Source organism: Xanthomonas euvesicatoria pv. euvesicatoria (assembly GCF_020880415.1).
GTDB lineage: Bacteria > Pseudomonadota > Gammaproteobacteria > Xanthomonadales > Xanthomonadaceae > Xanthomonas > Xanthomonas euvesicatoria.
Map to the genome: position 1 here is coordinate 1 of NZ_JAJIUJ010000108.1, position 45,667 is coordinate 45,667.

Consider the following 45,667-nt stretch of genomic DNA (forward strand, 5'->3'; position numbering starts at 1 on the left):
TGCAGAAGCGTCAGCAATTCACTGCCGAGTTCAAGCGCGAAGCCGTTCGACTGCTTAGGGCCGGCGATCGACCAGCAGCCGTGATCGCGCGTGAGCTGGGGATTCCGCGTAACCGGCTCTACAAGTGGGCTACTGATCTCGATGCGAAAGGGGCCTCGGCGTTTGCTGGGAGTGGGCGCCCCAAGGCAAGTCAGGACGAGTTGGCCGTGCTGCAGCGCGAGTTGGCTCGCCTGCGTGAAGAGAACGAGATCTTAAAAAAAGCGGCGGCGTATTTCGCGCGAGCACTGCCATGAAGTACGCCTGGATCCGTGAGCAAGGCGAATACCGGGTGCGTCGGCTCTGCCACGCACTGGGGGTATCTCCGAGCGGCTATTACGCGTGGCGCGGACGCCGTCCTGGAGCGCGTGTGCAAGAGAACGCGCGGTTATTGGAGCGGATCAAAGACATGCACCTGCAGACGTATCAAGCCTATGGTGCCCTGCGCATGTGGCAAGCCCTGCGCCAGCACGGTGAAACCTGTGGCCGGCATCGGGTAGAGCGACTGCGTCGAGCGCACGGCATCCGCAGCAAGCGCCGTCAGCGCTATCTGCGCACGCGTAGCACCTACCAACGCACCATGGTGGCGCCGAACCGCTTGGCATGGCCCTTCGTCAGCCCTGGACGCGATCGGGTCTGGGTCGCCGATATCACCTTCGTGCCCACCCGCGGCGGTTGGCTGTACCTGGCAGCGATACTGGACATGCACAGCCGTCACCTTGCGGGCTGGGCGATGGGCGCTCGTGCCGACCAAGCCCTGGCCAGTGCGGCGTTGGAGATGGCACTACAACGCCGTCGACCATCAAAGGGCACCATCCATCACAGCGATCAGGGCTCGCAGTACACCAGCGGCGCGTATCAGCGGCAGTTGCAGGCGGCGGGCTTGGTGGCAAGCATGAGCCGCAAAGGCATGCCGTACGACAACGCAGTGATGGAAAGCTTCTTCAGTTCGCTCAAGCAGGAGCTGACGCACCACGAGCAGTTTGTAAGCCTCGACGAGGCACGCGCAAAGCTATTCACATACATCGAGGTGTTCTACAACCGCCAGCGCCTGCGCAGTGCTTTGGGCTATCGCTCGCCGGTCGAGTTTGAAAGGACGGATGTTCCTTAATTAAACGGTCCGAGAAATCGGGGATGGTCCAACCTGACCCCGTTATTTGGCAATCGGGAAACACGACGATGCCACCTCGACAACGTCACCCCAAGGACTGCCCCTGGTTTCTGGACACCTCGCGCTGTTGCGTCATCGCTTGTTCCTGAGCAATTGCCTGGTTCGCCACCATCAGTTTGGCGTCGGACTGCTCTACAGGCGTCTGCATCGCCTGCTGCACGGGCACATGAGCACGCAGATGCGCGGGATCGTTCAACTCGCCTTGAACCGCGAACAGACGCTCGGGACCAGCGACAACATGATCCACCCTGGTCAATGCATTGCCGGATAGTGAGGTGTTGGAGGCATTTTGGTACTGGTCTCGATTGTCCTTGCAGGCGGCGAGAAGGCTCCTGCACACGCGCTCACTGTTCTCATCGAATGGCACGCCAGTCTGGCTCCCGAGCCGCTGCACGCCTTCTCTGATTTGCAGGAGCATCGCATGATCGGGGTGCGCAGGATTGTCGGGACCTGTCCGGCCACCGTTTTGCTGCGGAGCGAGCCGAAGTTCCGGTGCATGAGGGTCCACATGCAGTAGCCGTTGCGTTTGGCCTCCTTGCTGTTTATTGAGATCAGTGGTGCCATCGTGGTTTCGCGTGCGCGTCAGATCTTCGCGCGAGACAGAACTCCATTCCCCGTTCAAGAAGGCATGGCCCTGTCCATGCTTATTCCAGTTGACCAAATCATTGCCCGCGGCATAAAAGCCCGGCCCATTGAAGCGCTCCGGATGCGCGCGGTCCGTGGATCCGTACTGATGCGCCCCGCCTCTATCCAAGGCACCGATGAACTGCCCTGCGCGATCATCATGGATGAACAAGTTCTTGATGACCGGGTACTCGTGCGGCAAGTTCTGATGCGCTCTATCCGCGTTGAGGGCAGTTGGATTGACAAGCGGATCAGCAAGGACACTTGTCCACGCGGTCGAGAGAGGGCTTTCTCGATTCGCGTTGCGCAGTGCATTCACGACCGCAGCCCCCCTCAACGCATCGTCACGGCCCAGCTCGAAGTAGTCGTTCCGACCAGAACGCTTTGGAAGAAACCCGTCAATAGCAGCACTCACGTCTGCTACAGAGTCATACTGGTTCCCCTCAAGCTTGCGAATCATTGGCGCAGCACGTACTTCGTTCTGGTTGTATGCCTTGCCAACCATGGCCGCCAACTTCACTTGGTCGTCGAGTGACGCGTTCTGATACAGGTTGCTTCGCTGCAGCGGCGCGATGGCGCGATCCATCAATTTGTCGATCTGGGCGACATCGCGGTCGTGCACCCACGTGATACCGGCGTCCGAGGCCAAGAACGCGTCCAACCGCAATTTTACGTCCGCATCCAGCGGGCGCCCACCGTCGTTTCTGATCGCATCTCCATCACGACCGAGATCTGCGATCGCTCTTGTCGCCTGATCGCCTGTCAACACCGACTGCGGCTGATGCGCACTCGCCCAGTCTTGGTATGCATTGATCAGGTCTCTCGGAACGTTTTCGCCATTGGGATCATTGGGCTGGAAGTGCTGGCCCAGGTCCGTCTGGATGGTACCGATCGAGTAACCACTGCTATCCGCTGGTTCGAGCGTTGGCGTTGAAGCCTTGTCGCCTGCGACAACCAGTCGATATGCATCGTATCGACTCTCGGAGGTGACACCCACAGCGAAGTAAAGCGTTGCGCGCAGCTCCTTGTCTGTGAGCGTACTCATTGTGCGTCCTCCGGGTCCGAACAATCCTTGTCATAAGGCACGTCCTTACCTGCGATATCCGGATAAAGGGCAACAGTGCGGCGATAGCTGGAACCATACTTCTCATATCGAATGAGCTGTCCTTTTTCCAGCTTGAACTGATCCTCTCGCTCGGAGAACGTCGGGCACGCGGAGTAGCCCGTTCCTCCGTCATCGCTGCAGTAGCGGAGATACAACGCGTCTCCACGCACCTCTCCCTGCAACTGGCCATCATTGCCGCGAACGTTGGTTCCCTCGCTCCAATCCCCCGTCACGCGATTGCCACGTTGCTGCAGATGCAGGCTCAAATAGTGGCCCAAGTCGCATTTCTTGGCATACGCCCACTCCCCGGAGAACGACGGGGATTTGCTCGCGGAAGCGGAGGTAGCACACGAGGTGATCAATGCCATCACCATCACTAGCGCGGCCACTGGAAAACGCGGGCTTGATCGCTCTTGCTCAGCCATCGGTCACTCCTTGGACATGGTCTGCGACTCGTATGTGCGGAAGATAGCAACTAGGCCAGGGACGTTCCACAATCCCAGCTCGCTTAACGCAAGAACGCCGAGCAAATTAGGGCACGTGGCGCGGTAATCCCCCCGCAGGTTAGCTGATGCCAGAGTGGAATTTTCTCGTACCCTTTCCGAGGAGGTTCCATGAAGACATCCCGCTCCACCGATAGCCAGATCATCGCCGTGTTCCGCTAGCGGGGTCAGGTTCACTTCCTACGCAAATTTCAGGCTACGTCGTCAGCTCTCGAGAGGTTTTCTCGATATCAGCATCAACGCCTGGCTGCGAGTCTTGTGCCATGGCCAGACTTCCGCGCATCGACCTTCCCGGCATCCCGCAGCACATCGTGCAGCGCGGGAACAACCGCTTGCCCTGCTTTCTGGATGATGGCGATCGATTGCGCTATCTACACCTGATACATGAGGCCCTGCACGCGACAGCCTGCCAGCTGCATGCTTACGTCTTGATGGATAACCATGTGCACTTGCTAGTCACGCCACCTGATGCGGGACGGATCGGGCAACTGATGCAGCGGCTTGGACGAAACTACGTCGCATTGTTCAATAGCCGCCACGGGCGCACGGGCACGCTGTGGGAAGGCCGGTACAAGGCATGTCTTGTGGACAGTGCGGACTACGTCATTCGCTGCTATCGCTACATTGAGCTCAATCCGGTGCGTGCTCGCCTGACCGACAACCCGGCGGCGTATCGCTGGTCCAGTTGCGCTGCCAACCTAGGCCAGCGCAGGCACTCCGCCCTGACACCGCATGCCTGTTGGCTTGCGCTTGGCAGCGACCCGATCGAGCGATCCAACGCCTACCGTGCCCTGCTCGATGAAACCCTCTCCGACGAACTGCTCGCCAGTATTCGCCTTCATCTACAGCAGCAGCGAGCCCTGGGCCACGACACCTTCCGCGCAATGGTCGAAGCCAAGACCCACCGCTTTGCAGGCGTCAGGCCCGCTCATCGGCCACGCAACACCAACACCACCGACTGATAAGTTAGCCTGACCCCGTTATTCGGTGCGCGCGCAGATGACGCTGGTGCCTTAAAACGTGGGGATACCTAAGCACCTGACCCCGTTATTCCCCCTGCTATGCCCCCTCAATCGGAACCGTGATCTGGATTTCTGCCTGCAGCGCCTGCTCTACTGAAGTATAGAGGTCGATATGACTTGGTAAGTCGGGCGCATGAATGGAAACCACGAGGGCATAGCGCGCGCGGCGCTCGAACCGCTCCAATGCCTCGCGACTCTTCCACCATCCGCCAACGGGGAAGACGGCGATGTGTTCACGTGAGGCAAGCTCCGGCGCTGAGCAAGTCATGCGGTCATGATGGAGCGAACCACGAAAACGCTTGCGCGGTCCAAGAAGCCATCGATGGTCGGCCCCCTCAAAGTTCTCGAAAGCCTCGTCGTCCTCTCTCGAGAGCGCATTGATGCGGCTCTGAAATTGCACCGCAGTTTCAGTCGGACGCTGAACAGCAAACCGCAGGCCGTGCGATGCGTAGCGGAAGCGATCGCTACGACCGCGCTCACCGGGGTTCGGTTCGATGAAATACGACAACGACACGCGCAACTCGACGTCCTGGCGCAGCAGCCCTTGTAGGATGTCGCGGGGCCACGGCATCCGGTGAAGGTGCATATCGCGCGCAGTGACGTTACGCCTAATGGCATTGCGCTCATATGGCTGCAACTCGCTTTGCGCGATCAGTGTCAGCGAATCAGCGCCGCTATTGATCGCGGTCGCCAGGTCGGGTTCACCCCAACCGCAATGACGAAGCCTTCGCTCGATGTTATCCCTGCCACCTGGGAACTGCTGCACCAAGCGTTCTGTCCATTGAGCGCTATGAACCATAAGAGCGCGCACAGTTTCCGGCCAAAAGGCGGGATAGTGCGCCATGATCTCGGCCGAGAATCGCGATGCGATAGCGGTAGCCGAGCTCGTCGCCCAAGTCGTTGCAAACTGGCGCTCAATTGGCCGGTGATGCGTAGTCAACAAGCTCAAGCTGTCCAACGGGCTGCACCACAGGCCGTCGTTACCAATGTTCCCCCCCTCGAAGACCACTTCCGGCTTAAACGGTGCCTCGCGCTGCCACCTCTCCGAAGTACTGCTGTACGGGCTTAAGCCGCCGAAATCAGCCACCGGCACGTACTCTCCTGCGAAGCCTTCGGTGATATTTGTCTTGCGCGTAATGGCTCCCACCGTTAAGGCGTTCCAAGCATTCGCCGGATCTTCGATCGACGCCGCGGAGTTGGCAGCGAAATATGTACCAGGCCTGATGCCCGAGACATTACCGCCGCTGACGATCATCAATCTTGGCGATTCACCATTTCCACTCCAATCGGAGCAAAGCGCATCGACCTCGGCCGACCACGCTGTTGGCCGGCCGGTCATGACATGCGTGTCGCTCGTAACCGCCATGGAGAACAGTCTCCGACGATGCGGCGCGTGAATCTCTGGAAGACTCACGGCTTGCGCAGTGATAGGCCCAAAGTGATCTTCATTGTTTGTTCCCCGGTCCGGCAACAACTTGACTGATTCAAGGCGATGCCGAACTCCCCACACCCCCTCGCCCCCAGCGCACCTGTAAGATCACCCCAAAGCGCGAGGCCACATTGTCCGGTTCCGTGACCGTTTTCGTCGCCAGTGCCCCAGTCGGGGTCGACCGCGTGCACGTCGTCTGGCGAGATCGATCTCGCTAGTAGCGGGTGGCCGTGTGCACAGCCAGTGTCCAACACACAGACGTGCGGCACGTCCTCGCCAGGGCCAGCGAATCCGGTTCGGCCGAGAAGCTCGTCCACCCACTCCCGCTGCTCCGCGGCATCAAGCCCCATGAAAAACTCTGCCACCTCGGGCGCGAAGCGCAACTCAGCCAATTGACCCAAAAGGGGGGCCGATTGCTGAAATTGGGCCAACGTGCCACGGACTTGGAGGACAGCGCGCTCGGGGAACAGCAGCGGACGCTGCCCTACCCGCAATCCGACGAGTTCTGCGGCGGCACGAAAGCGGGCAATCCGCTGCATTGGCGTAAGACGCAATGCACTTCGGCGGCCGCGCCGCGCTTCCTCTTGGATGACCGGCGTGCCAATCCACGCCTCAAAATTCGCGACCCGATCAACAACCGGAATTGGGGAGTCGTCGGTCCAGAGATCTTCTATAACCGCAGCACGTATCTGCCGAATGGCATCGAGCAACTTTCGGCCGTCGCGGGGATTGCCTGTGCCAGGAGCTGCCAAGTAGCTAATGATCTTCTGCTCGAAAAGCTCCAACTTCCCCTCAGGCAACCAGACCGTTGCAAGGGTTCCACCCAGCGTCTCGCGAACGTTAAGCAGCTCGATGCCTTCGCTCTTGAGATCCAAGCTGTCGATGGCCAAGTGAACGTCCGGAAAGCTGGCAAAAACCACCCGCAGGCCCAACCCCTCCTCCCATCCAGCTTGCCGTTGCTGATCGATGACACCCGGCATTACCAGACCAAGCTCCATCAAATCTCGACGCAGCGTAGCGGCGTGTGTGGGACGGAATTGGGCGGGAATTATCGCGTTCCGGCCAAAGGCATTGACCGCCCGGTAAGGCGAAACGCTAACTGAAGATTCGGGAAGGACAAAATGTGGACGAGGGTTTCGCGGCGGCATTCAGCACGACCTATGGTGATAGCTGTCCCCAAGCCGAGCGCATGAGCTTGCGCTCCTCAAGCATATCGCCAACATGCTTTGGAGCGACCTTGTCATCGCCATGCATCAATGCTTCCTTGATGGCGTCCTCGGCAGCTTTCGCAATCTCGGCGTAGCTAAGGCTCTCGGCTTGCCTGATTAATGTCTTCCATGGCACGCGACTCGGCATGAAATTCGACAACCGACCGCGCAGCAGGGCCTCAATTTGCTCGGCATTTGGCAGCCGGTAGTGCAATACGTCGTCAAATCGCCGCAGCAACGCTGAGTCCAGAATGTCTGGGTGATTTGTCGCCGCAATGATCAAGCTTTGGGAATGATCGTGTTCGAGCATCTGCAAGAAACTATTCAAAATGCGACGGGCTTCGCCTACGTCGTTAGGCGTCCCACGTTGCGATCCGATAGCGTCAAACTCGTCAAAAAAATAAATACCGCGTGTCGCGCCGATGGCATCGAACACTTGCCGCAAACGCGCGGCAGTCTCGCCCATGAACTTTGTAATCAGTACGTCGAGGCGAATCAGGAACAGCGGCAAACCAAGTTCGCCAGCCAGCGCAGTAGCGGTCAACGTCTTCCCAGTGCCAGGCGGACCCACCAGTAACAGCTTGCGCCGAGGCGATAAGCCATGCGCCACAAAACGGCTGACGTTCCGCTGCTCGCGAATCACACGCTGCAGCTGACGCTCCAGAACCGGGTCAGTGACCAAATCGCTCAAGCGCGTTGCCGGGTATGAGGCGAGCAGCAGCGTGCCCAACTCCCCACGGGGTTGATGAAGCGCGACGGTTTTCGCTCGCGCCTTTGCCGAATCGACAAGTTGGCGAATCTCTTCCGCCAATTTCAAATGGCCGCGGCGCGCCTCTTGGGCAGCAAGCTGCAGAGCAACAGCATAGAAATGCGCCTCATCGCCATCGCGATGGGACTGCACCAGCGCTCTTAGTTGTTCTGCAGTTGACATGGAGCCTCCCCCTTGGGCTGCGCCCTACCGTCATCGTAACCCGACCTGACCACTGCTTGCACAAAACCTTTCATCCGCCCACGGCGCTAGGACCACTTATCACAAACCACGCGATCATAGGAAAGGGAAAAGTTCGGCCTTGTCGGTCGGCGGCCGCGTGGCTCGCGAACTTTGCATCGGACGAAAGGACCGTCATATATCTGCAAGGCCTCCGTTGAGACAAGTCAGGTAACAAGTTCGGGCACGTAGCGCCTGCAATCTATGCCTTCCGTCGGCATTGACATCTTTTCACTAATGGATCCGGGCCGATTAAGGACGCTGAACTGAGGGATGCGTTGACTACACGAGGAAAAGGATCAGGTGAGTTGGCCGCAAAAAGAAGGCGCCCCTAAAGCCGCCTTCTTTGTCCCGTCTTTCGCTAATCCTCAAACCCCAACCGGATTAGCCTTCTCAGGATCAATCTTGTACTGCTTGATCGCCCGGGCCACATCCTTCCCCGTCATCTTCCCATCCTTCGCCAACGCAGCAATCGCCGCATGCGCGATGTAGTACCGATCCACCTCGAAGAACCGGCGCAGGTTCGCACGCGTATCCGAGCGACCGAACCCATCCGTGCCGAGGACGCTGTAGGTCATCGGGACGAAGCTGCGGATCTGGTCGGCGAACAGGCGCACGTAGTCGGTGGCGGCGATGGCCGGGCCCTGGCGGCCTTCCAGTAGCTGGGTGACGTAGGGCTTGCGCTGCTGGCCTTCCGGGTGCAGGCGGTTCCAGCGTTCGGCGTCGAAGCCGTCGCGGCGCAGTTCGTTGAAGCTGGGGCAGGACCAGATGTCGGCGGTGACGCCGAAGTCCTTGTCCAGCAGTTCCGCGGCGGCAATGGCTTCGCGCAGGATGGTGCCCGAGCCCAGCAGCTGTACGCGCAGCTCGCCCTTCTTGGGCTTGCCGGCGTCGGTGAGCAGGTACATGCCCTTGATGATGCCCTCGGCCGCGCCGTCCGGCATGCCAGGATGGACGTAGTTCTCGTTCATCAGGGTGATGTAGTAGTACTCGTCGATCTGGTCTTCCATCATCGCCTTCATGCCGTGCTGCATGATGACGGTGACTTCGTAGCCGAAGGTCGGGTCGTAGCTACGCACGTTGGGGATGCCGCCGGCGACGAGCTGGCTGAAGCCGTCTTCGTGCTGCAGGCCTTCGCCGTTGAGGGTGGTGCGGCCGGCGGTACCGCCGAGCAGGAAGCCGCGGGTGCGCATGTCCGCGGCCTGCCAGGCGATGTCGCCCACGCGCTGGAAGCCGAACATCGAGTAGTAGATGTAGAACGGCAGCATCGGCACGTTGGACACCGAGTAGCTGGTGCCGGCGGCCATCCACGAGGCGATCGCGCCCGGCTCGCTGATGCCTTGCTGCAGCACCTGGCCGGTCTGGTCTTCGCGGTAGTACATCAGCTGGTCGGCGTCGACCGGCTTGTACTTCTGGCCGAACGGGGCGTAGATGCCGATCTGGCGGAACATGCCTTCCATGCCGAAGGTACGCGCTTCGTCGGCCACGATCGGCACGATGCGCGGGCCCAGTTCCTTGTCGCGCAGGGCGATGTTGAGGCTCTGCACGAAGGACATGGTGGTCGAGTAGGTGCGCTCGCCGCTCTCCTTGAGCAGGCGGTCGAACTTGTCCAGCGTGGGCGCGACGAACGACTTGCTGGCCTTGGTGCGGCGCTGCGGCAGGTAACCGCCGAGGGCGCTGCGGCGCTCCTTGAGATACTGCACTTCCGGCGAATCTTCGCCAGGGTGGAAGAACGGCACCTGGCCGTCTTCCAGCTGCTTGTCGCTGACCGGGATGTTGAAGCGGTCGCGGAAGTGCTTGACCGCGGCGTCATCCAGCTTCTTGGTCTGGTGGGTGGGGTTGAGCGCCTCACCGGCCGAACCCATGCCGTAGCCCTTGACCGTCTTGGCCAGGATCACGGTAGGCATGCCGGTGGTGTTCACGGCCTGGTGGTAGGCGGCGTACACCTTGTGCGGGTCGTGGCCGCCACGGTTGAGGCGCCAGATGTCGTCGTCGGACAGGCCGGCGACCATGGCCGCGGTCTCCGGGTACTTGCCGAAGAAATTGGCGCGGGTGTAGGCGCCGCCGAAGGCCTTGCAGTTCTGGTATTCGCCGTCGACGGTTTCCATCATCAGCTTGCGCAGCACGCCGTCGCTGTCCTTGGCCAGCAGGGCATCCCAGTAACCGCCCCACAGCAGCTTGATGACCTTCCAGCCGCCGCCGCGGAACACGCCTTCCAGTTCCTGGATGATCTTGCCGTTGCCGCGCACCGGGCCGTCCAGGCGCTGCAGGTTGCAGTTGACCACGAAGATCAGGTTGTCCAGGCCTTCGCGGCCGGCCAGCGCGATGGCGCCGAGGGTTTCCGGCTCGTCGCTCTCGCCGTCGCCGATGAAGCACCACACCTTGCGGTCGGACTTCTCGATGAGGCCGCGGTTTTCCAGGTAGCGCATGAACTGCGCCTGGTAGATGGCGGCCAGCGGGCCCAGGCCCATCGACACGGTGGGGGTCTGCCAGAACTCGGGCATCAGCCACGGGTGCGGGTAGGAGGAGATGCCCTGGCCGTCCACTTCCATGCGGAAATTGTCCAGCTGGGACTGGCTGATGCGGCCTTCGAGGAAGGCGCGGGCGTAGATCCCCGGGGCGCTATGGCCCTGGATGAACAGCAGATCGCCCGGATGGTTGTCCGAAGGCGCACGCCAGAAGTGGTTGAAGCCCACGTCGTACAGCGTGGCGCTGGAGGCGAAGGAGGCGATGTGGCCGCCCAGGTCACCCGGCTTGCGGTTGGCCCGCACGACGGTGGCCATGGCGTTCCAGCGGATGATCGAGCGGATCTTCCACTCCAGCGCGGAGTCGCCGGGGTGCTTGGCCTCGTTGGCCGGGGAGATGGTGTTGACGTACTCGGTGGTGGGCGAGAACGGCAGGTAAGCGCCGGCGCGGCGGGTCTGTTCGACCATGCCTTCCAGCAGCTGATGGGCGCGCTCCGGGCCTTCGACGTCGATGACGGCCTTGATCGATTCGAGCCACTCCTGGGTCTCGAGCGGGTTCGGATCGTTGTGCAGCACTTCGTTCAACCAGTTCATTAGCGCTCCCGGGGGGACACACCCCGCGGGTGTGTCGACATCGTGAATTCGTGAACCCCCAAGTGTACCGCACGCACCTGTTGCCATTCCTCGCTACGGGTGCGTATGGAATGGGACGCTGTTGTGCGCTGCGTGGAGCCTGGGTGCCTGTTGAAACGCCGATGCGGCGCAGCGGGCGCGGCCGGTGTACGACCAAAGGATGAGGGGCAGCGGCAGGCGATGGCCGGGCGCTGCCGCATCGAGTGGGCCGCTGTGCATGCCCGCCCGTAGGAGCGCACTTGAGCGCGAGCAGCTTTATCGGTGAAGCCCGTCGCGCCCGGGGGCGCTCCTACGCGATGGCGTGGTCTTTGGGTTTGCCAGGACATCGCCCCGCGGCGGGCGCCGCCCCGTGGCAGCGTGCTGGTCAGAATGCTTGCAGCGCTTCGGTCAGTTGGCCGTTGTTGTTGACTGCGCCCATGGTGTAGCCCTGCCAGCCCGGGTAGGCGTTGGGCTCCCAATAGAACACGCCGAGGACGCGCGCCGATGCTGCTGCTGCGGCTGAGCAGGTTGCTGAGCATGGCGCGGGTGGTGGCCGCCTGCTGCCAATCCATGCCGACCTCGGAAATCACCACATCGCTGCCGTAGCGCGCAATCATGTCGCGCATGTTGGTGTCCAGGCGGCTGTTGTAATCCTGCCAGCTGCCGACGGGCGGGTAATGCGACATGCCGATCACGTCCCACTTGCCGCCGGCCGAGCGCAGGTTGTCGAAGAACCAGCGGAAGTTGGCGTTGTCGTAGCCATTGGCCAGATGCAAGACGACCTTGGCGTTGGGATACACCGCCTTGGTGGCGGTGTATCCGCTGTTGATGAACTGGCCCAGGGTGGCGAAGTTGGGCGTCTTGCCCTCGTTCCACAGCATGCCGCTGTTGATCTCGTTGCCCACCTGCACCCAGCTGACGGTGATGCCGTTGTCCTTGAGGTATTTGAGGATGCCCTGGGTGTGGCTGTACACATCGGTGTTGAGCTGGGCAACGGAGTGGCCGGCCCATGCCGCAGGCTTGGTCTGTTTGCCCGGGTCGGCCCAGCTGTCGCTGTAGTGGAAGTCGATCATGATGCGCATGCCTTGCGCGGCGGCGCGCTTGGCCTTGTCCAGGGTGTCGCGGCCATCGTTCCAGCCGCCGGACGGGTTGACCCAGACGCGCAGGCGAATGGCGTTGCCGCCGACATCCTTGAACAGCTTGATGAAGTCGGTGGTGTTGCCGGCTGCATCGCGAAAGACCTGCGGCGGATTGTTGGCGGCCTGTTGATTGAGCCAGCTGACGTCCGCGCCTTTGGCGATGCCTTGCGCGCTGACGCCGGCGCTGCACAGACACAGCAGCACGATGAGCCATACACGGTGGTAGTGCCTGCAAAAGATGGTCATGAAACGCTCCCTCGATCGATGGATGTCGCGCCGGTTGGCGCCTTGCTTGATCCCCTGTCTTGCCTGGTGCGTGTGCGCGGCGTGGCATGTGCCTGGCCGTGCATTGCTGCAAATCCGTGGCGATTCAAGCACGGCCGTACAGCCCGGTTGAGGCCGCTATAGGTGCGGGGAGTTGTGGCATAGCTCGATGCAGGAAAACCTTGCATTTGCACACGTCGCGCGGGCCGGTTGTTGTGCAGATGCAGCAGCAGCGGTGCGCATGACTGCGCGAATGAACGCAAAAACACCGGGCAGGCCCGGCGTCTTGATGCAATGTTCGATGGTGGCGATGTGAAGTCCGGCCGGCGTGCGGCATGGGCCGCAGCGTGATGTGTCACTTCACACCCAAACGCTGCAGCGCCAAACGCCCCTCAGCCCATGGCGCGTGCGCCCTGCTGCTGTTGCTGGGTCTGGGACTGTTGCTGCTCCAATGCCACCGACTGACGCGCCGCGTTTTCGGCGACGCGTTGGCTGCTCTGTTCCAGCGGGGTATTCATTGCCGTCATGGTGTCCACGCTCACGCGCAGCTGTGCCGGGTCGTCGACACGTCCCTGCACGGCAAAGGTGCGTGCGGCATCCGGGCTCATCATCACCGCATCGATGCGCTGGCCACCGGCGGCGTGCATTTCCGATGCGAGCGAACCGGATAACTGCGCGCTGTGCTGGTCGGGCGTGCGCCCGGCACGTGCGTCCTGCGCATGCACGCCGCGCTGGGCATCCTGGAACAGGCCATTGCCCACGTGCCCAGGTTGATCGATCCGCAAGGAGGTGTGGCCGTTGCCATGCTCGCGTGCGTCGCGCTTGGCCGGCTCGCCCGGCGCGAGCGGGCCGCGGATGGCATCGATGGCGTCCTGGCCGAGGCCGCGCGCGCTACGCGTAAGGATGGTGGTACCGGTGCGCAGCCCATCGATATCGCTGCGGTACTCCTCGATCATGCGCTTGTTCTGCTCGGCAAGCGGGCGCGCGTTGGGGTCCCTGAGCGCAGAATGTTCGCCCAGAAAGTTGCCCAGCTTGTGCGCTCCGAGCGACCCGCCGGCAGCGACCAGCGGGTAGTCCGGAATCAGAAAGTTCGCCTTGCTATTGCTGTAGCCGGCACCACTCAAGGTGGCAATCTCATCGGGCTTGGCGTACATGCGCACCTGCCCGAAGTGCGGCGATGCCGCGCTGACCGGGTCCGATGCCATGACGTGATTGATCACGCTATTGCCACCTTCCGGAATGCGATAACTCAGACTGGCCGCGCCATACGCGTTGAAGGTTTCGCCCTTGAGGTCGTAGTGGTGTGCGGACACCTGCGCAAGCGCGCCGCCGAGCGAATGGCCAGTGACGGTCACTTCCGGTTGATGACCGGTTCGCTTGCCGACATCCTTGGCGATGTCCATCGCATGCTTGGTCAGCGCAAGCGCATCTGCAGCCTGTGGATTGGTCCGCGAGGTTACCATAGTGGCATCGGTGAGCACGTCATTGACCGCGCCCTCGGTGCCTCGATGCGCAACCACGATCTCGCCACTGGTTTCACGGCGGTAAACCGTGCCCTGGTAACCGTTGGATTGATTGTTGACGTGATCGAGAACGGCATAACGCTCTCCCTCGATCGTGACGATCTCTTCGTGCCCCGGTGCACGCCGACCGACGGCGCGATCCTTGTAGGCGTCCTCGGATAAACCGGCATATTGCGGTGACGGAATACTCATGGCGCAACTTCCTTGGCAGCCAGCGTGATGGTGAAGAGATTGTCGCGGATCTCAGGCTTGAAGTTCTCCGGGCTGAGCTCGCCGGTGTCCGGGAAACTCTTGGATTCCGAGCGCGGATAGCCGTCTTTCCAGTAGTACTTGGTCACCGCCTGCTGCGCGGTCACCGTCTTGGCTTCGATAAACGACAAGAACCGCGTGTCTTCTTCGGCACCGGTGGCCTTGAGCAACACGCTGGCGCCGCTGAATTCCCAATGGCACACGCCGCGACCGTAGTAGTCCTCGTCCTGCATCAGATCCAGATACACGGTGCCGCGGTATTCGGTCTCGGAAATCTTCTTGAGCGCGACATTTTCCTGACTGGTGATGCGGCCGGCTGTGCCGGTTTCGGGCTGGATCTTGCCGCATTCCTGCTCATTGCTGACGTCGTATTGCGCCGCAGCCTCCACCAGGCCAAACGCGCCAGGCGCCTTGTCCACGGTGAGCGTGACCTCGTAGGCCCTACGCGGACTCGGATTCACCTTGGCAAGACCGCGGCCGCCGGCCTGGACGTCGGCTGCTGCAGTTGCCTCGGTGGCGGGGGAATGGGTCTGGGTCATGCTGGTCTCCGGGGGGTGACAGGCCGTAAGCAAAAGGGCCAGCAGGCTTGGGGTCAACATCTGGCGCAAGGCCGGCCTCCGTGGCAGGTGGGCGGCCAATCTAGTCCGCTCGCGTTCGGCCGGTCAATCGAGACCTCGTGAGGATGAGGCTGCCAGGGAGAGTTGTGCGTGGCAGCAAAGCTGCCATGATCCAGCGCAGCCGCTGCCACGAAGAATGCGCCATGCGCAACCGCCCGCGATCACTGCCACCCCAGACATCGGTCGCCGCGCGCATGCCCTGGCGCCGCAGCTTGCGCATGCGTGTGCTGCTGGCGGCCACCGCAGTGCTGGTGGCCCTGCTGACGGTGCTGGGCACGGTGTTCTACCTGGGCGCACGCGCCGAGCTGGTGGAGGCGGCGCGTACCGAGGTGGATGGCCTGACCGAACAGACCGCGCGCAGCCTGGCGGCCTTGCTCGATTCGGTGCAGGTGAGCGGGCGCACGCTGGCCGCCAGCAGTAGCGGCGTGGGGCTGCAGCCGTTCAATCTGCGTGCGTTGCTGCTGGCCACGCTCACCGGCGACCCGGATATCGGGGCGGCGCGGCTGATCATCGCACCGCGTACGCAAAAGGCCGGCGACAGCGGGTTTGTGTGGTACGTGCACCGCAGCGGCACGCGCATCGCAGAAAAATCCGCGCTGGAACTGGGTTATGACTATCGCGCGATGCCCTGGTATCTGCGCACCCAGCGCGAGGGCCGCGCATGGTGGTCCGAGCCCTACCTGGATGCCAACGGCGGCGGCCTGTACACCAGCTACAACCTGCCGCTGCGCCGGCCTGGCGATGCACCGGATACGGCGCCGGTCGGCATGGTGAGCGTGGATCTGCCGCTGCAGCATCTGCGCGAGATCATCGATCAGCTGCCGCGCGATATCGGCATCCAGACGATGCTGCTGTCGCCGGAAGGCCTGCTGGTCTTCAGCCCCGACCCGGCACTGAATCTGCGCCATTCGCTCACGGCCTACGTGGCCCGGTCGCGCCCGGATCTGCGGCCATTGCAGCGCGCCGTCGCTGCCGGCCAGCCGATCTCGTTTTCGCATACCGCGCCCGATGGCGAGCGCTTTCTGACCCACAGCGCGGCGGTGGGGCGCAGCGGCTGGACCTTCGTGCTGTCGGCCTCCGAAGGCTACGTGCTGGCCGGCCTGAACTGGCTGGCGGCGTGGGTGGCGCTGGCCGCGCTGCTGGGCGCGTTGGTGTGGTGGTGGTTGATGCGGCGGATCACGCGCAAGTTGACGCGGCCGATCGAAGAACTGACGGACACCGCCGAGCACTTCCGGCGCGGCGAATTCGAATACCCGTTGCAGCACATCGAACGCGACGACGAGGTAGGCGTGATGGCACGCGCCTTCGACAGCGCACGCGATGCGATCCGCCATCACATCGCCGAGATCGGCGAGATGACCGCCGCGCGCGAACGCATGCACAGCGAGCTGCAGATTGCGCGCGAGATCCAGCAGGCGATGCTGCCTTCCGGGCGCACCTTCGACCGCGCCAGTTCGCATCTGGAAACCTGCGCATGGCTGGAGCCGGCCAAGGCGGTGGGCGGAGATTTCTACCACTTCGTGGAAACCGAACCGGGCCTGCTGTGGTTCGTGGTGGGCGATGTCTCCGACAAGGGCGTGCCGGCGGCCTTGTTCATGGCGCGCGCGGTGAGCGTGCTGGAGATTGCCGCACGGCGGTACACGCGCCCGGACGCGATTTTGATTGCCGCCTCCACGCGGTTGGCCGAAAACAACGAGACCTGCATGTTCGCCACCGTGCTGTGCGGCCTGATCAACGTGGTCAGCGGCGACTACTGGCTGGCCAGCGCCGGGCACGAGCCGCCCTTGTTGATCGATATCGATGGCAAGGCGCGCCCGTTGCCGCTGGAAACCGGTGCACCGCTGGGGATCGAGCCGCAGGAATCCTACCCGGTGCTGCAGGGCCGCATGAGCGCAGGGCAGACCTTGCTGGGCTACACCGATGGCGTGACCGAGGCGATGGACGAGCGCGGCGCCAGCTACGGACTGGAGCGGTTGCTGACGGCGCTGCACCCGCGCCGCAGCGCGGCGGCGCAGTGCAAGGCGGTGATCGCCAATATCGCCCGTTTCACCGGCACGGCCGATCCGTACGACGACATCACGCTGCTGGCGATCCGGCTGCGCCAGGAGCATGCTGGGCGGGTCGCACACGCTGGCCGGGACGCGCCCGGAAAGGCAACGACTGCATGAAGCTCGATTTGGCCATCGCGCCATCGCTGGCCCAGCTGGCGGGCGCCAACGATGCGCTGGAACAATCGCTCACGCTCGAGGGCCTACACGCCGAGCGCATCGGCCAGGTACGGCTGATCGTGGAAGAGCTCGGCTGCAATGCGCTGACCCACGGCCAGTGCGCGGCACAGCCGCTGCGTTTGCAGCTGCAGCTGGACGCGCAGGCGCTGGTATTGGAAATGCACGATGCAGGCAGCGCTTTCGACCCCTGCGCCGCGCCCATGCCCGAGGTGACCGACGAGCTCGACGACCGCGCCATCGGCGGGCTGGGGTTGTTTCTGGTCCATCAGTTCGCCGATCACATCGACTACCGCCGCGATGGTGCATATAACGTCGTGCGCGTCACCCTGCTGCACCCGTACGCCCCTGTCCCCGAGGCCCTGTCATGACCACGCTCGCCATTCAGATCGACCCGCCGCAAGACACCCGTCAACGCGTCATTCTGACCGGGCGGCTGGACACCCACACCTACCAGGACCTGGACGCGGCACTGTCGCCGTTGCTGGGCACCCGCATCACCACGCTGGTGCTCGACCTGAGCGCACTGGAATACATTTCCAGCGCCGGCATCCGCTGCATCTTCAAGGCGCGCAAGGCGCTGGCCACGCGCCAGGGCAAGGTGCTGGTGAGCAACCCGCAACCGCAGATCCGCAAGGTCTTCGACATGGTCAAGGCGGTGCCGTTGAGCGACGTGTTCGCCTCCACCGAAGAGCTGGACGCGTACCTGGCGGCGATGCAGCGCAAGGTGATCGAACAGAGCGCGCAAAGCGATACGCCGATCGTGCCGCACTTCGCCGAAGCCTGAGCGCAGCTGTACTACCGACGGGGCCCACCGCCGGGCGCGGCAAGGCACGTTGCGGCTTGTACGCGCGCCGTGCGGTCGCTGCGGGCTTTCCATCGGGGCTGACGACTGCGCGCCACATCGATGTCGCCGCCGACGTCGCCTGCGCGCACATGTGGGGACCTGTGCGCGTGGGTGCCGGCACCACCTTGGTTAGGCTATGACGCCCTGCCCTGCGCGTTGCCATGCCCGCACTGATCATCTTCGATTTCGACGGCACGCTTGCCGATTCGTTTGGTTTTTTCCTGAGCACCCAGCGGCTGCTGGCCGAACGGCATGGCTTTCGCGCCGCGCAAGCGCATGAAGTCGACGATGCACGTCGCCTAAGCACGCGCGAATTGCTCAAGGCATCGGGCCTGAGCGCGTGGCGCGTGCCATGGGTGGCGGCCGACTTCATCCGGCTCATGCGCGCCGCGCCACCGGTGGCGTTGTTTCCCGGCATTGCCCACACCGTGGGCGCGTTGCATGCCGGGGGTACCCGACTGGCCGTGGTGTCGTCCAACTCCGTGGAGAACGTGCAGCGCGCGCTAGGCGCAGAGCTGAGCGCCACATTTGCCGTCATCGAAGGCGGCGCGCATCTGCTGGGCAAACAACGCGCCTTGCGTCGTGTGCTGCGTGCCACCGGGCACACTGCGGCGCAAGCGGTCTACGTGGGCGACCAGGTCGCCGACTGGGAAGCCGCACAGCTCGTGGGCCTGCCGTTTGCCGCAGTGGCCTGGGGCTATGCGCATCCGGACGTGTTCGCCGGGTTGGCCGGAACGCAGTTGATCGAACGCGTGGAAGACTTGCTTGCGTTGAGCGGGGATTAGACGGCGAGACTGCGCATTGGCAGCGCTGGGCCTTGCCGATGATGCGTGTCGACATACCCTCATCCGCCCGTCGGGCACCTTCTTGCGATGGGAGGAAGGAAGGCGGGATCTCGGGGCGCCTGGCGCTGCGCCCGGACAGTGCCAATCTCTACACCCCACCTACCCGCGGCAACGGCGCCGGTACGTTCAACATGCCACCGGCCGCGACATACGCTGCCAGGGCCTGACCCTGGCTCAACAGGTGCCCGTGCATGGTGCGCTCGGCGCCTTCGGCATCGCCACGTCGCACGCAGTCCATCAGTTGGCGATGTTCCGCCAGCGATTGCGCCATGCGTCCGGGCGTGAGCAACTGACGGCCGCGGTGCATCTTCAAGATGCGGTGCAGATCGTGCGTCACCCGGATCAACCATGGATTGCCGGCGTACTGCTGCACGGTTTCGTGGATCAGGTAATTGTTGCGGTAATACTCGGCCACATCGCCGGCCGCCGATGCGGCTTCCATTGCCGCGTGCAGCTCTTCCAGGCGCTGCACGCCGGCCGCATCAATGCGCTTGACCGCATCGTGCGCGCAGCGGCCTTCCAGCATCGCCATCACCGGAAACAACTGGTTGAGGTCTTCCAGCGTCAGCCGGGTGACCCGGCTGCCGCGGCCGGCATCCAGTTGCACCAGGCCTTCGGCCGCGAGCAGCTTGAGACTTTCGCGCAGCGGCGTGCGGCTGATGCCCAGCTCTTCGGCCAGGGCCGGCTCGTCGATCCACTCGCCCGGCGGCAGCGCGTAATCGTAGATCTTCTGACGCAGGCGCTCGGCCACTTCCTCGTACAGCGGCACGCGCTTTTTGGAGGCGCGCGAATCAGGAGCGAGGGTCATGGCGGGCAGGCTGTCGGCATCGGGTCGGGGCACCCATTCTACGTGGGCGCCCCGCTGCGCTGTGGCGCGCGGACCGCATCACAGCCAGCCCGGCACCACGAAGACCAGCCACGCCGCCAGCGGCCCCAGCAACACCACCAGGCCGCTGTAGATCAGGAAGCGGCGGAACAGGCCGTCGCGCTCTTCCTTGGCCGCCGAGGCCACCACCAGCGCGCCGTTGGTGGAAAACGGGCTGACGTCGACGATGGTGGAGGACACGGCCAGCGCGCAAATCACCCCGGCCGCGCCCAACTGGCCCTGCATCAGGAATGGCACCGCCAACGGAATGGTGGCGCCCAGTACCGCTGCCGAGGAGGCGAATGCAGAGACGATACCGCCGACGTAGCAGACCAGCAGCGCGCCCAGCAGCGGCATGCCGATGTGCGACACGCCGGTGCCGATGTAGTCCACCGCACCGGATTTTTCCAGCACGGCGATATAGGTCACCACGCCGCTGATCAGCAGCACCGTCGACCAACTGATGCCGTCCACCGCGCCCTTCTGTGCGTTGGGCGAGATCAGCGCCAGGGCCACCGCCACCGTGATCGAGACCAGGCCGACGTTGAGGTTGTAGATCAGCGCAGCAACGCCCAGGCCCAGCAGGCCGATCAAGGTGATCACGCGGTCGCGGGTGATGAACACCGCCTCCAATGCCAGCGGGTCGGTGGACAGGGTGCCGCCGCCCGGCGCCACCAGCGCGCCATGCCCTTCGATCGCGAAGCCGCGGTGCGATGCCTGGTCGCCGGCAACCGCCACGTACTGCGCATCGGCCAGCGACAGCTCCTGCCGGCGCATCAGCTTCAACCCACCGAAGGCGCAGAAGCAGATGATCGCCATCATCAGGTTGAAGCCCAGGCTGGTGAGGAACACCGCCATCTCGCTGACGTCCAGCCCGGCCTTTTCGACCACCTTGTTGGTGATGCCGCCATACACGCTGATCGGCGAGAAGCCGCCGCCCTGTGCACCGTGGATCACCAGCAGGCCCATCATCAACGGGTTGATGCGGTACTGCTTGGCGAAGCGCAGCGCCACCGGCCCGATGATGGCCACCGCTGCCGGCCCCAGCGCACCGAATGCGGTCAGCAGCCCGGTGATGACGAACATCACCCAGGGGATGGCGACGATGCGCCCCCGCACCGCGCGCACTGCCCAGTGCACCAGCAAATCGATGGTGCCGTTTTTCTGCGCGATGGCGAACAGATAGGTAATGCCCACCAGGGTCAGGAACAGGTCGCCGGGAAAGCCGGCCAGCACTTCCTTGCCCTCCAGCCCCACCCACACGCCGCCAATGATGAAGGCCAGCGCGAACGCCACCGCCCCCATGTTGATGGGCAATGCGGTGGCGACGATGAACATGATCACCAAGCCAAGAATCGTTGCAATTTGCGGGGTCATGCGCCCTCCCAGACACCTGATACGCGTACAACACGGATGGCCGCCCGCCACCCTGGGGTCACACCGTGTGCAGCACCTGCCGGACCGTCATGCCGCGCGCTCGCACGCAGCCGTGACCCATTCGAGAACACCCTGAGTGCTGTGGAATTCGTCCACCGAGCGCGCTTCGCATGCCGGCAGCACCTCGCGCGCCATCCGCGCCAATGCGCTGCCGGGGCCGAGTTCGAGAAACACGCGTGCGCCGCGCTCGGCGGCTTGCACCAGCACGTCGTACCAACGCACGGTCTGCGCGATCTGCCTGGACAGCGTGTCGATCACCAGGGCGTGCGTACCGACCGCACGCGCATCGATGCCTGCCAAGACGCGCAACTTGGGCGCGACGAGGTCTGCGGTTGCCAGTTCAATGGCAAAGCCTTCGGCAGCCGCGCTCAACCACGGCGTGTGCGCCGGCACGCTGACCGGCAGCAGCGTGACGCGCGCACCTTGTGCGCTGGCAGCCTCGCCAAGCGCCTGCAATGCAGTGCGCGGGCCGCCGAGTACGGCATGATCGTCGCCGTTGATGATGGCGAGCGCTGCGCCGTGCGTCTGACACAGCGTTTCCAGGCCGCGCAAGGGCACACCGACTACCGCCATCAGCCCTGCCTGCTGCGGGCTGGCCGCATCCATCAACCGGGCGCGCGTCGCTGCCAGCTGCAGGCAGGTGTCGATGGACATGCTGCCGGCCACCGCATGGGCGGCAAGCTCGCCAACGCTATAGCCGAGCACCATCAGCGGCGTGGGAAGTTGCGCATGCAGCACCTGCCAGTGCGCCAGCGTACCGGCGCAGACCAGTGGCTGTGCGATGGCATTGGCGTAGCGGCCCGGATCTGCGGCCAGTGTTTGTGGTGCGGCGCCAAGCACGCGCTGTGCGCTGGCGAGGACGGCGGCTGCCGCAGGCGCATCGCCGACACGCGCGAACATCTCGGCATGTTGGCCGCCTTGGCCCGGGCAGAGCACGGCCAGGCTCATGCGGTAGCCTGACCGTGTTCGCAGAAATGCCTTGCGCGCACGCTGCCGTGTTCCGTATTGCAAGCAATGTGGCGAGACACCTGGATGCGAAGGTCGACTGAGGAGCAATGTGCGACGTGTGTTGCGACGGCGGGCAGGCCAGCCGGCGTTGCGCCGCTGAGCAGAACGCCGCGGCAGTGCGCCTGCGCATGCACCACATGTTCTGCAGCCAGCGAGCAAACGCGGCTCATGCCAGCTCCTGCCGATGCAGGAACCATGCACAGGCCAGCAGATCCGCGCTGCCGCCAGGGCTCAGGCGACGCGCGACAAACTGCTGGCCGATGGCATGCAACTGCACGCGCCACTGCGGGTGCGCAACGCCGCCGTCGGCAAGGAAGGCTGCCGCCTGCGCCTTGGCGAATGCCAGGCCCTCCGCCCCGCCACGATGCAAAAGATTGAGATCGTCCACCTGGGCGATGAGCTGCATCAAGGTCTGCGCCAGCGCCGCTTCACGCGTGGCGCCCCCCGCAAGCGCAGTACGCAACGCAGGCAGGGCGATCTCGCGCAGCACCGGATACCCTGCCGCGGCGTGTTCGCGCACGCCACTGATGCGGTACTGCGCACGCACCCGCTGGCCATGGCTGTGCGGATCCAACGGTGCAGCCTGCAATGCATCGCGCCAGGCGCGTACGCCATTGCAGACCTGTTCTGCAGTGGGTCGCCGCCGCTGCGCAACCCACAGGCGTGCAGCCTGCGCAGTGAGCAGGCCAAGGCTGAAAACCGCGCCGCGATGCGTATTGATGCCACAGGTAGCGCGCAACATCGCGGACTCGGCCCCGATACCCAGCTCGCGGAGCCGCTCGAATGGCGCATGGTCGATGCCGGCCTGGGCAATGGCGGCAAAATAGCCACGCAAGGCGAACAGGCTACGCATGAAGGTGGCGGCATCCATGTCGGTGTGGCTGCCGCTGTCGAACGGCGTCACCAAGCCAGGCTTGGGCGCGCAGGCCAGCTCTGCATGCAGGGCGCCAACCGCCAGACGTGCGAGCTGGTAGGCAGCATCGTGCGGCGGTGCAGGTGCACCGGCAACCCAGGTTTGCTGCAGCTGTGCGCTCATGCCGCACTCCGGACCGGAAACAGCGCAGCACGCGGCAATAGCCGGCAGTCCTGGTTGGATTTCACCAACACCTGTTGCGCAGTGCCGGCGTACTCGCGCCAGTTCACCGCGTTGTCTTCGGGCAACAGCAGTTCGCCATCGGCGCGCAGCCCGTGCTGCTGCTCCCAGCGCTGCAGCAGCGTGACCAGCGCGCGCGCTTGCTCTGGCGTTTCGATGGGCCACAACAGATCCAGATCCGATTGCGCGTGCACATACGTCAGGCCGGTCAGGGCTTGCCAGGCAAAGCTGCCGAAGACGTGCGGGCGCAACGCATGTGCGCGCGCTTGAGCGAGCAGGGCCTGCAGTAACGGCTGCACCGCGACAGGTGCCTGTGGCGTCACCGCATCCAGTGTCAGCGGGGCAGTGCAGCGTGCGATATCGGCCACGTGCGCCTGCAGGGCCAAGCGCTGCTTGCCTTCGCTGGGCGGCAGCGGCACGCCAAGCCGAACGCTGCCGGGTGCCTGACTGCCATCGCCACGTGCCACCACCGCTGGCAGGCCGGCCGCGAACCACTGCCGCAGCCGTGGCTGCGCGCCAGGCGTGACGGCCTGCCACTGCGCATCTTCACGCAACCACACCAGAGCGTGGCGGCCGGCCATGCTCAGGCCTCGCCCGCAGCCACGGCGCTGGCGACATCGCGCGCCAGCGTGCGCCCGCCGCGTTGCGCGCCGCGTGCACGGCGCTGGTCGCCGTCGACCGGCGCGGCCAGTGCGTCGAGCAGCACCTGCGCCAGATCGCCTTCCCACAGCGATTCCACCGCGCCCATGCGCACGTAGTTTTCCACGCCCGGCGCAAACACCGGCGAGCTCTTGCTCAACGCCTGCAAGGTGTCGACCGATTGCTTGGTCACGCGCGCCATCGCACGCAGATCCATGACCCGGATCTGCGCATCGGGCAATGCATGGATATGGTCGGCCATCAACCCGAACGACAGGAATCCACCGCTGACCGATTCGCCATAGACCAGCGTGACCAGCCGCGCACCGCGCGTGCGTGCCAACTCCAGCGCACGCGCCAGGTGCGCGAAATACCCGTTGATGCCGAGCAGTTCGTCGCGCCGTGCCAGCCGCTGCCCGGCGGTGTCGGCCAGCATCACGATCGGGCGCTGCGGGTATGCGCGGGTACTCGCCAAGACAGTGGCAGCCAGGGCCAAGGCGTGATCGACACCGACTTCGAGCTTGTTGGCGGTACCGATCACGGTGACATCGCCGGCGGCGGTGGTTGCGCTGCCGGTCAGCACATCGTCGTTGCGCGCGATGGCGTGACCGAGCGGAAACAGCTGATCGAGCAAGTGACTCAGGTCCATGGAAGGCTCCGGTCTGCGGTCGCGGCAAGAAAGGCCTCGGTATCGAGCAGCGGCAGGCGCTGCGCATCGACGATGCCTTGGCGCTTCCAGATCTCCAGCCCGTCGCGGCAATCGCCGTAGGCATCGATGCGCGCTGTCAACTGCTGCTGCGCATGCTCCAGTGCCTGCAATGCGGCCTCACCCGTCGCTTCGGTAAGCGCATCGAACGTGGCCAGCGCTGCATCGGCGAAGGCATCGATGCGATCGGCCACCAACGTGTGGGCTTCGCCAAGCAGGTAGCGGTGTTTGCCGCCGGTGACGCGCCACACCAGCGCACGGTCGCGCGCGTCGAACTCTTCCACCCCGCGCACGGTTTCGATCACGTCCGGGCCGGACAACGACAGGCGGCCTTCTTCGGACATGATCACCGCGCTGCAGCAGCGCGCCACGATGCCCATGCCGCCGAACGCACCGTTGCCACTGCCGATCAAGGCCAGCACCGGCACACCGGCGGCACGCGCGCCCAAGGTGGCACGCATGATTTCGGAAATGGCGATGAGCCCTGCATTGGCTTCGTGCAGACGCACGCCGCCGGTGTCCAGCAGCAATAGCACCGCTGCCGGCTGCGTGTTTGCGGCGCGCTCCAGCAGGCCGGTGAGTTTGGCGCCATGCACTTCGCCCACGCCGCCGCCCATGAAGGCGCCTTGCTGCGCAGCGATCAACACGTTGCGGCCGCGCAAGGTGCCTTCGCCGACCACGATGCCGTCGTCGAAGGCGCCGGGTGTTTCCAGTTGTGCCAGGTGCGGGCTGATCAAGCGACGCCGCGGGCCAACAAATTCGCGAAAGCTGCCGGCATCCAGCAGACCCTCGATACGTTCGCGGGCATCGGCTTCGTAGTAGCTGCGCTGGGCCATGGGAACGGTGCTCATGTGCGACTCCCGATGACTTGCGGAGGAGCGCACCTGGACGCGACCGCAGCGTTATTGGGAACGCCTGTCGCGCCCGGGTGCGCTCCTACGCAGTGGAGCGGGCGGCTCATGCGTCAGCTCCCTGCAGCACTTCCAGCGCTTGTTCCAGGCGCAGGCTCACCACCGCCGGCGTGGCGCCGACATCGTTGATGCTGATGCGCACATCGCGCAGTGGATGGCGTGCAGCGAAATCGTCCAGCACTGCCTGCCAGATTGCGCCAAAGCCGCGTGCAGCAGTGAGGATCTCGATCTCCATCGCGCCCTCGAGCGGCACGCGCTCGACCAGCACTTCCAGATTGCCGGAGGCCACGACACCGACCAGCGCGTGTTCCAGCCCGGCGCGTGCACCGCGCTGTCCATCAAAGCGATATCGCAGGGTTTCCATGCTGTGCCCTTACCAATTGCGAAAACGTTTCGGCGGGTCGTACAAGCCGCCGGACCAGCGCACCAGGTCCTTGACCGTGCGCGCTGCAAGCAGGTCGCGCGTGGCATCGCGCGGGCGAATACCCAAATCGTCCGGCCGCTTGATGACGCCGCGGTCGCGCAGGTTTTCGACCATGCGCTTGTCGCGCCCCAGGCCCACCGCGGTATAGCCGGACACGCCGCGGATTGCCTGTTCGCGTTCTTCCGGCGTGCGACACAACAGCAGGTTGGCGATGCCTTCTTCGGTCAATACGTGGCTGACATCGTCGCCGTAGATCATCACCGGCGGCAGCGGCATGTTGGCGCGCTCGGCCAGTTCCCAGGCGTCGAGTTTGTCGACGAATGCCGGCGCCATGTGTTCGCGGAAGGTCTCCACCATCTGCACCACCAGCTTGCGCCCGCGCGGCATCTCGCCCGGCGTTGCCGCCTCGCGCCCGGCCTTGAGCCAGGCAGCACTGGCATGCCGGCGACCGCGCGCATCCGAGCCCATGTTGGGCGCGCCGCCGAAACCGGCGATGCGGTCGCGCGTGGCGGTGGAGCTGTTGCCCTGCAGATCGATCTGCAAGGTGGAGCCGATGAACATGTCGCAGGCATACAGCCCGGCGGTCTGCGACAGCGCGCGGTTGGAACGCATGCTGCCGTCGGCGCCGGTAAAGAAGATATCCGGACGCGCGGCGATGTAGTTCTCCATGCCCAGCTCGGAGCCGAACGAATGCACCGATTGCACGAAGCCCGATTCGATGGCCGGGATCAGCGCCGGATGCGGATTGAGCGCCCAATGGCGGCAGATCTTGCCCTTCAGCCCCAGCGATTGGGCGTAGGTGGGCAGCAACAGTTCGATCGCGGCGGTGTCGAAACCGATGCCGTGATTGAGCCGGTCCACACCGTATTCGGCATAGATGCCCTTGATGGCCATCATCGCCATCAACACCTGGATCTCGGAAATCTGCGCCGGGTCGCGGGTGAACAACGGTTCGATGTAATTGGGCTTGGGCGCCTGGGTCACGAAATCCACCCAATCGGCGGGAATATCCACGCGCGGCAGGGTGTCGAGAATTTCGTTGACCTGCGCAATCACGATGCCGCCCTTGAACGCGGTGGCCTCCACGAGCACCGGCGTGTCTTCGGTATTCGGGCCGGTATAGAGATTGCCGTGACGATCGGCCGCCTGCGCGGTGACCAGTGCGATGCGCGGGGTCAGGTCGATGAAGTAGCGGCCGAACAATTCCAGATAGGTGTGGATGGCGCCGATCTCGATGCGACCTTCGCTCACCAGCCCGGCCAGACGCGCGGCCTGCGGGCCGGAGAAAGAAAAATCCAGGCGCTTGGCGATGCCGCGTTCGAATACGTCCAGATGCGCGGCAAGCGACAACACCGATTGCACCATGTGCAGGTCATGCACGCGCGCTGGATCCACCTCGGTAAGGCACCGCGCCAGGAAATCGGCCTGCTTCTGGTTGTTGCCCTCCAGGCACACACGGTCGCCGGGCTCGATGACCGCTTCCAGCAACGCCACGACATCCTCGGCAGCCACCACGCGACCCTGCGGCGCCAGCGCGGCGGCCCGCTGCAGACGCTGACGCCGGCTTTCGGCCTGGGTGTCCCACTGTCGACTCATGCCTCTGCCTCGCCGGGGCGAGCCCGTAATGTCAAATTAATTACATCGTAATTATGAAATTTACGGGTGTCTAGACGCGTTGCAGCATCCGGGTTTGCCACTGGGCAGGCGTCAGCCGCCAGCAAGCCGAGCGCTTGCGCGTCAACACACTTCGATATATCGTTTCTCCATGATTCGATATATCGAATGAAACAGCGCCCGCCCGTCAGGCCAACGGCCGATCTCGATGCGGCACCTGCCCGCACGCGCGGTGCCGGCGCACGTGTGCGCCCGCTGGAGCACGGCGATCTGCGCCTGCTGCTGCTGGCGCTGATTGCCGAGCGCCCGTGCCATGGCTATGAGCTGATGCGGCAGATCGCCGCCCTCTTCAAAGGGCTGTACACGCCCAGCGCCGGGGCGATTTATCCGGCGCTGGCGCAACTGGAGGCCGCCGGCTGGGTGCACACCGATCTGGATGCCGGCCGCAAGCGCTATCAGGTCACTGCCGCTGGCAGCGACTACGTTGCACAGCAACGCGATGCGCTCGATGCCGCACTGGCCCGCACCCATCGACGCGCGCGTGAGCTGATCAAGTCGCAAACGCCGGCCCCGATTCGCGAGGCGATTCATCGCATCAAACATGGCTTGTTCGCGCGCCATGGGCAATGGAGCGAGACAGAAACCGCGCGAATTGCTGCATTACTCAACGCCGCCGCCGACGGCATGGAGCGCGACGACGACTGAGCGGGTGTGCGGTAACGCCTGGGCTCGGCCCGACAGCGATCTGCGAACCGCGCAGGGCGATACAACGCCCCCGCTGCCCCGATTCGAGGTGAAGCGATGCAATTGCATGCAGCTTCACACGCCCCCTCATCTGCCCCTGCGGGCACTTCTCCTGCAGAGCTGAAGACCACGCCGTTGCGCTGGATGACAGCACACCAGCATGGCCGATCGCCACTCACCACGTCATTGACTGATCACGCATTGATTTCGTAACGCTCCCTCTTCCCCCGCACCGCCGCGCATCCGTGCGGCACTCCAGGAATTGCATCCCATGGCTGCACACACCAATACCCAACTCCGTCGCGACCCACGCCTGCGTTCCGTGCAGGTGCTGCGTTGCGAAGCGATCACCCCGCATATGCGCCGTATCGTGTTCGGCGGCAGCGACCTGGCCGGCTTTCAAAGCGATGCGCCGGACGATCACGTCAAACTGTTCTTTCCCAACGCCGACGGCGCCTTCGTCCTGCCGACCATGACGCCGGAAGGCCCGCGCTACGAAGAAGGCGCGCTGCCTTCGCCCGCGCGCGACTACACGCCGCGCGATTTCGATCCGCAGAGCGGCGAGTTGAGCATCGACTTCGTGTTGCACGGCGAGGGCGTGGCGTCCAGTTGGGCCGCGCGCGCACAGCCCGGCGATCCACTGAAACTGGGCGGCCCGCGCGGCTCGTTCCTGGTTGCCGATGACTATGACCACTACGTGTTGATCGGCGACGAAACCGCGCTGCCGGCGATCGGCCGCTGGCTCGAAGCGATGCCCGCCGACATGCACGCGCAAGTATTCATCGAGATCGCCGATGCCGCCGAGCGGCAGGAACTGCTCAGCGCGGCCGAGGTGCGGGTGAACTGGCTGGAGCGCAATGGCTTCGATGCCGTCAGCAGCACCCTGCTGGAAGACAGCCTGCGCGACTACGAGCCAGAGGATGGCGACACGTTCTACTGGATCGGCGCCGAATCGATGCGCGCGCGCGCCATGCGCAAATTCCTCGAAGAGCACCATGGCGTGGACAAGGATTCGGTGCGCGCGAAGGGGTATTGGAAGGCGGCCCCGGATGCCTGAGCGGTGATTGTGCGTTGCGCCAGCTCACGTAAGATGGGGTGCCGCAATCGCAGGTCAGGCAACAGCCGTTCCCCTGGACACGATCAGCGAGACACCACCATGACAAACTCCCCGGACGACCGCCGCCATCGCCTCCTGAAAGCAACAGCGACGTTCGCGCTCTTGGCAGCCTCCCCTCTGGCCATCTGCTCAGGACAGCCTGAATATCCAACACCCCAGCAGCAAGTCGCTTCTGAAAGTCGGTTATTGGAAATCAGGGTGCGTGGGGATTTGAGTGGCAGAGACGTGGCGTTGCAGCTCGCCCCTGGCGAGCTGTCTCCTGGCTTCAAACTGCCTGACCGCAGAACCTATCGCGTCAAAGCCTCGATGATTCGGACAGATCCCAGGTTCGGACCGATCTATGCCTTGGTCCTGGCGGACGTGTCCGGCAATCCGCTCAACCAAATGAACATCGCGAGCAATACAACCGCGACGTTCGGCAAACAGCGCGTCCAGGTGTATCTGCTCTCGCTGGAGCAAGCCAAACGCGTGCAACGTGCGTCCCAAGCGCAAGGGCATGATCGGTAAGCCTCTCATCATGGAGGTCCTCAGTGCCAGGGCCTCCTTCCGATGGATGGCACACGCGATGCGCTAGCTCACGATCCTGCAGGCCAGGAGCGCAACTCCGGCAAGGCCGTCTGCACCTGCGCCGGATCGATGCGCGTGCGCAGCCAGGCCAACGCAACCGGCAATGGACACAGGGCCTGCCCGTGACAACCGGGCAATACCAGTGTGGACGAGGCCAGCGCATCGCTATCCAGGCGCCCGCTGCGCAGCGCCGCCAGGCTTGGCATCAAGGTCCGCACGCGCAGCAACGGCATGCCGTCGCGTTCGAGCACGTCCAGCACCAGCGCACCGCCGGGCGGATAGTCGTCGGGGCGATCGCTGCGATGCCACTGCACGCCGAGCAGTCCACCGAGCGTGGCCAAGGTAGTGTCGTGTCCCACCAGCACCAGCAGCCGCGTGGAAGGCGGCGCCAATGCCGCCGCCGACGGCGTCTGCCCGGCCGCGGCCTGCACGGTGGCCAGAAGATGCGCGAGCAGGTTGGATGCCGCCGCCGTGGCAACCGGCAACGGACGCTTGCTCTGGGCGAACGAGGTGTTGTGCAGGGCAATCAATTGCGCCACTGCGGCGCGATCCACACGGCCCCAGCCCAGCTGCGCCGCATCGAAGCCTTCGATGTCTTCCAGCATCAGGTTCTCGGCCAGTCCACCGGCCAGCTTCAGGGTGCTGGCCGCGGCCGGCGAGCCATCGCGCGTAGCCGGCTCGTAGAGCAGGCGGGTAGGCGGCGGCGTGGCGCAGCGTCCGTGCTGGCAGGCACTCAACACCGCCTGCAAGTGCGCCAGCTGCGCGCGCGTCTCAGCTTCCAGCCGCACCGGCGGCGTGGGCGCCTTGCCGCCATCGAACAATACAGTGCGCTCGCCCTCCGGCAGGGCCTGGTAGTGCACTGCGCAGCCCGGCGCCATGCCCTGCAGCAGCGCCTGCGCGCTGGCGTGGTTGCGGGCGGTACTGTCGGCGATGGTGACGATCTGTTCGGTGCCCGCGCAGCCACTGGGCGCCAGTCCGAGCGGCGGCGCGAATAACGCGCGATAACGTGCGCCCAGCGCCTGCATGCCGGCTCGTCCGTGCGGCGTCAGCTGGCCCGTGGCCACCGGCCAGTGCGGCCATGGCTGCGCGCTGTAGCGATCCAGCTCGCTGCCGGGCTGGGTCGGTGCACGGATGCCATGCCGCACCAGCACGATGGTCAGGCGCAGGTGCGCGGTTGCAGCGGCGGTCTCTTTTGCCACGACCGGTTTTGCCATCGGCAGGCAGAGCGCCAGACCGAGCAGTGCGTGCCGCATCGTTCCGGCAAAAGAGCGATTGTGCATGGCTTGCCTCATAACGTTGCCGACAACGCGAGCACTCTCCCGCGTCCAGGCTGACCGGCATACCGCGGTGCATGGGTGGAACGCGCGCCAACGGTGCGCGTGCCGCGAGGCCGGACATCGCGGTGGCGCAATGGCTGCCCTTGCCGGAACAGCGGCAACAATCTACCCAAGCGCACGACAGACATCACCGCTCCAGAAAAATGCGCCCAGCCTGCGTGGACCGGATGACGCGTGGATGACAGCCGCAACTCCGTTGCCGGGCGTTGCGCCCGGCCGTTGATTCGCGGCGATGGCGATGGCGCGATCTATCGAGACAGTGCAGCGGCGCCAGGTTTGCCAAACGTCGCGGCAGCCACCTGTTTGCCGATGCCACGGTCACGCAGTCCACGCTGCCGGCGATGCCGTGAGCGGCGGTGTTTCCCAGGATTCGCCCCGGCACGCAGGCCGCCCCAACATGACGTGACCACGCCCGACGGCATCTCACTTGGCCGTTACCCTCAACGACAAAGGCCCGCCGAAGCGGGCCTTTGCCTGGACAGCAGCCAGACCGCTTACTTGGCAGCGGCATCCTTCGCCGCAGCATCGCCCGCCTTGGCCTGCAGGGCTTCGGTGGTGATGCGGATCTTCACTTCGTCGCTGACGTTCGGGGCGTACTGGCCCAGGCCGAAATCGCTGCGCTTGATGGTGGTGGTGGCGTCGAAACCGGCGGCCGGCACCTTCTTCATCGGGTGCTCGCCGGCACCGTTGAGGGTGACGTCCAGCACGACCGGCTTGGTCTGACCCTTGATGGTCAGGTCGCCGGTGACGGTCAGCTTGTTGGTGCCGGCCGCTTCCACCTTGGTGCTCTTGAAGGTGGCGGTCGGGAACTTGGCCGCGTCGAAGAAATCACCGCTCTTGAGGTGTTCGTCGAACTTGGCGGTGAAGCTGTTCAAGCCGGACAGCGGCAGGGTGACCTGCACGGTGGACTTGGTCACGTCGGCCGCGTCGTACACCAGGGTGCCGTCGACATTGCCGAAGTGCGCGCTCGGGTTGGAGAAACCGAAATGGCTCCACTGCGCCAGCACGTCGGTGTGCGACGGGTCCAGGGTGTAGGTGCCCGACGCCACTTCCACGGCCGGGGCGGTCGAGGCGGCAGCCGCCGGTGCAGGTGCCGGCGCAGCAGCGGCGTCGGCCGGTGCGGTGGCCGCCGCCGGGGTTTCGGCGGCCGGAGCGGCAGTGTTCTCGGCCGGCTTGGAGCAGGCGGCAATGGCCAGGGTCAGGGCGAGCGGCAGCAACAGCTTGTGGGTGGTCTTCATTGGAACTCCATGGGATGAGAGACGCGTCGGATCAACGCGGGTGGGACAGATGCAGACGGACGAGGACTGCAGGAAACGCAAGACACCATGTACGTCGACACGGCGAGCCAGATCAAGCGATCGTCAGGCGAACGGCCAACTGCGTCGCTTGACGCGGCAGGCACACGCGGTGTGCCGGGCCGACGCACGCCGTCCACGGCGCTGCGCGGCAGCCGGCACGCATGCATCGCCTTACTCGAAGCGCGCCGCTTCGTCGAAGCTCAGGCGTGGCGAACGCGGGAACAGCCCGGCCGGGTCGCCATAGCCAAGATTGACCAGGAAGTTGGACTTGATCGGCGTGCCGGCAAAGAACGCCGCATCCACCTTGGCGTTGTCGAAGCCGGACATCGGGCCGGCGTCCAGTCCCAGCGCACGCGCGGCCAGGATCAGGTAGGCGCCCTGCAGCGAGCCATTGCGGAACGCCGATTCGGTGCGGCCCTCGCGCGGGCCGTCGAACCAGCTCTTGGCGTCGGCATGCGGGAACAGGTACGGCAGCTTCTCGTGGAAGTCTTCGTCGTGCGCCACGATCACCGTCACCGGCGCGGCCAGGGTCTTGGCGGCATTGCCCTCCGACAGCGCCGGCTTGAGCTTGGCCTTGCCTTCGGCGCTGGTCACGAACACAAAGCGCGCCGGGCCGCTATTGGCCGCGGTGGGTCCCCACTTCACCAGCTCATACAGCTCACGCAGCACCTCGTGGCTGACCGGCGTGTCGGCAAACGCATTTTGCGTGCGGGCGGTGCGGAACAGCTGATCCAGTGCGGCGGCATTGAGCGAGTCGGACATGAGCACTCCAGAGGAAGGGGTGGTGCGACGGTAGGCTGCGGCGTCGGCGCCAGTGTGAAGACCCGCAGTGTAGAGTGGCGCGATTGCCGCCACACGCGTTCAATCTGAAACAAATCTATGTCGGATCTGAAACGATGGGGCTGACCTGGGCACTGAGCGACGGCCGTGCCGGCAATGCGCGCCAGGCCGAGGCGCTGGCGCGTGCATTCCACCCCGCTGCCTACCAGCCACTGCACCTGCAGACCAACGCGCCGTGGCGTTGGGCGGCGCCGCGGCGGCTCCCCGGCGCACGGCAGGCGTTTGGCGCGGCATTTGCCCGGCAACTGCAGCAGCCCCCGGCGCTGGCCATCGGCTGCGGCAGGCAGGCGGCGCTGGCCACCCGGTTGCTGCGTGCCCACGGCAGCCGCAGCGTGCAGATCCTGGATCCGCGGCTGGACCCGCGGCACTGGGACCTGTTGGTGGTGCCCGAGCACGATGCACTGCGCGGCAGCAACGTGCTCACCCTGCTCGGCAGCCTGCACCCGGTGGACGATGCGTGGCTGGCGGCCGGGCGGGCCGCCTTCCCCGCCTTGGGCGGCTTGCCGGGCCCGCGGCTGGCGCTGCTGGTCGGTGGCCCCACCGCCCAGGTGCCGTGGACGCCACAGGCGCTGGCGGCGCTGTGCACGCGCGTGAGCGCCCAACTGCGCGCGCTGGGCGGCAGCCTGCTGGTGACCACCTCGCGCCGCACACCGGGCGATGCACTCGCAACGCTGCGCGCGGCCTGCGCCGGCCTGCCGCATCTGCTGTGGTGCGATGAGCGCGATGGGCCGAACCCCTACGCTGGACTGCTCGGCTGGGCCGATGCCATCGTGGCCAGCGCCGATTCGGTCAATCTGCTCTCCGAAGCCTGTGCCACCCGCGTACCGGTCGCTGCCGCGTTCGGCGAGCAGGCACGTGGGCGCGTTGACACCTATTTGCAAGCGTTGCGGCAACGCCAGCGCTTGCACTTAGTCGATGAAGTTCTCGCCAGCGCTGTCGATATCGTTCCTGTGCGCGAAACCGAGCGCATCGCCATGCAGGTACGCGCGCGCCTGCTGCCATAACCCAACGCCCGCCAGCGGGCCAGCGAGACAAGGACGATGTGCATGACAGGGACGATCAACGCGCGATGGATTCGGCAAACCCGGCGCAAGGCAATTGCGCTGCTGGTACTGGCCGCATTACCGCTGGCCGCCACCGCAACAACACCGCGTTGCGTGCCGCGTTATCCCACGCCGCACGCCGCTGCCGCGATGTTCGACATGGCCACCTCCACCGCGCAGGCGCTGGATGCGTTGCCCGATGCCAAGGTGGTGCTGCTGGCGCGCGGCGGCCAGGATCTAAGCCGCTACGGCCTGAAACATAGCCACCTGGCATTTGCCGTGCGCGACGATGATGGCGGCTGGCGGGTGCGCCACCTGCTCAATCGCTGCAAGAGCGATGCGTCACAGCTTTACCAGGAAGGCCTGAGCAACTTCATCGGCGAAAGCGCGTTGAGCAGCGATCTGCGCGTGGGCATTCCCACCCAGGCACTGCAGCAACGTCTGTACGCGCGATTGACTGGCAGTGGCGATCTTGCGCACCGCCTGCATGAAACGCGTTACAGCATCGTGGCGTATCCGTTTTCCACCGACTATCAAAACTCCAACCAATGGGTGCTGGAAGTGCTGGCCGTCGCGCTGGCGGCCGACGCGCAACCGGCGGTCGCGATTGCCAACAGCGGTGATGCACAGGCATGGCTGCGCACCGCGCGCTATCACCCAAGCGCCCTGCATCTGGACCTGAGCCAGCGCATCGGCGCGCGCTTTGTCGCCGCCAATGCGGCGGTCACCGATCATCCTGTGAGCGAACGTGTGTCCGGTAACTATTCGGTGGTCACGGTCGAATCGGTATTCGACTTCCTGCATCAGCGCGACGCGGTGGACAAGGAACTGTCGATTGCACGCGCCGCCCCTACTCCTGGAGCAACACCATGATGCACGCCCGTTCCTTTCTCGCTGCCAGCGCATGCCTGTTCGCCGCCTTGACATTGCCCTGCGCACACGCCGGTGAAGCGACCACACCCGGCGAAAAATCCAAGTTCTATTCGGCGCTGTCGCTCGCCATGCCAGTGCTGATCGCGTCCGGTGTGGCGGGCTCTGTGTTTTCCGCACCCGTTGCTGCATCTAATACAGTGGCCGAATCACGCCGCGAGGCACGCGCAGGCAAGCTGCCGCCAATGCGCGTGCAAGCCGTCGACACCCTGCCTGCGGGTGCACGCCAGGTGCGCCTGCAGGACCCGCAACAAGCCGAGAACACCGCAGTGCTGCAATGGCAGGCACGCCAGGACGACCCCGCCGCAGGCTTCCACGTCGGCGAAATGGTGACGTTCCAACCTAGCCCCGCAGGCAGCGGCTGGACCGTGCATGCGGAACAAGGCCAGGCGTTGGCGTTCGTACCGACAGAAGCGGCCGCCGCATACGGCAGCAGCCAGACCTGGTGACGTGCACGCCCTGCGCCGCAGGCCGGGGCCACCTCTGATCGACCGCAGCGCGATCGTCGTTGCATCGGCGGCGTTGCCACGACGCCGATGCCTCCAACCGCGCTGCGTTTACGGATTGCTGGGAGAACGCGGAATGCCGGCAGGCGCCGCATCCAGCGCGCCGATCATCAGCCGCACGACCGGGGTTCCCAAGCCGGTGGTGTAGTTGTACTTGCCGGCGATCGGCACGTCGTTGCCGACGACCCCGTTGTTGCCGGGAATGCCGCGGTGATAGGCCTGCGGGCCGTTGGCGGCCAGGCGATACAGGTAATCGTTGAGATTGCCCTGCCGGCCCTGCTTCTGCACCAGCAACGCGGCCACGCTGGCGAACTCCGGCGCCGCCACGCTGGTGCCGATCACCTTGGTGATGGCACCGGCCACGTAGATGGACACCGAGCTTGTGCCCTGCTGACAGGGATGCACGGCGATTCCCGGGCAGCCGCCGACCAACATGCCGACATCGGGCAATGCGCGCATCGAGGTGCGCGTGCCGCCCAGCGCGCGCAGCTGATATGCCGGACGCTGGAACAGCGTGCTGACGCCGCCACCGGCACCCCAGTAGCCGCCGCTGAGCAGCGCGCCGACGCCATACGGGTCCTCGGCCTGCAACGGGTCGGCAAACGCGCTTTCGCTGAGGTAGCTCGAATCCAGGCTGCCCTTCTTGTAGGCAGTGAGCAGGTTGCCGCCACCGACCGCGGTGACATGCGCATCGGCGGCGGGCCAATGCACGCTGGGGACGTACCGGCCGTTCTTGCCTTCCACCAGGTATTGCGTGTCCGGGCAATCCAGGCCGGCATTGTCGCCGCTGGAGGCGACGAAGCTGATGCCCTGCGCATTGCCTTGCTTGAAGACCGAATCGAACAGGCCAAGGATGGAAGTGGCGTCCTTGCCGTTATAGGCCGCGGTGAAGATCTGTTCGCAGAACCCGAACGAGGAGCTGACCACGTCCGCCTCATTGTCCTGCACGATCTGCCGGTAGCCGGCCAGGATGGAATCGATGGACAGATCGGGGATCACGTACAGCAGCACGTGCGCGCCCGGTGCGCCGCCGAGTGCCATGTCCACATCGAGCGTTGCCTCGCGCACCGCAGCGCGATTGCCGCCCTGCACCCCGGGCTTGGCCCCGGCCACATAGCGGCGTGCATACAGTGTCGGGTTGGCATGGTTGCCGGCATAGCGGCTGAAGCGCTCGTGGTCGAACATCGCGGCAATGTCCGTATCCAGCACGTCGCTGCCGATCAGGACGGCGATCGTGCTGCCGCTACCGTCGAGCCGCTGTTGCTTGCCTGGCGCACCGATCATCGTCTGGTAGGAAGGATAGCCGTAGGCCTGCTTGAGATCGTTGTACCAATAGCTGGTGGTGCCATCACCGGTGCGGTTGCCGGGCGTGCCGGCCAGCATGCGCGAGTCCATGCGCGCCGCCGGCAGCCCGCGGCTCAGGCCGGTGACGGTGACACCGTTGGCACGCAGCGCGGCCGGCAGCTGCAGCGGAGCGGCAGCCGCCAGGCGTACCTGCTGGCCGGCGTTCAGATCAGCCACCAGCGGCGCGGCAAACAACCGCTCCACGCTGTCGGCATTCGCGCTGACATGCAGGGTTGGCCCTTGCTGCACCACGGTCATGTGCGCGGCCTGCAGGGCGGCGCGTACCTGCGCGAGCTGCGCAGGCGCCGGACCAAAACGCCGCTGGAATTCGGCCGCCGACAGCCACTTGTGGTACTGCGGCGACAGCGGGTCCTGGATGTCGGCCAGCAGGGCGTTCAGGGCCACTTGGTCGCGTGGTGGCAGATGCACGTCGAAGGACACCGGCGCTGTGCGCAAGCTGGCCGTGATCGCGTCAATCCGGGCATCGGGGACGGTGGTGGCAGCGTTGGCGCTGCCGAAGGCCAACAGCGAAGCGGACAGCACGGCAGCCAGCAGCGGCCGACAGCGGATGCGAGTAAGCATGGATCTCTCCAGGGGGCACAGCAGTGAGCGAGGCCGAATGGCATCGCAGGGACGTGCACGAACGCTCGCGACCACCGGCGCGATCATGTCGACACGGAAAACAGGACACGGATGCCGGCTGCGATCGATGGCCGCGCGGGCCGGGATCCACGCGGCTGGCCGCTGCAGACCACGGCAAGGCCGGGCGCTGCCGGTGCACCATCGCGACACTGCACATTCGGCGGCTCTCTCCATCGGCATCGGCAGGTCGCGCGGCTTGCAAGGGCTGCCATCACTCAGACGGCGGGTCGGGAGCCGGGACGATACGTGCGATGTCTACCGCTGAAATGCCAGCGGGCGAGGTTGTGTCGCCATCAGCGAGGTGCGCGCGCCTGCGGCAGCAGGTGCCGCTGCGTGCCAGCTCACTGCGCGTGGCTGCCTCAAGGTGCACGCCGTTGCCGCGAGTACATGCAAGCGCCCATTGCGCGCACCTGCGCCCGCTCATCACCGCAGTTCCTACGTCGAGGCTGCCGCCTGCTTTGCGATCACCGCGTACTGCCGATGCCGCCGGTCAGGCGTCATGTGCACGCGTCACCGATGACGACCCAATGTCGTGGCGCAGGCTTGCCCCGCTGCGCACATCGCATGCCGACGGTGCAGCCGAGCGTCGCCGCCGCCACGAACGCACGCGCCTTTGTATTGTGGCCGCGATGTGCGCACGCGCCCAGTCGCCGCCGCCGCCGATACAGGCACGGTCCGGCGCCAGGCGGCTGCGCGATACGGGAAGGGGTCTTCGCGCAGCGGCGCCGTGGTCGAGGCGCGTATCGCTGCGCTGGTCCAGCTCTGCCGTCGAAGCGATAATTGCGCGCCCAATCAACCGTGTCGCCATGCGTCCTGCCTCGACACCTGTATTCGCCCCGCTCACCGCCCATGCATCGCTCTGGGCGGTGCTGGCAATGGGCGCAGCGGTCCTGCTGTCCAACATCCTGGTGCAATACCCGATCAACGACTGGCTGACCTGGGGCGCGTTCTCCTACCCACTGGCGTTCCTGAGGGTCGGCAGGGATCGTGTAAACAACAGCCAAAAGTGAGCTAACTCTCTGTCAGAGAGAGTATCAATACGAATCCCTGCCGACCCTCAATACATCGACCGCAGACCCCTAATTCTAGCTGGCATTGAATTGTGGAGAGTCGACAGGAGGGATGTACCCCATGTCCCCGACCACTGATTGCTACCCGGGATATTACGTCGATTACGGCTCAGGCGCGGGTTGGTGCGAAGTATTAGACACCGCCAGATCCTGATACGGAATACGTTTGTTCAAGGGAGTTTCGCCGTATCCAAGTTTACGGGCCAGCGCGGGAAGGACTTCGAAGCTTGCATTCATGCCCTTGACAATTGCGGTTCCTACATGGCGAAGGAACTCACTCCTGGGAGCCAAAATATGATGCAATTCTTCTGCAGTAATTTCCCGTGCCTCGCTTTCCATTTGCTCGCTTGCTCGCGCCAGAATGGTTTGCACAACCCGCGCGTGCTTAGCATTGTCTGATTCAAATAGCCCAGGGACATGAATGCGTCCTCCAAGCGCCAGTGCGTTCAGAGCGATGGCTTCGATCGGATTAAAGACGGTGCTCCGGAAGATACGCAGCACTTTTTCCGAGAGTAATCCTGTGGCTTTGCTGCCGGCGATCAGCGGGATCATCCCGACAATGGCTGCCAGCCCCATAGACTTGACGGCGGTGCTCTCGCCGGGGGCAACATCGAGCGCATGACGTGCCATTTGCTCAATCGCCTCTTCCGGGCCCATCTTCTCGCTGGGGCACGCCATGACGCCGTCCTTAATGCTCTGGAACAATCCAGCACGCATCGTCTCTTCGCTTTCCTTGACTTCGGGTGGAATGCCAGAGGCGGCGCCAAAGATGGCCGCTTCGGTTGTCGTCATATTGGCCGCAAGATCACCTAATCCTGATTTAAAGCCTGTGTACTGCAGGACGTTATTGGGGAATGACACAATTGAGGAGATGGCACCGGCTTTCATTGCCTTGGGGAGCAGGTCGCGCAAGGACCAGTCCTCACCCTTCATACCCTTGATGATTGCAAGCACACACATGGTGTCCATGGTTTCGATTATCAAAGGGGGAACTGAATCGATTCCGGCCAATTGCAGAGCATACTGACTGGGCGAGAAATTCTTGCCGAAGATGGCTTTTTTCAACAGTTCCGAAGCGCCGAGTTCCCATACGGAGCCGATTACGCTGCTAACGCCGATGCTACCGGCCAAGCCGCCGAGCTGAAACTCTTTCTTGGTCGCCACATATAGCAATTCCTGTGCCCCCAGACGGACCTGGAGGTCCTCATCCCCTTTCAGTTTCTGATTGATGAACGCCGACAGGACATCGTCATTTGACATGACATCGGGGGCACACGAGGCGAGGAACGCTTTCGCACTGATCTGGCTGCCGTCTGCCATCTCGATCAAAGCGCTTGGGCCAAATGCTGCGGAGCCCCGCTCGATCGCCTTAAGCAACAAGGGGATATGAATGTCAGCGTCGATTTGCTCAGCTGTCCGCTCTGAGGAGTTGGCGGCGGGCATTAATTGCGCCGTCTCAACCGTGAATGCGTCCTTGAATTCCTCGAGCGCTTTCTCCGGGTCTCGACGGGACACCAGCTCTAGTCGGACCCCGTCAGTGCTCGCGACCTGTGGTGGAAATGGCTGGTCAACCTGCGCGAAAGATAGCAGCGCGTGCACTACCGGGTCGGCAGAAACAAGTCGGCTCGACTCCCTGCGCACCAATCCCATATGCCTGGGCTTTTGCAAACCTGTTAACGAGATCAGTAGCGGAGTTTCTAACCCACTGTTATCGGTATGACCGGAACCTTGCACAGTGGACTTGGGGCTAGTAGCCCCGCTACTTGTGCTGCGCCGCCGGGGGGGCCTGGTGGTTGGCAATCTGCTATCTTCGGACTGACAGAAGCCGCTATGTTTGGGCTGTGCGCCAACTTCTAGATCACAGTCGTTACCCATATCAGATTCGGGGTGACGTATGCGCTCGAGTGACGACAGGGAATGGGATCGTGTGAGCTCTGCCTTCATGCCTTCCTCTTCTTTTTTATAAATTGGTTTAAAATTCAGGATCTCTAGAGCGGCTAAAAAACTCCTGCGCGGCCGTTATGCGGGCGCGGCTGGTGATCGGAATCGGCATGTACGACTCGTAAAATCCGGTTCTGCTCGCCGCCCGCAACCATCTGACGATCGCCGGCTACGTTTCATTAGCCGCATTTGGTGTTGGTGAAACCTCGAAATCAATTTTAGAATTATTTCTAAGGATGGTCTGATCAATCTGCCCTATGACGTGGTCGCATAATGTTCAGCTGAGCCTGCACGCGCGGCTTTGAACTACATAGACCCATGTTGATCTCCTGCAGTGAGCATTTAAGAAAGTTTGGCGCAGAGCTCTCTGAATTTCGTTGTTTTCCCGAAGTCATGGTTGGGACGGCGAAGCATTGCGGGGTGAACCGCCCCGCGAAGTAGTCAGCTCGCGATGGGCGATCGAATCGATTCCCGGGAAAAAAATTGGCTGTTCGTCGCAGACGCTGTGTAACTTGGTGCGTCAGGCCGAGCGTGATGCCCACAGCGTCAGGGGGCTGACGACGGACGAGCGGACGCGGATAAAAGCGCTGGAACGCGAAGTGCGCAAGTTGGAGCAAGCCAGCGAGATCCCGCGCAAGGCCAGCGTACTTCACCCAGGCGGAGCTCGACCTAAGCTTCACGCCCTGACCCAGGGTCAGCAACTTGGTCAACCGCCGCTTCGGTCCACGCGCTGCGCGCCACGTTGCCTGGTGCGGGTTCGCGCTGGCGGTGCTGCTGTCGATCTGGCTGGCGACGCCACGCATTGCGGTGGCCTCGTGCAGTGCCTTCATCGCGGCACAATTGCTGGACATCAGCGTGTTCGACCGCCTGCGCGACGGCAGCTGGTGGCGCGCGCCGATCGTGGCCACCACCTGCAGCGCCACCCTGGATACCACCATCTTCTGGAGCATTGCGTTTGCCGGCGCGAGCCTGCCGTGGGTCAGCTGGGCCGCAGGCGATCTGGCGGTAAAACTGGGCATGGGCGTGTTCCTGCTCGGCCCGTTTCGCGCCCTGCTGTGGCGGAGTGCGCCGCGTCGGTAGAACGCATGACGCGCATGGATGCGTGGCTTCCCGGCAGGAAAGCCAGGCACCGTTGCCGCCCTTTGCCGCAGCTGCATCGAAAGCGGCGCACTCACCGGGGCCCTTACAGCGCTGTTTCATCCTTGCCCAGCGGAAACGTCAGGCCCTGCCCACGTGCTGCGTTGAAGATGATGCCGCGCGCCTGCTGGATGGCCGGCGTCGGTGCGAGCAGGCGTGGGCGGCGGTCCAGCGTGCAGCTCAGGCCGGCATCGACCAGCGCTGCGTGCGCCTGATGCAGTGGTGCGCTGCTCTCGTCCGGGAGCCAGTGCGTGCGCGCCAGTGCGTCGATCAACGCTGGCGTGTCGCAGGCGTCCAGCAGCTGCGGCTGCTGCGCTGCCAGCCCGAGCACGCCGGCCTGCAGCACGAATTCCAGATCCACCAGGCCGCCAGCGCCCTGCTTGAGATCCAGCCGGCCGGCATCGCTGCGATCCAGTTCGGCGCGCATGCGCGCCCGCATCTTGCGCACGTCTTCGTGCAACTGCGCGGTGTCGCGCACCCGCATCAGCGTGTCGCGACGCACGTGGGCAAACGCGTCGCAAAGCGCCGCGTCGCCGGCCACCGCGCGTGCACGCACCAGGGCCTGATGCTCCCAGGTCCAGGCGCGATCGCGTTGGTAGTCGCGGTAACTGGCCAGCGAGGACACCAGTGCGCCCTTGCCGCCATCCGGGCGCAGTCGCACATCGATGTCGTACAGCCGGCCGGCGCCGGTCTCGGCAGCCAGCAATGCCATCACTTTCTGCGCAAGCCGGGCAAACCAGCGCCCGGCTTCCAGCGGGCGCTTGCCGTCGGAGGCGTCCACCTCGGGCGGATGATCGTACAGAAACACCAGATCCAAATCCGATCCGAATCCCAGCTCCAGCCCGCCAAGACTGCCGTAGCCGACAATGGCGAAGCTGCCGCCGGGCACGTGTCCGTGCGCGGCCAGCATGTCGCTGCGCGCCAGGTGCAGCACGGTCTGCACGACCGCTTCGGCAAGCCAGGCCAGTTGCCGGGTGCTCTCCACCGCCTGCTGGCGGCCATCCAGCGTGGCCAGCGCAATACGGAAGCTCAGTGCAAGCCGGCGCTCGTTGAGTTCACGCAGCGCCGCTTCGGTGTCGTCGATCTGCAAGGTCTCGGCGCAGGCCGCGTGCAACGCTGCGCGATCCGGTAGCGGGCCGCTGATGCGGGTGTCGAGCAATTCGTCCAGCAGCAACGGATACGCCGCCAGCCGCTCGGCCAGCAGCGCGCTGCGCGAGAGCACATCGACCAGGCGCGCAAGCGCGCTGGGTTGCTCGTCGAGCAAGGCCAGATAGCTGGTGCGGCGCAAGGTGGCCTGCAGCAGGCCGAGCATGCGACGCACTGCCGCGTCGGGCTGGCTGGCGCGGGTGGCCGCGTGCAGCAGTGCCGGCATCACCCGATCCAGCCGCGCACGCGCGCTATCGGACAGCGCGCGCACGCCGGAAGACTGCGCGAAATCGGCCAACGCCTGATGCGCGCCATCGGGATCGTGCAAGCCAATCCCCGCCAACGGCGCAGCATCGCCTCCCGGCAGCGCGCGCCAGTAATCGGCAAGCGCGTCCGGTGCGGTGGCGCGCACGCGCGGGGCCAGCAGTTCGGCGAATTCCGCGGCCACGCGTGTGCGCTGCGGTGCCAGCGCGTCCAGCAATGCCGACCAATCCGCATACCCAAGGCCCAACGCAATGCGCTCGCGATCCAGCGGCGCCTGCGGCAATGCGTGGGTCTGCGCATCGCGCAACATCTGCAGGCGATTTTCCAGCCGGCGTAGAAAACGATACGCCGTCGACAGCGCCTGGCCGTTCTCCTGGTCGATCTGGCCTGCGGCCACCAGCGCCTGGAGCGCGGGCAGCAGCCGGCGTTCGCGCAGACTCGGTTCGCGTCCACCACGAATCAGCTGCAGCGATTGGGCCAGGAACTCGATTTCGCGAATCCCGCCGGGCCCGCGCTTGATGTCGTCCAGACGATCGTGCCGCGCCACTTCGGCGGTGATGGCGGCCTTCATTTCGCGCAAGCCATCCAGTGCGGTGAAGTCCAGATACCGCCGGTAGACGAAGGGGCGCAGCGTTTCCAGCCAGGCTTCCCCGGCGTCGATATCGCCAGCCACCGCGCGCGCCTTGAGCCAGGCATAGCGCTCCCAATCGCGACCTTCGCGCTGGAAATACTGGTCCATGCCGGCGAACGACAACGCCACGCGGCCGGCGGTGCCGAATGGACGCAGGCGCAGATCCACGCGATGGCTGAAGCCGTCGGCGGTGGTTTCGTCCAGCAACCTGGCCAACTGCTGGCCCAATCGCGCGAAATACTCTTCTGCTGCCAATGGACGCGCGCCATCGGATTGGCCGCCCTGCGGATAGGCGTACACCAGATCCACGTCCGAGGAAAAATTCAGCTCGCCACCGCCCAGCTTGCCCAAGCCGAACACCACCAGGCGCTGCACGCTGCCGTCTGCAGCAATGACCTTGCCGTGGCGGGTGTGGAACTGCTGCTCCAGCGCTTGCAGGCCGCATTGCAGGCAGTGCTCGGCCAGCCGGGTGGCGCCGGCCAGGGTGGCTTCGACGCTGTCCAGACCGAGCACATCGCGCCAGACCAGGCGCGTGGACTCGGCGCTGCGATAGCGTCGCAATTGCGCAGGCCACAGCGGTGGCTGGGCCGGATCCAGCTGCGGCAGTGGCAGTGGCGGCGGATCGGGTTGGGCCAGGTGCTGCAGCAATGCCGGTTGCCGCGCCAAGGTATCGAGCGCGAACTCGCTGGCCAGTGCGACCTGCGCAAGCTGCCGATCGAACGCGCCGCCCGGCCACGCCTGCTCGACAGGCAATGATTGACGAACACGCGCCACGGCCCGCTCGATCAGGGCGGTGAGCGCAGGAGACATGGAAACGGTCGGCATCGGCATGACCGGATTTTGGCATCCCCGCCACGCGGGGAGTACACGCATGCGCGACATCCCCCAGGGCGACTGCAACAGGGCGTGCAGCATTTCGCCGCCTTGAACATCTCGCTTACGCAGCCCTGACGGCAGCCATGCTGCACTGCGGCTTTCGCACGAGGTCCCGCCATGTCGCCCACCACCTTGCCTGCTCACTTGCTGCCCTCGCAGATTCCGCTCCAGACCGATGGCAACGATCCTGCGCTGCCGCCCAGCCTGCCCTTTCTGCATCTATGGACCGGGCCGGATGGCAACAGCTGCCTCAACGCCTCGCAGCTGCCCGGCTTCGGTCGCAAGAGCGTGGGTGGCGGTGCCGCACCGCAGTGGTTGCGACCGTTTCCCGGCGAGGTGCTCGGCATCCAGTTCGCGGTGCTGCCGGTAGGCTGGGTCGGCGACTGGCATGAGAGCCCGCACCCGCAATGGGTGATTCCGTTGCGTGGCCGCTGGTTCATCGAAACCGGCGACGGCACACGCGTGGAAATGGGTCCTGGCGACATCCATTTCGGCCAGGACCAGGGCACCACCGATCAGCGCGGCCATCGCTCCGGCCAGTTGGGCGATGAACCTTGCCTGCAGATGATGGTGCAGTTTGCGCAATCGCCGGGCGCGGCCACCGCGCATCCGTTCGGCCATCCGGCGCCGCGCTGATGGACCGCCACTGCCGCGTCCGCGCGCCCGGC

37 protein-coding genes, 1 other RNA gene and 5 pseudogenes are annotated in these 45,667 nt (G+C 64.6%); 18 read left to right on the top strand and 25 right to left on the bottom strand.

All coding sequences use genetic code 11. The features are described from left to right. Both LN450_RS18440 and LN450_RS18445 read left to right on the top strand, forming a co-directional pair. Positions 1 to 293 (top strand): transposase (locus LN450_RS18440; RefSeq protein ID WP_228892930.1); only part of this gene is annotated, 293 nt, incomplete at its 5' end. Beyond that, positions 290 to 1,147, top strand: coding sequence for an IS3 family transposase (locus LN450_RS18445; protein WP_041855020.1), 858 nt, complete (start codon positions 290 to 292; stop codon positions 1,145 to 1,147). The genes LN450_RS18440 and LN450_RS18445, both read left to right, overlap by 4 nt. Before the next feature lie 85 nt (positions 1,148 to 1,232). Here the strand turns inward: LN450_RS18445 and LN450_RS18450 are convergent, their stop codons facing one another. Together LN450_RS18450 and LN450_RS18455 are read right to left on the bottom strand one after the other, a co-directional pair. After that, on the bottom strand, positions 1,233 to 2,876 hold the full coding sequence (locus LN450_RS18450) for an XVIPCD domain-containing protein (protein WP_011346250.1): 1,644 nt from the start codon (positions 2,874 to 2,876) through the stop codon (positions 1,233 to 1,235). Then, positions 2,873 to 3,361, bottom strand: coding sequence for a hypothetical protein (locus tag LN450_RS18455; protein WP_011346249.1), 489 nt, complete (start codon positions 3,359 to 3,361; stop codon positions 2,873 to 2,875). The genes LN450_RS18450 and LN450_RS18455 overlap by 4 nt, the downstream gene beginning before the upstream one ends. Before the next feature lie 341 nt (positions 3,362 to 3,702). Here LN450_RS18455 and LN450_RS18460 point away from each other — a divergent pair, with 341 nt between their 5' ends. Next, positions 3,703 to 4,401, top strand: coding sequence for a transposase (locus LN450_RS18460; RefSeq protein WP_011346248.1), 699 nt, complete (start codon positions 3,703 to 3,705; stop codon positions 4,399 to 4,401). Between the two features lie 97 nt (positions 4,402 to 4,498). On the opposite strand, the gene LN450_RS18465 is transcribed toward LN450_RS18460, so the two are convergent. From LN450_RS18465 to LN450_RS18495, 7 genes and pseudogenes are all read right to left on the bottom strand, one after another. Continuing rightward, a complete protein-coding gene (locus LN450_RS18465; RefSeq protein ID WP_011346247.1) occupies positions 4,499 to 5,971 on the bottom strand; it encodes a S8 family peptidase in 1,473 nt (490 codons plus the stop codon). Further along, positions 5,872 to 6,888: a S8 family serine peptidase gene (locus LN450_RS18470; protein ID WP_052760932.1), complete on the bottom strand. Its 1,017-nt coding sequence runs from the start codon at positions 6,886 to 6,888 to the stop codon at positions 5,872 to 5,874. Before LN450_RS18470 ends, LN450_RS18465 begins: the two co-directional genes overlap by 100 nt. Before the next feature lie 160 nt (positions 6,889 to 7,048). Further along, positions 7,049 to 8,029 (bottom strand): AAA family ATPase, encoded by a 981-nt coding sequence (locus tag LN450_RS18475; RefSeq protein ID WP_039417308.1) that lies wholly within the window; start codon positions 8,027 to 8,029, stop codon positions 7,049 to 7,051. A gap of 425 nt (positions 8,030 to 8,454) precedes the next feature. Further along, on the bottom strand, positions 8,455 to 11,142 hold the full coding sequence (gene aceE, locus LN450_RS18480) for a pyruvate dehydrogenase (acetyl-transferring), homodimeric type (protein WP_011346244.1): 2,688 nt from the start codon (positions 11,140 to 11,142) through the stop codon (positions 8,455 to 8,457). A gap of 403 nt (positions 11,143 to 11,545) precedes the next feature. Then, positions 11,546 to 12,545, bottom strand: a pseudogene (locus LN450_RS18485) (arabinogalactan endo-1,4-beta-galactosidase). Between the two features lie 410 nt (positions 12,546 to 12,955). Beyond that, on the bottom strand, positions 12,956 to 14,278 hold the full coding sequence (locus LN450_RS18490) for an XVIPCD domain-containing protein (RefSeq protein ID WP_011346241.1): 1,323 nt from the start codon (positions 14,276 to 14,278) through the stop codon (positions 12,956 to 12,958). Next, positions 14,275 to 14,874, bottom strand: a complete 600-nt coding sequence (locus tag LN450_RS18495; protein ID WP_029818546.1) for a hypothetical protein — start codon at positions 14,872 to 14,874, stop codon at positions 14,275 to 14,277. The genes LN450_RS18490 and LN450_RS18495 overlap by 4 nt, the downstream gene beginning before the upstream one ends. Positions 14,875 to 15,011: 137 nt before the next feature. On the opposite strand from LN450_RS18495, the gene LN450_RS18500 reads away from it, so the two are divergent. From LN450_RS18500 to LN450_RS18515, 4 genes are all read left to right on the top strand, one after another. Beyond that, entirely contained in the window at positions 15,012 to 17,120 is a 2,109-nt protein-coding gene (locus LN450_RS18500) for a SpoIIE family protein phosphatase (protein WP_011346239.1), read from the top strand. Then, positions 17,117 to 17,548, top strand: coding sequence for an ATP-binding protein (locus LN450_RS18505; RefSeq protein WP_007969522.1), 432 nt, complete (start codon positions 17,117 to 17,119; stop codon positions 17,546 to 17,548). Before LN450_RS18500 ends, LN450_RS18505 begins: the two co-directional genes overlap by 4 nt. Beyond that, positions 17,545 to 17,964, top strand: coding sequence for an STAS domain-containing protein (locus tag LN450_RS18510; protein ID WP_011346238.1), 420 nt, complete (start codon positions 17,545 to 17,547; stop codon positions 17,962 to 17,964). Before LN450_RS18505 ends, LN450_RS18510 begins: the two co-directional genes overlap by 4 nt. Before the next feature lie 221 nt (positions 17,965 to 18,185). Beyond that, positions 18,186 to 18,809 (top strand): HAD hydrolase-like protein, encoded by a 624-nt coding sequence (locus tag LN450_RS18515; protein ID WP_011346237.1) that lies wholly within the window; start codon positions 18,186 to 18,188, stop codon positions 18,807 to 18,809. A 148-nt stretch (positions 18,810 to 18,957) separates the two neighbouring features. On the opposite strand, the gene LN450_RS18520 is transcribed toward LN450_RS18515, so the two are convergent. The 9 genes from LN450_RS18520 to mdcA form a co-directional block, all read right to left on the bottom strand. After that, positions 18,958 to 19,677, bottom strand: a complete 720-nt coding sequence (locus LN450_RS18520) for a GntR family transcriptional regulator (protein ID WP_008576608.1) — start codon at positions 19,675 to 19,677, stop codon at positions 18,958 to 18,960. A gap of 78 nt (positions 19,678 to 19,755) precedes the next feature. After that, positions 19,756 to 21,111, bottom strand: coding sequence for an SLC13 family permease (locus LN450_RS18525; RefSeq protein WP_011346235.1), 1,356 nt, complete (start codon positions 21,109 to 21,111; stop codon positions 19,756 to 19,758). Between the two features lie 87 nt (positions 21,112 to 21,198). Beyond that, the gene (gene mdcH / locus LN450_RS18530) at positions 21,199 to 22,119 is read right to left on the bottom strand and encodes a malonate decarboxylase subunit epsilon (protein WP_011346234.1); all 921 of its coding nucleotides are present in this window, start codon (positions 22,117 to 22,119) and stop codon (positions 21,199 to 21,201) included. A gap of 226 nt (positions 22,120 to 22,345) precedes the next feature. After that, the gene (gene mdcB / locus LN450_RS18535) at positions 22,346 to 23,215 is read right to left on the bottom strand and encodes a triphosphoribosyl-dephospho-CoA synthase MdcB (protein ID WP_011346233.1); all 870 of its coding nucleotides are present in this window, start codon (positions 23,213 to 23,215) and stop codon (positions 22,346 to 22,348) included. Next, complete coding sequence (gene mdcG / locus LN450_RS18540; RefSeq protein ID WP_011346232.1) at positions 23,212 to 23,853, bottom strand: malonate decarboxylase holo-[acyl-carrier-protein] synthase; 642 nt, start codon at positions 23,851 to 23,853, stop codon at positions 23,212 to 23,214. The genes mdcB and mdcG overlap by 4 nt, the downstream gene beginning before the upstream one ends. Before the next feature lie 2 nt (positions 23,854 to 23,855). Next, positions 23,856 to 24,560, bottom strand: a complete 705-nt coding sequence (gene mdcE, locus LN450_RS18545; protein ID WP_011346231.1) for a biotin-independent malonate decarboxylase subunit gamma — start codon at positions 24,558 to 24,560, stop codon at positions 23,856 to 23,858. Then, entirely contained in the window at positions 24,551 to 25,453 is a 903-nt protein-coding gene (locus tag LN450_RS18550; RefSeq protein ID WP_039417314.1) for a biotin-independent malonate decarboxylase subunit beta, read from the bottom strand. Before LN450_RS18550 ends, mdcE begins: the two co-directional genes overlap by 10 nt. 121 nt (positions 25,454 to 25,574) lie before the next feature. After that, positions 25,575 to 25,892: a malonate decarboxylase acyl carrier protein gene (mdcC, locus tag LN450_RS18555; RefSeq protein ID WP_008577475.1), complete on the bottom strand. Its 318-nt coding sequence runs from the start codon at positions 25,890 to 25,892 to the stop codon at positions 25,575 to 25,577. A gap of 9 nt (positions 25,893 to 25,901) precedes the next feature. Next, positions 25,902 to 27,548 carry a malonate decarboxylase subunit alpha gene (gene mdcA, locus LN450_RS18560; protein WP_008577473.1) on the bottom strand — a complete coding sequence of 549 codons (1,647 nt, stop codon included), beginning with the start codon at positions 27,546 to 27,548 and terminating at the stop codon, positions 25,902 to 25,904. 186 nt (positions 27,549 to 27,734) lie between these two features. Here mdcA and LN450_RS18565 point away from each other — a divergent pair, with 186 nt between their 5' ends. The 3 genes from LN450_RS18565 (at position 27,735) to LN450_RS18575 (ending at position 29,934) form a co-directional block, all read left to right on the top strand. After that, complete coding sequence (locus LN450_RS18565; RefSeq protein ID WP_011346229.1) at positions 27,735 to 28,271, top strand: PadR family transcriptional regulator; 537 nt, start codon at positions 27,735 to 27,737, stop codon at positions 28,269 to 28,271. A 310-nt stretch (positions 28,272 to 28,581) separates the two neighbouring features. Next, positions 28,582 to 29,367, top strand: a complete 786-nt coding sequence (locus tag LN450_RS18570; protein ID WP_011346228.1) for a siderophore-interacting protein — start codon at positions 28,582 to 28,584, stop codon at positions 29,365 to 29,367. A 183-nt stretch (positions 29,368 to 29,550) separates the two neighbouring features. After that, positions 29,551 to 29,934 carry a hypothetical protein gene (locus LN450_RS18575; protein ID WP_039417325.1) on the top strand — a complete coding sequence of 128 codons (384 nt, stop codon included), beginning with the start codon at positions 29,551 to 29,553 and terminating at the stop codon, positions 29,932 to 29,934. A gap of 68 nt (positions 29,935 to 30,002) precedes the next feature. Here LN450_RS18575 and LN450_RS18580 read toward each other — a convergent pair whose 3' ends face one another. From LN450_RS18580 to LN450_RS18595, 4 genes and pseudogenes are all read right to left on the bottom strand, one after another. Continuing rightward, positions 30,003 to 31,274, bottom strand: coding sequence for a histidine-type phosphatase (locus tag LN450_RS18580; RefSeq protein ID WP_011346226.1), 1,272 nt, complete (start codon positions 31,272 to 31,274; stop codon positions 30,003 to 30,005). A gap of 184 nt (positions 31,275 to 31,458) precedes the next feature. Next, positions 31,459 to 31,698 (bottom strand): annotated as a pseudogene (locus LN450_RS18585) (hypothetical protein). 127 nt (positions 31,699 to 31,825) lie between these two features. Continuing rightward, positions 31,826 to 32,569, bottom strand: a complete 744-nt coding sequence (locus LN450_RS18590; protein WP_005920166.1) for a YceI family protein — start codon at positions 32,567 to 32,569, stop codon at positions 31,826 to 31,828. A gap of 231 nt (positions 32,570 to 32,800) precedes the next feature. Next, on the bottom strand, positions 32,801 to 33,391 hold the full coding sequence (locus LN450_RS18595) for a malonic semialdehyde reductase (protein ID WP_008571724.1): 591 nt from the start codon (positions 33,389 to 33,391) through the stop codon (positions 32,801 to 32,803). A 134-nt stretch (positions 33,392 to 33,525) separates the two neighbouring features. On the opposite strand from LN450_RS18595, the gene LN450_RS18600 reads away from it, so the two are divergent. From LN450_RS18600 to LN450_RS18610, 3 genes are read left to right on the top strand one after another with little or no spacing between them, the layout of a single operon-like run. Next, positions 33,526 to 34,473, top strand: a complete 948-nt coding sequence (locus tag LN450_RS18600; protein ID WP_011346224.1) for a mitochondrial fission ELM1 family protein — start codon at positions 33,526 to 33,528, stop codon at positions 34,471 to 34,473. Positions 34,474 to 34,515: 42 nt separating this feature from the next. After that, on the top strand, positions 34,516 to 35,385 hold the full coding sequence (locus tag LN450_RS18605) for a DUF2145 domain-containing protein (protein WP_011346223.1): 870 nt from the start codon (positions 34,516 to 34,518) through the stop codon (positions 35,383 to 35,385). After that, a complete protein-coding gene (locus LN450_RS18610; protein ID WP_011346222.1) occupies positions 35,382 to 35,891 on the top strand; it encodes a hypothetical protein in 510 nt (169 codons plus the stop codon). The genes LN450_RS18605 and LN450_RS18610 overlap by 4 nt, the downstream gene beginning before the upstream one ends. 108 nt (positions 35,892 to 35,999) lie before the next feature. On the opposite strand, the gene LN450_RS18615 is transcribed toward LN450_RS18610, so the two are convergent. Beyond that, a complete protein-coding gene (locus LN450_RS18615) occupies positions 36,000 to 37,961 on the bottom strand; it encodes a S53 family peptidase (protein ID WP_039417316.1) in 1,962 nt (653 codons plus the stop codon). Positions 37,962 to 38,740: 779 nt separating this feature from the next. On the opposite strand from LN450_RS18615, the pseudogene LN450_RS18620 reads away from it, so the two are divergent. Beyond that, positions 38,741 to 38,905 (top strand): annotated as a pseudogene (locus tag LN450_RS18620) (VUT family protein); the annotation flags it as partial. Between the two features lie 201 nt (positions 38,906 to 39,106). Here LN450_RS18620 and xopB read toward each other — a convergent pair. Then, entirely contained in the window at positions 39,107 to 40,654 is a 1,548-nt protein-coding gene (gene xopB, locus LN450_RS18625; protein WP_039417318.1) for a XopB/HopD1 family type III secretion system effector, read from the bottom strand. A 401-nt stretch (positions 40,655 to 41,055) separates the two neighbouring features. On the opposite strand from xopB, the gene LN450_RS18630 reads away from it, so the two are divergent. The 3 genes and pseudogenes from LN450_RS18630 to LN450_RS18640 form a co-directional block, all read left to right on the top strand. After that, a non-coding RNA gene (locus LN450_RS18630) (sX9 sRNA) lies at positions 41,056 to 41,130 on the top strand. Positions 41,131 to 41,424: 294 nt separating this feature from the next. After that, positions 41,425 to 41,631: pseudogene (locus LN450_RS18635) on the top strand (transposase); the annotation flags it as partial. Between the two features lie 7 nt (positions 41,632 to 41,638). Beyond that, a pseudogene (locus tag LN450_RS18640) lies at positions 41,639 to 42,025 on the top strand (VUT family protein); the annotation flags it as partial. 103 nt (positions 42,026 to 42,128) lie between these two features. Here LN450_RS18640 and glnE read toward each other — a convergent pair. Further along, positions 42,129 to 44,954: a bifunctional [glutamate--ammonia ligase]-adenylyl-L-tyrosine phosphorylase/[glutamate--ammonia-ligase] adenylyltransferase gene (glnE, locus tag LN450_RS18645; RefSeq protein WP_039417320.1), complete on the bottom strand. Its 2,826-nt coding sequence runs from the start codon at positions 44,952 to 44,954 to the stop codon at positions 42,129 to 42,131. A 162-nt stretch (positions 44,955 to 45,116) separates the two neighbouring features. On the opposite strand from glnE, the gene LN450_RS18650 reads away from it, so the two are divergent. Continuing rightward, positions 45,117 to 45,635, top strand: a complete 519-nt coding sequence (locus tag LN450_RS18650) for a cupin domain-containing protein (protein WP_008577083.1) — start codon at positions 45,117 to 45,119, stop codon at positions 45,633 to 45,635. Positions 45,636 to 45,667 lie beyond the last annotated feature (32 nt).

What these genes read in the sequence shown, in the direction of transcription:
- LN450_RS18490 (WP_011346241.1), bottom strand. Translation starts at nt 14,278, where the DNA reads ATGAGTATTCCGTCACCGCAATATGCCGGTTTATCCGAGGACGCCTAC.
- mdcH (WP_011346234.1), bottom strand. Translation starts at nt 22,119, where the DNA reads ATGAGCCTGGCCGTGCTCTGCCCGGGCCAAGGCGGCCAACATGCCGAG.
- mdcC (WP_008577475.1), bottom strand. Translation starts at nt 25,892, where the DNA reads ATGGAAACCCTGCGATATCGCTTTGATGGACAGCGCGGTGCACGCGCC.
- mdcB (WP_011346233.1), bottom strand. Translation starts at nt 23,215, where the DNA reads ATGAGCGCACAGCTGCAGCAAACCTGGGTTGCCGGTGCACCTGCACCG.
- LN450_RS18455 (WP_011346249.1), bottom strand. Translation starts at nt 3,361, where the DNA reads ATGGCTGAGCAAGAGCGATCAAGCCCGCGTTTTCCAGTGGCCGCGCTA.
- LN450_RS18570 (WP_011346228.1), top strand. Translation starts at nt 28,582, where the DNA reads ATGGCTGCACACACCAATACCCAACTCCGTCGCGACCCACGCCTGCGT.
- LN450_RS18580 (WP_011346226.1), bottom strand. Translation starts at nt 31,274, where the DNA reads ATGCACAATCGCTCTTTTGCCGGAACGATGCGGCACGCACTGCTCGGT.
- LN450_RS18495 (WP_029818546.1), bottom strand. Translation starts at nt 14,874, where the DNA reads ATGACCCAGACCCATTCCCCCGCCACCGAGGCAACTGCAGCAGCCGAC.
- mdcG (WP_011346232.1), bottom strand. Translation starts at nt 23,853, where the DNA reads ATGGCCGGCCGCCACGCTCTGGTGTGGTTGCGTGAAGATGCGCAGTGG.
- LN450_RS18510 (WP_011346238.1), top strand. Translation starts at nt 17,545, where the DNA reads ATGACCACGCTCGCCATTCAGATCGACCCGCCGCAAGACACCCGTCAA.
- xopB (WP_039417318.1), bottom strand. Translation starts at nt 40,654, where the DNA reads ATGGGATTGGTGCGCAGGGAGTCGAGCCGACTTGTTTCTGCCGACCCG.
- LN450_RS18450 (WP_011346250.1), bottom strand. Translation starts at nt 2,876, where the DNA reads ATGAGTACGCTCACAGACAAGGAGCTGCGCGCAACGCTTTACTTCGCT.
- LN450_RS18610 (WP_011346222.1), top strand. Translation starts at nt 35,382, where the DNA reads ATGATGCACGCCCGTTCCTTTCTCGCTGCCAGCGCATGCCTGTTCGCC.
- LN450_RS18525 (WP_011346235.1), bottom strand. Translation starts at nt 21,111, where the DNA reads ATGACCCCGCAAATTGCAACGATTCTTGGCTTGGTGATCATGTTCATC.
- LN450_RS18445 (WP_041855020.1), top strand. Translation starts at nt 290, where the DNA reads ATGAAGTACGCCTGGATCCGTGAGCAAGGCGAATACCGGGTGCGTCGG.
- LN450_RS18460 (WP_011346248.1), top strand. Translation starts at nt 3,703, where the DNA reads ATGGCCAGACTTCCGCGCATCGACCTTCCCGGCATCCCGCAGCACATC.
- LN450_RS18590 (WP_005920166.1), bottom strand. Translation starts at nt 32,569, where the DNA reads ATGAAGACCACCCACAAGCTGTTGCTGCCGCTCGCCCTGACCCTGGCC.
- LN450_RS18600 (WP_011346224.1), top strand. Translation starts at nt 33,526, where the DNA reads ATGGGGCTGACCTGGGCACTGAGCGACGGCCGTGCCGGCAATGCGCGC.
- LN450_RS18550 (WP_039417314.1), bottom strand. Translation starts at nt 25,453, where the DNA reads ATGGCCCAGCGCAGCTACTACGAAGCCGATGCCCGCGAACGTATCGAG.
- aceE (WP_011346244.1), bottom strand. Translation starts at nt 11,142, where the DNA reads ATGAACTGGTTGAACGAAGTGCTGCACAACGATCCGAACCCGCTCGAG.
- LN450_RS18615 (WP_039417316.1), bottom strand. Translation starts at nt 37,961, where the DNA reads ATGATCGCGCCGGTGGTCGCGAGCGTTCGTGCACGTCCCTGCGATGCC.
- LN450_RS18650 (WP_008577083.1), top strand. Translation starts at nt 45,117, where the DNA reads ATGTCGCCCACCACCTTGCCTGCTCACTTGCTGCCCTCGCAGATTCCG.
- glnE (WP_039417320.1), bottom strand. Translation starts at nt 44,954, where the DNA reads ATGCCGATGCCGACCGTTTCCATGTCTCCTGCGCTCACCGCCCTGATC.
- LN450_RS18505 (WP_007969522.1), top strand. Translation starts at nt 17,117, where the DNA reads ATGAAGCTCGATTTGGCCATCGCGCCATCGCTGGCCCAGCTGGCGGGC.
- LN450_RS18470 (WP_052760932.1), bottom strand. Translation starts at nt 6,888, where the DNA reads ATGGAGCTTGGTCTGGTAATGCCGGGTGTCATCGATCAGCAACGGCAA.
- LN450_RS18605 (WP_011346223.1), top strand. Translation starts at nt 34,516, where the DNA reads ATGACAGGGACGATCAACGCGCGATGGATTCGGCAAACCCGGCGCAAG.
- mdcE (WP_011346231.1), bottom strand. Translation starts at nt 24,560, where the DNA reads ATGGACCTGAGTCACTTGCTCGATCAGCTGTTTCCGCTCGGTCACGCC.
- LN450_RS18595 (WP_008571724.1), bottom strand. Translation starts at nt 33,391, where the DNA reads ATGTCCGACTCGCTCAATGCCGCCGCACTGGATCAGCTGTTCCGCACC.
- LN450_RS18515 (WP_011346237.1), top strand. Translation starts at nt 18,186, where the DNA reads ATGCCCGCACTGATCATCTTCGATTTCGACGGCACGCTTGCCGATTCG.
- LN450_RS18475 (WP_039417308.1), bottom strand. Translation starts at nt 8,029, where the DNA reads ATGTCAACTGCAGAACAACTAAGAGCGCTGGTGCAGTCCCATCGCGAT.
- LN450_RS18520 (WP_008576608.1), bottom strand. Translation starts at nt 19,677, where the DNA reads ATGACCCTCGCTCCTGATTCGCGCGCCTCCAAAAAGCGCGTGCCGCTG.
- mdcA (WP_008577473.1), bottom strand. Translation starts at nt 27,548, where the DNA reads ATGAGTCGACAGTGGGACACCCAGGCCGAAAGCCGGCGTCAGCGTCTG.
- LN450_RS18565 (WP_011346229.1), top strand. Translation starts at nt 27,735, where the DNA reads ATGAAACAGCGCCCGCCCGTCAGGCCAACGGCCGATCTCGATGCGGCA.